The organism is Lacipirellulaceae bacterium (genome assembly GCA_040218535.1).
Lineage (GTDB): Bacteria > Planctomycetota > Planctomycetia > Pirellulales > Lacipirellulaceae > Adhaeretor.
Window position 1 is genome coordinate 1 of the sequence record JAVJRG010000007.1, and the last position, 57,671, is coordinate 57,671.

A 57,671-nucleotide genomic window follows, 5' to 3' on the forward strand; every position below is an offset into this window, starting at 1 on the left:
CCCCGATCGACTTGCGAATCATAAAAGTCTGCCACTGCCGTATCCTTGAATTCCACACTGGCCCAGTCCGCCTGCTGCTCAACGAGCACGAGGTCTTCGACCAGCAGCAGATCCTCGGCGGAGCTGATCCCAAACCCACCAATCTCCGTCTCTCCCGCATCACGCCAGGCGAGCAACTTGCTCCACGCGTACGGGCTGAAGCGTAAGGTGGGCTTGGTGATGGGAGGCCGCTGATCCGGCAACCGCTTCTTCCGCTTTCGTTGTTTCTGAGATCTCTTCTTTGCCAGTTTCTTTACTGGCTGCTTCTTCTTTAGCTTCTCGGCACGCATCACAGGTTCCTTCTTCAACACAAGAGGTACAAAACGATTGCTCGCAGTCTTCACACGACCGCAGGCAATGACGACAACAGTTGATTTCACAGGCCCAGCAGGAGTCCATGCACTCGTAGCACTGCAGTTCTTCGCAGTCACAGCAGCAACGCGCACAGTCGTAGCAGAGGGCCGTTTCACATGCAGAACAGTCACAGCGGTCATCAGGAGCGGCAATCCCACCACAGTCGAAACAACGCATCCCCTGCCACTCATCGAGTGCCACATAGGCACTGTCCGGGTTGTAGGAGAGCAGCACTTGCTGGACGAGCAGAAAGAAATCAAAGAGCCGACCCTCTTTCAGCGCTGCGTTGATGACGCCTTGTCCTTCCCCTTCGCAGAGCGTTTCGCTGGAGACATGTGGGTGGGTGACTTCGCTATCGGTAGCCGCCGGATTGGGCTGGCTAGCCACGACGTGATAAGAGAGCCCATTGGTGCCAAGCCGCTCCCAGTCGAGAATGATCTCAAACGGGCCCAGTGCGACTTCTTCCAGTTCGATAGGAACGGTTTTCACCGAGATCGTCTGCCGCCTGAGATCGACTGCGACCGAAGCGAACTCTTCGGTCAGTCCGACCAGTTCGCCAATCGCGGTTCTCGCGGTGAGGTGCTCTGCGGGACGAGTCGGCTGCAACTCATCCGCAAATCCTTCGGGGCAGAGTGAATGAGCCATCTGTTCGCGAGCGGCTTGATATCTGCGGTGACAGACCCGTGCGGCCAGTAACCAACCCTGTTGCTGGGCCCGGTGCAATAGCCGCTGCTGTCTCAGGCAGAGATCCCACTGGAAGGTGGGCAGAGCGGGCAAACGCGACAACGCGGCTCCCTGCTGAGAGCGCTCGGCGATTGCGATCGCCGTTTGGATGAACTGGCGGTCGTGGATCATAAGAGTGCTCCTTTCGGTATGGATCCGCCATGAGAGTAAAAGACTGACCGCCCGAGCGAAGTCGGACGGTCAGCGGCAAAGGCTCTTTACCTACGGCACGCCCCTTCGATCTTGCGTGGCGTGATCGACACGCGATCGCCCTCTTGGAGCGCCTGGTCACGGGCTGCCGGCAGGCGATTGACCCGAATGAGATAATCTTCTGAACGGGGATGTTTAACGTGGCGGTGAAAAAGCGTCTCGACGGTCGTTCCGTCAGCGACTTCGACATGATCGGCGAAGCCGGCTCCATCGTTGTTGATTAAGAGGATTTGCAAGGTGGGGTCCTTTCGTGAAAGTTGGTTAATCGATGAAAAGTCAGCTATGTTCAACAGGAAAGCTGACAGGCGAACCGTTGAGCGTCGACTTCGTCCCAATCGAGATACTTCTCCGGTTCGTTCTGATCAGAGACGGGAGGCTCCGGGTCGAAACGCTGATCGAGCGGGTCGGCAAGCGAGAAGCCAAGCTGTTCGATCGTGTCACACGATTCGCCCGTGGCGTTTGCCACGAGACGGTTGATTAGCGTTTGGTGCATGAGAGGATACTCCTCTGGGTTAGGGAGCGCGCAGCAGCGATCGCCACGCGAAACACATGAGAAAAAGCCCCGCCAGAGATGCGGGGCTCACTGAGAGAACCTGCAGGGAGATTGTTTTGACGACAGAACAATCCCTGGAGTACTCTGCGTTAGGCAGACTGGATCAAGTTCGTGCTTTCAGCTATCCACCAGCTGGCGTATTTCCTGCAGCCAGCCGATGAGCTCGTGTTCTGGGTCGGACCGGGCAAGCAGCTTGGGCGTCATCTGGCTAACTGCTTCACTGTTGAGCCAACGCTTGGCACTCTCGATAAGTCTCTTCTGGCTGCGCTGAGATAGTGAGCGCCAGGCGAGCTGAGGGGCCGATTCGGCTAGCCTGGCCTTGGCCAGTGTGACAGCCACATTGGTTTCAGGTTTCATGACCAGCTTGGGGCCACCCGCTCGCTGAATGGCCTTCGGGTGCAGATAGTTCTCTAGGGAGCGACGCGAGGTAATGCGGGCCGTGCAGTTGGGGTGCTGGTCGATGCGAGCGACGACCGTAAGACGATTGAGCGCCTCGGCTCCACACTCTTTGTCGTGGAGATGAAAGCGTGGTTGACCAAGGCGGGCCAGCCGTTCGCCCCAAGCGGCAATATCGCCGGAACCGCCGCCTCCGGTGGGAAAGAATAGAATCTTCCCTACGGCTTCCCAATTAGCAAGGTTGGGGGTCTGCTCGTCTTGCTTGTTCAGAATGGCCGACAGGTTGCTCAAGAAGGCAACGTCGTGGTTTCCTTCGACCACGACGAGCACTGGGTGCCAACGGCCGTCTTGCAGGTTTTTACGATACGTCCCAGTCGATGGGAGTGACTCGGAGTGGCGGTACGCATCCAACTCTCTGTTCGCGCGTTCCATGACGGTATGACTCATGGTGATTCCTCTGTGGGATTTGGGGAGTTCTCTGCCGACTGGTCGTGAGGTAGTTGCTGTGGCGACGGCGCGGATTCAGTTGAGGCCTCTGGAGGCGGCTCGTTCGTCCCTGTCAAAGCCAAGATGTGACAGGACTGCTCAGCAACAAGCAGCTCAAGGGCGTCCAGCTCCACCTCGGTTGCCGTGGGTCTGGCATGCAGCAACTGCCATGTCAGTACCAGCACAAGGACTGCAACAAACACTACGGCAAAACCTTGCCGTGCTCGGTGTCGCTCCCCATCGGCACGGCGCGTCTCGGCCAGTTGGCGACGTTGTGAGTTGAGGTCGGTCCAGCCGTGGGATAACGCCTGGCGTTCCTGCTGGACCTGTTCTTGCAGCTGGGACATCTGGCGGTTCTGATCGGCTTGCCGGTCGGCAGCCTCGGTCGCTACTTGGACCACCCGCTCGTCGCTGCTGCAGCCTGCCAACAAGAGGCTAGTCAGCATAATCAGTCGAATTTTTCGTCGGCTTGTTCTTCGGTTCACGGTACCTCTTGGGTTGAAGTATGAGTTGCAGTAGTCGCTCCAGCGTTCGCCGCAGACGATGCTCGCGAGCTAGAGCAAAACCCAAAACAATCAGCGCCAGCGCAAGGGCCAGCGCAATCAGCTCCGCCATAGCAGTCTCCTGGAGTGATTAAGGCCAGAACTTGGCCAAGAAGTGGCTTTGGGAAAGCTATTCGCTTCCTCAATTAATTATGCCACGGTTTGGGGGCGGATTTAGCAGCCATGATGAACTTCATCCCGGTCATGGTCGCCCGGAGCGAGGGCGGTTCGTGTTTCAATCCGCGCTCCCGCGAGGGGAGCGATCGTGGCTGGGGCGGCGTGAAGACCTTGGCAATGCGTTTCAATCCGCGCTCCCGCGAGGGGAGCGATGTTGCGTTTGGTGCGACCGCTGGAAGGAACGCGAAGTTTCAATCCGCGCTCCCGCGAGGGGAGCGATCTCACAAACTTAGCGAAGTCCACAGCAGGCCCTTTGTTTCAATCCGCGCTCCCGCGAGGGGAGCGATTTCGTAAGGGGGCGAAGTAAAAACTAAGTCGACTGTTTCAATCCGCGCTCCCGCGAGGGGAGCGATGCCAGCGAATGTGGTACTCGTCGCCGAGGTGGTGTTTCAATCCGCGCTCCCGCGAGGGGAGCGATGATCGGGAATCGGCAATCGCCCACCTACGCGAATTGTTTCAATCCGCGCTCCCGCGAGGGGAGCGATATTAGACCATGACCTACCAAACCGACCCCACTTTTGTTTCAATCCGCGCTCCCGCGAGGGGAGCGATCTCAGTTCCGTCCACGTAGAGCCGAAGCTTGGCTGTTTCAATCCGCGCTCCCGCGAGGGGAGCGATAACGAAAGCCACACAACCACAACCAACCATGAGAGTTTCAATCCGCGCTCCCGCGAGGGGAGCGATTTGAGCTATACAATCACCACCGAATTACTCAACAGTTTCAATCCGCGCTCCCGCGAGGGGAGCGATCGAGGCAGTGACGGGCAGCACGAGCAATCGCCAGCAGTTTCAATCCGCGCTCCCGCGAGGGGAGCGATCGGAGCTTGTAGGGTTTGCTTTGTCCGGTATTTGGTTTCAATCCGCGCTCCCGCGAGGGGAGCGATGGCTCTCCGCAAGCACGACCTGCCGACCCCCGTGGTTTCAATCCGCGCTCCCGCGAGGGGAGCGATCAGAGCGCCAAGAGCAACAAATGCAATCCCAATAGTTTCAATCCGCGCTCCCGCGAGGGGAGCGATTGGCGTCGGACCTGAAAGTCTTGCAGGTCAAATACGTTTCAATCCGCGCTCCCGCGAGGGGAGCGATCCTCATCGGGCATTCCGTCGTTGGTTACAATGATGTTTCAATCCGCGCTCCCGCGAGGGGAGCGATGGGAGCAGTTGAAGCAACAGAAACAAAAGCAAGAGGTTTCAATCCGCGCTCCCGCGAGGGGAGCGATGTCGAGCCGGAACGATCTAATTCTAAAACAATAGTTTCAATCCGCGCTCCCGCGAGGGGAGCGATCTGCACGCTGATCGCCAAGGTGTCTTTGTTAATCGTGTTTCAATCCGCGCTCCCGCGAGGGGAGCGATGTCGATGTCGGCCAGTCGGCCCCGTGTGTGATGGTTTCAATCCGCGCTCCCGCGAGGGGAGCGATACCGTAAGAACTGTACCTAGTCGAAGTGCCTGTAGTTTCAATCCGCGCTCCCGCGAGGGGAGCGATACTGAGCAAAGCTAGGCAGGTCATAGTCGGTTTGTTTCAATCCGCGCTCCCGCGAGGGGAGCGATCCCGCCATCGTAAACCTCGTTGAGGTTGGCGGCTAGGATACGTTATTCGCGAACCTGCTGGTGGCGTGCCAAATTGCAGGTATGTGTTGATAGCACACATGAGCTAACTCGCCAAAATAAATGCACTTAAGACAATCGCGAACCCCAGAGGGCACCAGCGTGCGCTGACGGGTCGCGACGGGATGGGCACAGACTAGCAGGTTCTCACGGCTACGCAATCAGCGGGCCGTCGACGTCGTAGCCGGCTTTCGCTCCGACGTGTTCCACGCGGCGTTTCCAGTTCGCGCCAAGGTAGTAGAAACGCAGGCTGTCTTCTTCCGGTTGGATCAGTCCCAGCAGGCGGTCTTTGCATTCGGTCCACTCGGCAGGACTTACCTTCATTTCAAAGACGGAATTCTGCACGCGCTGGCCGTAGTCGAGGCACGTCTTCGCAACACGCGAAAGCCGCTTTCGTCCCGCCTTTGTTTTCGTGGAAACATCGTAAGTGACAAGAACATACATCAGGGCTCGCTCCCAACAGTATTCGTTTCACTTCCAGATCATCGGTGGATATGCGTCAATGTCGTCACGCAGATATCGGGCCAACAGGCGAGCCTGCAAGTGCATCAGCAGGCCGACGGTCACGCGTTCCTGCAAGTACGGGTGAAGGATTTCCTCCTGCTTGCGTTCTTGCCACGCTACCAGCACCTTCTTACGAGTCGCATCGTCCATCGTCACGCCGCCCGTTTCGCCGGTGGTGAATCCCGCGGCGGAGACTTGCCCACGATTCACGAGCGTCAGCATCACCCGATCAGCCAACGCTGGGCGGAACTCTTCCATCAGATCGAGGGCCAAGCTGGGACGTCCGGGTCGGTCGCGATGAAGAAAGCCAACCGCTGCATCAAGGCCGACCGCTTCGCAGGCACTACGCACATCGTGCAGCAGTAATGTGTAGACCAACGAAAGCAACGCGTTGATCGCATCACGTGGAGGGCGACGGCTCCGTTTCGTGAACTGAAACGCCCGGTCGCTACTGCCGACGAGGTCGTTCATCGCCCCGAAATATTGCACGGCCGCTTCCCCTTCGAGTCCACGGACGCGGTCGGCTGAATCGGCGGCCTTCACTTCGACCACGCTCGCACTGAGGCGTTTGGCGACGGCCTGCAAACGCTCAGTCCGCTCCGTATCGCCTGAGTCACGAGCCGTGCGGAGGAGCACGTTGCGGCAGTTCGCGAGTTTGCCAAGCACCACCGAGCGAGCGATTTCGCAAGTGCGTTTCTCGTCGTCCGCGGCACGATACTGAGCTCGCCGCAGCAGGACATTGCCTGGCGAATAACCGACCACCGCAGCCAGGAACTTGCCGTGCAGCGAGTGTAAAGAAATACTCACGCCGGCCTCGGCACAAGCACCCATCAATGCCGGGCTCACACCCACGCGGCCGAAGCAGGCGATGCTTTCGAGATTGTGCAGAGGAATCCGCAGTCGGGTTTCCTTCTCAACCCTCACAACGACGGCTTGCCCATCCTTTGCTAGATAAGCTCCGTCAGTCGTGACGAACAGCGTGTTGAGGTGCGTCTTCATCGCGGTGCTGTGTACACGGAGGGAATGGCTTAGCGGATTGATTGAACGTAAGCAGAAGCAGTTTGGCGACCGGGCGGCGGTGGCAAGCATTTCTCGTAAAGCGAGCAGGTATAGCACTTCTTTTCCCGCACCGCGAAAGGGACTTCACCGCTCGCCATGATTGCATGGAAACGAGCGGCAGCTTGGCGCGTGATTTCGCGCAGCGGAGTATCCAGCGGCACATCCACGCGCCGTCGCATCGTGCCATAGAAAAGCTGCCCATCGTCGATCCGCACGCCGAGCATTTCCTCCAGGCACATTGCCTGAACGCAAAGTTGCACGCGATCGCAATCGTTCTTCTTCGGCTTGCCCCGTTTGTACTCGACGGGCGTGATTTCCCACTGGGTAAGCTCTTCGGGTGTGGCTTGCAGGATGGCCTGGGTGAGCGTACGACCGCGCGGCTTCGTGCCAGCGGGTGGTCGCCACAAAACGACATCGGCGACCCCGGAAAGGCCCAACTCCAGCGACCGCAACGGCAACCCCCGGGTGATGCGCTCGCCATCTCGCGTTTCCGGTTTCCCCTCATGCGCCTTCTTGTGTAAGACGTTCCCTTCGGCAGTGAACCGATTCTCCTCCCAGAGCCGCTCAACGTGAATAAGGGCACACTGCCGCTCACAGAACCGCAGGTGCTGGAGGGCGGAGAGCGGGAGGAGGTTGGACTCGGGGTGGGGCATTGGTGGCTTTCACCCCATTAAAATTTGCGATCAATCGTAATGCCGTCAGGAAGATCACTCTCGTCGATCCTCACTTCGTAGTCGGAAAACTCGCGTGGAGGTTTTCCTTCATCATTGGTCTTCTGGGCCACGCTCACGCGATCAAAAAGTTTGTTCGCGGGGGCATTGCCAAGGGCGTCTTCGTGTTGGAAGCAAATCAGTGCTTGTGGAGCCATTTCGCCGCGGGCTGCTGAGCGATCACTGTCGAACATCTGGGCGAGCGACTTCCAGAAGAGTTCCAGGTCTTCCTCGCCGAAGCCGGTCTTTTCCGCAAGGTGCGGATTGATGAAGCCGTGGGCACGGTAGAGTCCGTAAGGGACGGTGAACTTGCGGCCCATTGTACGATTGCCCCCTTCTTGTTTTTCAGCTTCACGCTCGGTAGTGACCGCACAGCGGGTCACAGCGTGTTCCTGAGAAATGATCGGGTCAATACTCTGGGCCAAAGTAAACTGGATAGGACCGCGAACCTGACCGCAGTTGACATCGGTGGTCATGACCGCACCGAAGCTGCGGACATCGTAAAAATTTTGGCACATCCAAGCGGTTAGCTCTTGATCTTCCTGTGCCTTCTTCTCACCCTTCGATTTTCGCTTTTTGGGGTCAAGCTTCAATGCTTCGTAGGCTAAAGCATGCTGGTTGTTGAGGATCGCTTTTTCTTGCACATAAATCTGATGCCCCTCGGAACCATCCTTGGCCAGCGCAACGAAATTACGCACCTTGCGTTTTAGGCAAACGTCTGTCACTAAGCCATGCCCAGTTTCCGGGTCAACACGAGGGAGGTTTCCGGCATCGGGGTCGCCGTTAGGATTGCCGTTCTTGACGTCGAAGAGATAAACAAAGTCTACGCGGGGAATCATTGTGAAAGGCCTTCGCTATTTGTGGTGAACGAGTGTATCGAGAATGAGATCATCGCTGAAAGTTATTCTGCGGTTGCAGCTTCTGGTTCGTCTTTCGACTTCCTTGTGAAGATTTCCTGACGTTGATGGTAGTAACCAATGGCGAACTGCCCTTGCTCTTTCATGGGTAAATGGGTTGGAAAGTCGTCGATCCGACCGGCGATTTCTTGAATCCGCTTTTCGTGGTAAGTCTTCGCCCCTTTTTCAAGCTTGCCAAGATGATGTTGGTTCATCCGAATTAAGCGAGGGAAAACGCTCGCAGGCGTCGAGGAAGCAGAACTGAAATAGCGGTCCTTGATCGTGGCATTGATGCCCGGCAGGGCATCTTCTTGCGATTTTTCCAGCGCGGCGAATAGTCTGCCGAGGTGATAGGCCATGTCGGGTCGGTCGGGGTCGAGGCTCACGGGTAGCTCCAATTCGTAGTTACGGTTGAGGCAGGCTTTGATCGCTGCTGCGCGGATGAAACGCACTTCTCGGTCAGCCTTGATCCGTCGCAGCAGAGAAGAGTAGAAAAGATGTGGGTACTTTCCACCAGTGATGATGGCTCTCAACAAAGCCCCTTCCAGCAAGTCGGGGATGTCTTTCGCATCGCGGACCGTCTCACGAAGCAATCTCCACATCGGAGGGTGGGGTAAGTCTTTTAGGCCGCGAGCGATTTCGAGGTTCTGAAAATGCAGAGCGAGGTTGTTCGTCAAGTCTTGGATTGTACTACGCCACCAGAAGCGGACAGAAATGCGAGCAGCGTTGGGTGCTAGTCCAAGGATGTAAAACTCGGTGTCCGGCTCGCCAAATTCTCCTGGAAACTTGCCTCGAGAGATTTTTTCTAGGATCGCGCCGATTCGATTCGCAAGTTCTTCGTCCTCGGCAGCACTGGAAGGATCAAGGGCGAATGGGAGGAGCTGCTCGACGGCACTAGGCTTGTCTGTCCAAAAGACTACCGAGGTGTCGCCGAGGCGGATGCATTGCTCGCTGGCGAGCAATCGGTTAAGGGCGACGCAGTACTGAAAAGCAACTTGCTCGTTGACTGCCGCATTCGAGCCGCCATCTTTGCCATAGGACTCATAGGCTTTGTCATTGAAGGACACCAGCAACGCGCCAGCCGACTGCCCGCCCCAGACACCTTTGATTTTCGGTTCGTGCAGACGAGCAACAGGACCAACTTTGCCACTGACAAGGCATTGAGCAATCGTGTCCTCATCTTTTACTTCGGCTTCTTCGATCTGCTTATTCCACCACTTCGTGATTGGAGGACTCTCGTGAACATATTGTTTTTTCGATCGCAACTTGAAGACGCCGAAGCCCGTTTTCACTTCAGTCAGGATCCGAGTCTTTTCGTCGTTGCCGACGATCTCAGGGTTCCAGGTTTCTAGAAAGGTGCATACGGCAGAGAATTCAGGCGAGTCGATTTCCTCTTTCAAAGCCAAGTGCTTGTCGCGGAACGCCTCAAATGCTTCTTTGGTCCGCTCAGGCTTGTTATCATCAGGTTTGTAACCCAATGCATAGGAAGAATTGTCCCACAGGAAGCAGGGATTGATGCCCGAGCCAGAAGGCTTTGCGCTACCCAGCACGATGAGCGACTGATTCTTCAGCTTCCCTTTTTCGTCGGGTTTTCGGGCGTCTTGGATTTCAAACAGCGTGCCATCTTCTTCCAGCACGACGATGAATGAAATCTGCTGACGGCTATACCCGTACGCAGCGATATCACAATCAAGATCGGCAGCCAGTCGTTCGTAGTAATCGTTGAGCGCGTGGAGCAGCATTACTCAGCCTCCGCAGGCGAGGGGAGCGGAGGGACTTCAATCACGCCGTTCTTCATTTTCGCCTTGAAGAAGCGGGCTTCGACACAACGCTTCTCCCCGGTGTGGCCGTCGATCAGGTCAAACGCTCGCCCCTCTGGCTTGCTGTAAACCATGTCGTGTAGCATGTAGCCGAGGTCCTCTTCGCCGACGAGTTGCGACTCGGGGATTGGGGCTTCAACCCAATCGAATTCGCAAGCGAATTCCCGCGTGCCCAGATAGGGGCGGTGAAAACATTGCCCATTTTCTGCACGGCGTTTGAACATGTTGTAATGCTTGGCGACCGGTTCGCTGTCATCGAGTAGCTCGAAGCGTGCCTCAATGACGTAGGCAACGTCACGCAAAATGGTGGCGGCTCGCTGTTGGCGATCGTCTTCGACGACAATCGAGAGTGGCTTACTGGTTTCGCCCTTCTCAGCTTGTTTCATCGCAGTTTTCGCGTTCCGTTCAGACGCCTTGCTGGCAACTTCGTTTCGGCGCAGGTTGGTAAACACCGGCGGCTTCAGCACATGTAGCCGCTCGATCACCCAACGAACTTGTGGCTTCCAATAGATCGCTTCGAGGATACCGCGAGCCGCCGAGGGCGTGATGACGTCGTACGAGAGACGTTCCACCTTGGCTTCAGGGCGAGTGAAACAGGCGTAATCGCCCCAGACTTTGAGTCGGATGGGAGAAGGTTTGCTCATAAGGAATCACACTACCAGACTTTCAGGTTCGCGCCAGCCAGGGCGGTCTAGCATTAGCCCGAGCTGATGGTCGTAGAGGCTGTCGTTCGTAAGGATTGCGTAGCCGTGATCGGTTAGCTCGACGTCGCCGGCAGCGATGAGTTGCTTGTAGATCTGTTCGTAGACGGATACGGAGTAGCGTTGCAACTGCCGAAGCAGCTTACGAGAAGGTCCAGCATGTCGTAACTGCTTGATTAGTCGAGATCCGAGGGTACCATAGGACACGTAAACCGTTTCGCCTTGGTCGGCGATCATGCGGAACCGCTCAGCAGCGGTTTTGAAGTTGTAGGCGAAGCCGCCAAGCTCTTCTGGGAAGCAGGCCATCACTTGCTTATCATCCCAGCGATGAGCGCCCGCCTGGTTCCAATAGTGGAGATCGAAATACTGTTGTATCGCGGCCGGGTCGAGCGGGTCGGCATATTCAGGGAGGACTTCTCGCGTGGTCGCAGCGGTGGCGCCGAGGTAGCCTTTCACCTGGCAGTCGCTGGGGTCAAAAAGGTAAACCTTCCCGGTGGAGCGGAGCCCCTCGCGATTACAACGCCCGGCGGCTTGGGCCACGGAATCCAGCCCGGCCATCGAGCGAAACACCACCGGGAAATCAACATCGACACCCGCTTCAATGAGTTGTGTCGAAATGACACGGCATGGCAGATTGTTTTTCAATCGGTCGCGAATGATCTCAATCAGTTCGCCCCGGTGCTGACCGCAGAGAAGCGTACTAAGGTGAAACAGTGAGGGATTGTCTTCGTCATTTTCCCTCAGGGCGGCAAACAGCTTGGCCGCATGGGGCCGCGTATTGACGATGCACAGGAACGATTCCTCTCGTTCCAGTCGTGCCACGAGTTGCTCGTTAGTGACCGAGCCAATTCGCTCAACCTCGACACGCCGCATCCGCTCGTAGAGCTGCGTCGGCTCTGGAATCATCTCACGTACGTCTTCCAGGCCAATCTTGAAGTCATCGTTCTTTGTAATGGCAGGCTGCGTTGCCGTGCAGAGAACTACCGTACAGCGGTAGTTGGTCACGAGCTCGCGCAGCGCTTCGATACAAGGACGGAGCAACTCAACCGGCAGCGTTTGTGCTTCGTCCAGCACGATGACACTACCAGCCAGGTTGTGGAGCTTACGGCAACGGGAGGTGCGGTTGGCAAACATGGATTCGAAAAGCTGGACGTTCGTCGTTACCACAAGCGGTGCGTCCCAATTTTCTGCTATCAGGCGGTTGCGGTACGTTTCTTTCTCAGGGTCGAGATTGGAATGATGCTCAAGCACGCTATCCTCTCCCAAACTTTGCAGGGCACCACGGAATGTCTGAGCCGTTTGTTCGATGATGCTGGTGAAGGGTATGGCGTAGATCACACGCGACAGCCCATGTTCAATCGCGTGCTTCAGCGCAAACTGCAAGGACGAGAGCGTCTTGCCGCCCCCGGTTGGTACCGTCAAGGAAAAGAAGCCAGGGACGCTACTTGCCGCGTCTTTGCAAGCTAACAAAACCTCCCGGCGGCACTCATTAACCTCGCTGTTGACAGCCCCCGAGGCAAGTCGCGCGAGATGCCCTTCGAGTGCCACGGCTATGTCACTGAGTCGGATGGATTTTTGCGGTCGCTGCTGCGACCTCTCGGGGCTCATGAAGCCTTCCGTGCACAGAAAGTCTGCATCGACCAAGCAAGAGAACAGCATCCGCGTAAAGAAAGCGAGCTGGAAGGAAGCCCTCCTGCGATCAGGGCCTATGTTGTAGCCCTGGAGACTCAGCTCAGGGCACGACAGAAGTCGCGGGGGCGCAGAGCTCCAATCACAGATTTCCTTCTTGAGTCGTTTCTGGTCAAGATCCAAGGTATCGGCCAGCCCCGAATGATGCCCGGCAATGACGTAAGCAAGTAGTCGCCCAAATTGCCCAGCTGCGGTCATCGCATGCTGCGCTCCTGCGGTCGAGTGATCGACGCGACCGGCGTACTGCTCGAGGTGAGCCTCGAAGCCATTCTCTTTGTCGAGGTACGCTTGGAACTCCGGCGAGTATTTTCCTAAGTCGTGCCATCGTCCAGCGATTGCGCCCCAGTCGCGTGCTTTGAGAGGCTTCGCGAATCGTGCGGCCAACTGTGCAACTTCGTTGAGATGAGTTTCCAGCAGTTCCCACCGGTCATGGTCGTGGCCTTTGAGGCTATGTGCGTAGTACTTGTGAGTTGACACAATTTGTTGCTAGCGCGTGATCGATGAAGGGCGAAGAAAGCAAAGACGCAAAGGTCAAACGGACTCTGAAACGATAGCAAGCTGCTCATGGTCGCCTAGACCGCCATTCTTTTTTTCCAGCTTTGAGATGTTGAGAAGCTTTATCTCTTTTGCAGGACTTGGTTTGTGTCAGTTCTCCAGTTTGTTTGTTTTCGGCACGACCGGATCTCCGGTCATGCCGAAGACAAACTTAGAGTGACTTTAAACGAAGGCATTTTGCCAAACGTCGAATGTCGATTCCGCCCGTCTCTTCGCGATCGTGTCGGTGCGTCGCAAACGATTTCTAGTGCTATGTCTAATTCGCTGATAGCTAAAAAAGCCCACCACCCTGGGCTGGAGGGTCCAGCCCAGGTCATTGGACTTGCGATCTCACCCCTGCCCACCTGTTTTATTTTGGGCATCCCTGCGTTTTTGATTGATCTCTTTGCGTCGCGCCCGCCCATCAGGAACTGGTAGCCCGCGATCCTGGTGGTATTTGACGACGGCTTCGCGCACGACTGCGAGGCCGATGTTGAGCTCCTTGCCGATTTCATGGACTAAGTGGTCTTGGTTGAAAAGTGCCATGATCTCCTTGGCGAGGCGTGTTGCTTTCGTGTTTTTTTCCAAGCGACCTCGCAGCGATCGACCGTCTGGGACTGGAAGGTTGCGAGAGGTATGCCAGTAGGCGAATGCTTTGCTGTAGAGCTTCTTGCTGATTTCGAGCGAACTTTGAATTTCCTTAGCTGGCACACCCTTATCAAACATTTCCTTGACTTGGTCAGCAAGCTCAATATGTCTGGTGCACGGCGGATCCTTGAAGTCGATCTTGAACGTTTCGGATAACTCGCTATCGTTCGAGGACTCTGTACGGTAGCCAATCGCCGAAGCGACATTGTCGAGTTTAATGCGAAATTCTCCACGCAAATGATGGCGTTTCCTTCCCTCTCTCCGTACTTCGAATACTGTAATTCTGCCATCAATCACCTTTCGAAGAGCATGAGCAGCAGATGTCGGGTCGTCACGTAGTAGGTTGTCCAGCTCCGAAAGCTTCGACACGAGCCAATCTTTGGTAGGGGCCGCAGGACGGCTATCTTTTTGGGTCTTTAGAGTGCGAATTTCAAGTTGGAGGTCCCGCCTTTCACTCTGTCTCTTTTTAAGCCGCTCATTGACATCACTACTGGGATTGGTTTCGTAAAGATCCAGTAGATTAGATATACCTCGGTCTACTTCCTTCATTTGATCCTCAAGCGTCTTGAGTCTTGCCGGAGATTCCTGCTCAATCTTGTTCCAACATGCCAAGGTTGCTTGGAATAAGAATTCGATCCAGCGCTCATCAGCTAGGATACGGTGACTGATCGCATCCAGAATCATTTTTTCAGCAAGCTCACGCCGCAGGGTCGTTCGGCAGCTGCAAACCCCATCACGATATCCTTTGCAATGCATGTAACTGCTTGATGGCCCACCCACATGCAGTAGTTGACCCTTCTCACCGGCTTCTTCACGCTGCTGCAAGCAATCGCCACATTGGACAAGACCTTGAAGAAGGTGTCGCGGATTCGCATGGCTCGATTTGGGAGTAGCTCCCTTCCATACACCGTTCTCTTTTCGACTGCCAGCATACAAGTCACTATTGTGAGCGATTCGGTCTTGTGCAGACCGAAAAACACCCACATCGACGATGGTTAGGTGTGGCATCTGCCGTACGATAATCCCTTCGTCGTTACTCTCACGGTCTACTTTGATCTTTCTTCTCGTCAAGGGATCCCGAACCGTCTTGGTTTTCCCCCATACCCAAATCCCCACATATTTCGGGTTTTTCAAAATGCCCATAACACCTGTGGTACTCCAATTCCGTGATTGTGCATGTCGTCCTTTTGGAGCCTTTAGTCGATTAAGTTCTCGCACAATCCAACGGCAAGATTTTCTTTCTACGGCGAACCAATGAAATATCTTGCGAACCCATTTCGCCTGCTCTGCATTGATGACGTACTCCTTTAGAGGCTTGGCGTTCTTGCAAGTCCTCTGTACTGCTGGATCGGAGGCTTCAACGGTGTCGTAGCCATAACAGTGATCTCCAACAGCAAATCCTGCTTTCGCAGTGCCTCTAAGGCCCCTCAAAACCTGTTTCCGGAGGATTTCTAGATACTGTTCATTAAGGAAGCCATTGATAAGAGCTGGCAATTTCCACGGGGTACCAGATGCTGTATCTATGTTGTCATCGATAGCGATGACGCGAATCTGTCGAGCCTCGACCAGCTCGCTCAACGTGTTTAGAGATTGCATTAGGTCACGAGATAGCCGAGAGAGGCTTTCGAAGATCAAAACGTTTATCTCGCCAGCACGGGCGGCTTGCATCATAGCGTCGAAGCCTGCCCGATCTGGCGAAGCCCCTGACGTGCCTTTGTCGAAAAATTGGTAGCGTGGATCGACTTGCAACCCTTCTCGGCGAGCACATTCATTACACTTATCCTGCTGATCAATGATGCTCCTCTCATCTTGCATCGCCGTTGAAAACCTTGAGTAGGTGGCCACCCCTGTTGACGGCCCCATTCCATTGTCACCAGGCAATGTAGTGGCAGCGGCGAGACCTGAGAGCAGCAGCGCGACGATCAAGAGTTTGTCCCTGTTTTGTCCCTGTTTGCTACCTCCATAACCAGAAACAACCGGTAATGATCGGGGAAGACCAGAAACGCTTAACTCTAAAGCTTCCAGTGACTTGCATCGCAAGTGCTGCTCGGGAAGAGAGTTAGCTAAATGGTAGCCGGAGAGTCCCTTGCCCTCCGCTCCGCACCTAGTGGCTACCGCAAACGCTCATATTTAAGCCGTTTGCGAAGCTGCTTTCGATTGACACAGTCGACTGAGTCAATACTGTGCCAATCAGTGGGCTCGGCAATCAAGTTCTTGCCTCAGGACCACTGGGTCCGGCATCCTCCTCATCGTTGTTGTCCCCGGCTTCGTCAACGGAACGTCCGTTGTTCCTACCGAGGAAATCTAAGTGATTCATCTGACGTTTCGCTTCTTCGTCGTGCAGGTGGTAATAATGCTTGATCATTTCGCTGTCTGCGTGTCCGAGCCACTGCATCACGATTCGTTCAGGGACGCCGCTATTTGCACATTTTGAACAGAAGTAGTGTCGGAAGCTATGAAAGCGACCATCTTTGAAGCTGAGTTCACCGTCATGAGATGGAAACTTCTCCGAGAGTGGTTCGATGACATCCCTTACGAAGATGCGTCGCGCGGTATCGGGCTTAAACGCTCCGCCACGCGGGCCATTGAATATGTTCCTCCCTTTTCTTTTCTTCGTCTTAAGTACCTTCGACAGCTCAGGGTAGAGAGGAAGCGAACGACTACGACCGCTCTTGGTTTGCCTTCGTTCGTCGCGTTCACCAGCAGCATGCCCTGATTCGTCATGGAGCTTTAACTGACCTTTCTCGAAATCGATATCTGACCACCGCAATGATCCAAGTTCCGAAATTCTGAAACCTGTGCAGGCTAGGGTGACGATGATGTCGCGTAGCCAGTGCAACTCCTCCGATTTCGAGCAACGCTCAATCATTGCGCTGACTTCATCAACCGTGTAGCAGTATCCGTGCTGACTCTCTACTTTTCGGAGTTTCAGTTTAATCGGCTCCACCCCCGCCAGCTGGCCATCCTCAATGAGCCAGCGAACGCACCCTGAAAGTGTCACGAGTTCGTTTCGAATCGACTTACTGGCGTAACCCTTGCTCTCTAGGTGGGCTGCGTATCCATAGAGCTCTTTTTCGGTGACGCGGTTCCATGTTGCAATTTGGTTAGCCTCCGCAAACTCAACGAACTTATCGAAGACTGTTCGGTATCGCTTACGCGTCGACTTCTTGACACCTCCAGCGACACGCGGTCGTGCAAGATGCTGCTCGTAAGCTGTGCGACCTTCGCTCAATGTAAGTAGCTTGACGTTTCCATCCTTGCGTTTTCTTCTCTGGATTAGCCCCAGTTCTTCTGCCTGCTTCGTGTCCAGATGCGGTAGCAAACGCAATGCTTCCTGCTTATCCTTCGTTCCCAGCGAGTGCCTCCCGGCGTTTACCGAATTCGATCGACCATCGGCGTACCATACTCCATTTCGTTGGTGTAGCTTCCAGATGAAATGTAAGCATCGTACTTGCTCATTTTTCCTCTGTCTTGGCATATGTTACCTTCTTTTAGTTGAGGCTATCTTGTCCACTGCGGGCTTGGCCCTGACAGCTTGGACGATATAGGGGTCGTTATTTGGCAGTGGGCTGATGTTTGCGGTTGTATTGACCGCTTACTGCTACAGGGGTTTGTAGCTGGGCTAAAGCAGGCTAGCTCAGACTTGGGGATCCGAATTGCATGCCCTTTGCCGCCCGGTTGATACATGGCGATACTTCCGTCTGCTAGACGCCGTCGGACCGTTGCTATTGATAGGTTGGATGCGATTGCATACCCCGCTGGCGTCAACCAGTTGACCTCCTCGTTGGAAGGGTCATGAGCGGGCTTCTCTTGAGCCGAGTCAACTTCTCTGCCTTCGCTTTTTCCTGGCATCTGCTCAATCCAATGTCACTGTTTCAGCACGCCGCAAAGGCTGCTTAAGTTCGGTTGGATTTAATCATGCAGATCCAGCAAGGTCGCACACGAGGAGCTGACTGGGAGTTCACTGGGAATTCAGACTCAGTGGGCAGCAAGACGTGAAGTGGCTTGCACGCAGCTGCTGGGCAGATTCTTGGAAAACTTCCAAGCGAGAAGCGTGTTGATTACGCGAGATAGCGGGAAGCGGATCCTCGACCAAGCGATTCAATCAGAGCTAGGTCGAGAATTGGTAGGCAGATCGAATTCGAGAAGCGGCAGGATGATAGAGTGGCGGCGAGCCGCTAGGCTACTGCTTTGCCGATGAGAGATAAACAACGCGGAAAGCCTTGTCAGCAATGCTTACGAGTCAGACAGTTCCCAAAAAATTTTCTGGCCACCCCCTGCAGCGTGAAACTTAAGACCGCTTAGCTTACCGTTCAGGGATCGCAAGGTTTCGTATAATTGCTCCACGCCGAGTGTCAGCGGATTTTCGATACTCTTTGGCCAGAATTGTGCCTGAAAAGCATCCAGGACTTGCTGAATGTTAGTAGGGTTCTCGTTTATCCTAACCGTCCGAATCACTTCGTCGCGCAGCCGAAGCTCACCCCGCGCTGAATCCCACACTGGCTTTGGGGAGGCATTAGCCTTGCCAGAGTCTCTAATTCCGATCTCTCGCCTGAGCCAAGCAGCCCGGTTGGCAGATATGAGATCGACACCTTCGGCAATATCGATCACGGCCGATTCTAACGATCCGGCGCGAACGTATTCCCACATGCCCAGAACGCCACGGCTACGATAGGTACTATCAAAGTCGTTACCAAAAACCTGTTTTTCATGTTCCGACAGGAGTCGTTCCCATACTCGCCATGCTATTGCTGAGCCACCTAAACGCGAATAGGTTTCGGCCAGCGTCTCGCCGACCTTGCGGGGAATCTCTCTGCCATCTGTTGTCAGCAATGTTGGAGAATTGCTATCGGTTCCTTCCGATCTAATCATGATAATTACTCAGGCTCAAGTCGAAGTTAAATGGTAGTAATTCGATCTCTCTCAATTTATCCGTAAACCCTCGCCCATTTCAAATGCAGATAATCCAAGCGCATTTCTCTGGAGAAAAAACATGACGTTGCGTACGATGGTCGATGTAATAAACGATGTCAAAGCTAAGCGCCTCAGCGTATATTTATGCCACGAACTGGCATTCAATTTAGGGATACATGATCGGCAAATACTTTTATCTTCCGGGACATCATCGGTGCTTTTTGGCACCCCGAGCTAGTATGCAGAGGCTTGCCGAAATAGCGTGATTCGATATAAGTCATTGAAAGCTAGTGGCTTAAGGCATGACAGCGTAAAGAAGGTTTTGCTACGGTGCTCTTCCGAGGACCATCGCTATACCTTGGTCGCAGTTTCAGCCTTTATGATCTAAACGGGAGGTCTACCCAACTTGGTGTCCCAAACGGTAGCAGCCGACTATGGTAACTCAGGCCCCCAAGCCTTCATTGGCAGTTGTGATTACTGCTTTGGCTTGCCGGTCTTTTCGCCGTGGGACCTGACACACCCCATTTTGCATCAGGACAGCGCTGTGTCTCCGAGATTATGGTCGCAGCTTCGGGTAATAAGAACTTTTGGACCGCGCGGCGAGGCATCCCTCAGCCAGCTAATTCGTCGCTTTCGATTTGCGGACAATCTTATTCATTTCCAGGCTCGTTTTCAACATTTTAGAATTTAGCTAGACCGATTATCAGCAAGGAGCGACCCCCAAATTATCGAAGAGAGATGCAAGCAGGACGGTGGCGCCGCGAAAAGCGCACCGGTAAGATTAAGAAGCTGGACGATTCGTGGCCTCAACAGCGTGATGCGGACTCTAGTGTATCCGGCTGGCAGGACGTCCTTCACGGCATCTGGGCGTTAACCGATGCTGTGTCGCCTACTTGTTGGCTAAGGCTTTCTCGAACCAGCCTGAAACACTGTTCTTTCGAGTCTTGCGTTCCGGATCAGAATTCAATACCAGCACATCCGTAACGCGAGTTCCTTCAGAGGCAGTCTGCGGGGTGAGGGAAACGTTTTCGCTTGACCGGCCAGTTGGGCGGCCGTGAGGATGATCACCGAGGTAGCCACTGCTGTACTCGGCTCCTCCCGGCTTAGCTGCGGAGGTGTCGTCGCCGTGAGCAGACCGCTGCGTCTAACGCAATAAGCTTAGCTGCTGAAACTGGTCCAACCGCTAGCTGGAAGACACTAATCGAACTGCAATAGGTCTAGTTGCCGCATCAAAGAGGCGAAACTCAGGGCAGGACTAAGGAACATTCCTACGATTCCAATTCCTTGTCACTGATGTGGACCTCACACAAATCCTCAACGAAGTGAACAACGTCGGCAAGCATTCACTGTCAGACAGGCCCACGATTCAATAACCCTTACCGGCGAAAACTGATCCCACCCATTGGAGTGGCGATCGGATTTTCGACGATTCCAGCGGAGATTTTGATCTTCGACGCAAATCAGCAGAACTCATCGAGGCCGGTCCCGATTCTACACGAACCACTGGGGAGTGATTGACAGAGTAAGAAATAGGCAAGTAACCATCGCGACAAGAGCCGAACCTGGCACGAGATTCAGCGAGATTTAAGTTCAAACGATAACGATTGGGCATTGTCGTTTGGGATTTCTAGCATGATTCTCGATGCTCGGTTATACCGGGGATGGATTAGTTCTCGAGTCTCCTCCGTCTTTGACCTTCCCCCCATTTCCTGGTCCATGCGGAATGTGAGATGTTTTAGTATCTTGCATTTTCGAAGGAGGACCTTGAGCCATGAAACGGAAGCGTTACACGGAAGAGCAGATTGCGTTTGCTCTTCGGCAGCATGAAGCGGGAACGTCGGTTGCGGATATCGTCCGTAAGATGGGGATTTCGGAACAGACCTTCTATCGGTGGAAGAAGAAGTTCGACGGACTCGGTGTTGCTGAGCTTCGTCGGTTGAAGCAACTAGAAGAAGAGAACCGCAAGCTGAAGCAGCTAGTTGCAGATCTCAGCTTGGATAAGAAGATGCTGCAGGATGTCGTCTCGGGAAAGCTCTAAAGCCCGATCGTCGCCGAGTCCTGGTGAAAAAGCTGCAAGTTGGATACCAGGTAAGCGAGCGTCGAGCATGTTGTGTGCTCGGCCATTCGCGTAGCACGCAGCGTTACCAGAGCACTCGAGAGGATCGGGCAGCACTGAGAATTCGAATTCGCGACTTGGCAGCCGTACTGCAGGCCTTGGAAGTAAGCGAATCGACACTCGATCGCTGGCGCAAGCAGTACGGCGGGATGAAGGCTGAGGAAGCGGTTCGCCTGAAGAAGTTGGAAGACGAGAACAAGCGATTGAAGGAGATCGTGGCCGACCAGCAACTGGACATCAAAGCACTCAAGTTTATCGCGGAGGGAAACTGGTGAGCCCTGCTCGGAAGCGTGAGGCCGTGTGCAAGTTGCAATCGCAACTTGACCTGTCCGAACGCAGGGCCTATCGAGTCCTCGATCAGCCACGTAGTTGTCAGCGTTGCGAGGCGCGTCCACGCAGCGATGAAGCGAACTTGGTCAGGCGCATGTTGGAGTTGGTGCGCGGCAGGCCTCGCTTTGGCTATCGCCGCATCGCGGCACTGTTGCGTGCCGAAGGCTTGCGGGCGAGCGACTCGCGGATCCTTCGGCTCTGGAAACAGGAGGGGCTGAAAGTGCCTCAGAAGAAGCGAAAACGGAGGCGTTTGTGCAGCAGTGAGAACGGTTGTCATCGGCGTCGGGCAGAACACAAAGACCACGTGTGGGCGTGGGACTTCGTATTTGATCAGACCACTGGCGGAAGCCAACTGAAGTGGCTTTCGATCGTCGACGAGTGCACGCGAGAGAACTTAGCGCTGAAGTGCGACCGGAGCATCACCAGTGAGGATGTCATTGACACGTTGGCCGATCTGTTTGCCATGCGAGGCGTGCCGTGGCACATTCGCAGCGACAATGGACCCGAGTTCGTGGCGAAGGCCATCCAGCGATGGCTGAAGCAGCTAGAGATCGAAGCATGGTACATCGAGCCCGGCAGCCCTTGGGAGAACGGCTACGCCGAGAGTTTTCACAGTCGGTTCCGCGACGAGTTTTTGGCCCTTGAGGAGTTCGAGAGCCTGGCCGCCGCGAGGAAGCTGACGACGGCTTGGAGAGAGGATTACAACCAATATCGACCGCACAGCTCGCTGGGGTACGTTGCCCCCTCAGAGTTCGCGGCTCGCTGCAGTTCTTCCGTTCGGCCTACGGCCTCACTCAAGAACTGCAGCGACGTGACCCAGCCCCCGACCTTCATAACGGATGGTACAGATTTTCCATGCTGGTCACTACCACTATTCTCGAAAGGGAGCCTGACGCTCACAATGCTCTGTAATGCGATGACGCAACTTCAAGTAAATATCGTAGGTGCGGCGTGTCCAAAGTCCTGTTAGATGTGCCTTATCAGTAGTTGTTGAATCTGAAGAAAAAGCCCGAACCAATTCACTGAATTTAGCGGCACTGATTGGTAAACTCTTGTAGTACCTGTTTACCCGATGTTTCATAGAACGAAGTTTATTTCGCTACGCCCTCAGCGTCCTAAGACCCCAAAAAATATCTAGAAGCGGTTTCAGGATATCAGCCGCAACACGATATCATCCGGTTTTCACGGCAACCGTGTGCTAACGCCCGGCGGCTGATGGATTATTGGAAAAAGCTTTTAGTTTCACGAAAGTAAGAGAATAATCAGCAAACCCCAATATTACTCAAGGTGCGTTTTTCGCCACGTTCGCTTTACTGAAACTAGCCTCGAGCTGCGTCCGTAAGTCGGAGATTACTTGCTTCATGTTGGGCTCTTTGGCGAGATTGTTGTTCTCAGCAGGATCCTCTTGTTGATCGAACAACATCTCACCAATGACTTGACCTTTGCCATTGTCGTCACGGAAGAGCGTGTAGCGATAACGATTTGTGCGAATGGTATCGCCAATCTTAAATCGACCGATTGCCGCTTCACGATGACTTTTGCTCGTATCCTTTAACAAACCAACTGCACTTTGCCCAACCAATTCGGTGGGTGTATCTAGTCCACTGAGCTCGCACAGCGTGGGAAAAATGTCCGTAAATTCGGTAATGGATTGGGTTGCCTGGCCCGGCTTGAAACCTGCTAGCGTGGGCGCGGAGATCATCAACGGGGTTCTCATCGAGGTCTCAAAGCAACAATGCTTACACCACATCCCGTGCTCGCCCAAATTCCAACCATGGTCGCCTAACAGCACGATAATTGTGTTTTCCGCCTCTCCGCTCGCTTCTAGGGTATCTAGTAGTTTCGCGATTTGTGCGTCCGTGAAGCTTACGCAAGCCCGATAGGCAGCGATAAGTTGCTTGGCGACTTCGGGAGATACCGAGCCGGTTTCTGGCATGCCCGCGTAGCTGCGAAGTTCCCCCCAGTTCGAAAAAGCGAACTCAGGCGCATCACAAGTTCGTATGAAGTTATCAGGCAACCTCATGTCGCGAGCTTGGTAGTGCTGCCAATATTCTTCGGGAGCGACAAATGGGAGATGCGGTTTGAAAAAACCAGTAGCGAGGAAGAAAGGCTTTGAACCCTTGGAGAGTCGCTCGATTGATTGGCAAGCCGCCTCGGCAATTTTTCCATCGGCTAATTCATTGTCGGCGACGTTTGCCAATTCCCAAGCAGGACCGTTGTTTTTCCAATCGCCGCTTGCTTGGCGTACTTCATAAATAGCCTTGCTTTCAGGCTCGGTGTAACCGGGCCACTCATAAAAAGACTTGCCCTCGGTCCACCCGTTGGCAGAGTCTTCCGGGAAGTGAAAGACTTTTCCATAGAACGCCGTGTGATAGCCATTCTTCAAGAAATGTTCATTAAGGGTGACGGCCTCAGGGGCATCGCGTTCGGCCCAAGTGTCGTAGTCGATGAACCGTGTTGGCGTGCAACGCAGCCCTGTCATGACCGACGCGCGTGACGCACCGCAGACGGAGATGTTGCAATAGGCACGGTCAAACCGTACGGAACGTTCGGCCAACCGGTCGAGTCCTGGCGTGTGCATCGCTTCGACGCCGTAGGCGGCAATTTCGGGGCGCAGATCGTCGACCCAAATCATCAAGACATTGGGCTGTTGCTCTGCTTGTGAGCTACTGACAGGCGCGAGAAAAGCTGCAGAAAAAAGAATGATGAAACGACGTATACACGACGGCTTTATGAGTTTATTCACGTAGACAATTGCTCATTGAGGAAAAGTTAATTCTAAGTGACTTGACCATGCCAGCGGGAACGCTTGATTCTGCAGATGGTGATAAATGCGACGAGCATCACGAGTGTCTGTGGCTCCGGTACGCCTGTAAGTTGACCAATCGGGAGCGAAGAACCGTAGTCACTCTTCCACTCGTGAAGATTGCTTTGCAGTGGTGAGTCGTCACGTTGCCAGGCAAGAAAATCTTGTCCATCGACATCTGTGTCTTGGTCAAAGTCGGCGAGAACGTCTACCTCGACTGTATGACGTGCAGCACGGCCATCGTTGTCCCAGACTACAAGCGTGACTTGATGCATCCCCGCTCTCTCGAAGTTTTGCGTTGGCGCCAGGTCGAGGACGGGCACACCTTCATCGAAGTCCCAGAGAATATCATCGGGCATTGTGCTGTTATCGTCCGAGTAAGCCATGCCGAAATCGATTGGACTTCCGACTGACACGATTGAATCGCTGAGAATCATCGCCAGCGGGGCCGTGTTGTCGAAGCCAGTGTCAGTTGGTGTAGCCTCTGAACCGCCGTTGTTTTCAACCGTGTTGTTCGAGTCAAAATGAACCGAAGGAAAAACTTTTGTGCCGTGGAAGGCGTCGCCGGTATTTTGAGTGACAACATTCTCGTAGAAGACGAGTTCGCTGTGATTGCTGCCACCGATTCGGAAGGCATGACCGTTATTACCTGAGACTTCATTCGCTTCAAAAACAATCTCGCGTACGCCCTCGTCTAATCCTGGTCCGCCGCTTAGCAGACGAACCCCCGCATAGGTGAATGAGGGGTCGTCGGATGTCGCTTGGGAGTTGATAAATTTGTTGTCGTAGAAGTAGAGGCGATGCACGGGCGTTCCCGCATTCGCATGGATTTGTGCGTTGCGACCACTACCCTCAGAGAAGGTATTACGTCCCAGGAAGACGCGTTCTACGGTCTCGTTATTGTTGGCGACGACCAGAAGACTCATCCTCGCACCAGGCCCGACGAAGTTATCAGTAAAAATGTTGTCATCTCCACTCGCTAGTTCGAGCCCAGCGGTTTCAATTTCAGTTCGATAAGCTGGCGTAATAATCTTGTTGCGACGAACTGCTGTCTTACTCGCGCTCGCCATACTAATCCAGCGATCGACTTGGTTGTCTTCAACGACCGAGTTGCTGCTGCCACCAAATAGTTCAATGCTGAGGCCATCGCCTGCCCATTGAACACTCGTAGGGCCGTCGTAAAGTCCCGAATCAATGACCGTGTTACGTTGGACAACCATGTTGGATGAATGAGCGAAATGGATACCGGTCCGACCGACGTCTTGGATCAGATTGTTGACTACCTTGTTGCTCGGGGAATTGTTTCCCCGAATGGCCGTACCACGGATAGCATCGACGCCAATGTTGCGTATCTCATTCCCCTCGATCAGTGAATTGGAAACACCGCTGGCGAAACGGATGCCCGAGTTCGATCCTCCCGAGAAATCCGTTTGTACCTGAGTAATATCGCGTACTCGCATGTTGCGAATGACATGTCCCGAAGTGTTTTGGAGAAGGATGCCATTCATGGCCCGTGCTGGACTCGTTCCGTTGCTTTGGGTACCCGTCCCGTCGACAGTGAAATTCTCCAAAGTCACATTGTTTCGCGACGAGCCATCGATACGAATCACTTCCGAAGTTGTCGAACTTCCCATGTACTCAAGCGTTGAGAGATCGCGACCGAGGCCACTGATTGTAATTCCCGTTGTCGGGAACACAGGACCGCTGAGGTGGAACGTGCCCTCGGGAATAATAACACGGTCCCCTGGTGAGGCTGCAAAGATGGCCGTCTGAATGGCAGTGCGATCATCTCCGCCGCCACTGGTGGCACCGAAGTCAGTGATGACAAAGTCAGCCGCGTTAGCCATGCCAGCTATTCGGCTGACAACGAATGCTGTAATCAGGCAGTGAGCTAACTTTTTGGTAGCTGTTTGCGCAAACAAAGGCCTCTCCTCATGTTCTGTTTAGCCGAAAACGATGGTTCCGCACATCGTCATGGCGTCATTGCGATTGCTGCACACGCCGCACACTTGGTAGACGAAGCATGGCAGCATTCAGAGTCAACTAGAATGCGAAATCTGTTTTCATGTCAGCGTCATCGTTAATCTGGGGCAAGTTCGGTTTCTGCCTGCTCTGGTTTCACTTTTCCCGCCAATAGTGCTTCATACTGAGCGTCGTCACGGATTTCCTTCACCTCGCTGGAAGTGAATCCCACCAAGCGGACTCCGTCGAGCCCCTCGGTTTCGAATGTCACCGGGTGGTAAGGGCCCATTTGTCCGCCTCGTAACCCATATCGCACCTTGATTTCTGCTTGGTCGCGTTCGGATATGAACAATGATTCCAGGTTGCTTCGATCGATTCCCATTTGTTTAAGGTTCTTCGCAACCCTTTCTTGCGCGAGTAACTCAATGAATTCAGCCTTGTCACTCGGGCCGTCGAAATTGCCATTGCGATGCTGAAAAAGCAAATAACAGTTCGCAAGCCTCTGAACGTTGTTCTTGTTGAGCTCAGCCACCTGCTTGCTGAAATCAGGTCCACCGCAGCCGAGGCAAGTGAACACGATAACTAACGCACAGTTAAAGATTCGTGCGAAGGTTCTGGGACTGAGTGGGTAGGAATCCATAGAACAAAATCGATTAGCGTGAAATGGGAATCATGTAGATGATTCGCTGATAAACTCTGCCTAGAGCTCAGGCGCGACGCGACCAGTCGAACGACGACCAAGGATCGCAAGCGTCAACCCGTCGACGTCATCATTGACGAATCGAACGGACCCATCGGCATAGACCGCAAGCATGCCACCCGAATGAGCGGAACCGAGTCCTCGATCGCCGGCATAACTTCCCGATTGTTGGAATCGCTGGTTGACTGCGGTGCCGTCAGAAATAACGGCTTGCCCACCTTGCTGAAAGTCAATCGGAGTGACGGGTCGCATGATGTCCCAATCGCAGCCATCAAAGTAGCTTTCCGCATCCCACCAGTTTCCATCAGAGGGAGGGTTGTCGCCGAATGTGTAACGCTCAGCGGCGATCGATTTCTCAGCGATCATCAGAACATTTGAAGTGCCGTCCTCGATGGCACTGCTATCTACTTTTGAGTACCGGTGCAACATTAACGGGCGAGCTGAGGGATTGCTCTCGTAATCGCTCGCGTTGCCGCGGAAATGGCCTGCTTGCTTGATGACACCTGTACACAATTGCAACTCTTGAACCTCTTCAAACGGTTTGCTGTGTTGCATGCCAGCATCCCAGTTCCAAGCCGCCGGAAGGCTCGAGTCCCGTAGTTTAGCATGAAACGTGGGGGATGCAACGATGCCGCAATAGTCTCCAACGGGGTAGGGGCCATCACCTGTCGGCAAAAAAACGTAGGAGCGGTCACCACGGGACGGACAGTTGAAAAGCGGAACCCTTTGGAAACGGAAAGCCGACGAACCTACCATCCCTTCAGCCTCGCGAAGCTGGGTGAGGTTCCCCTGCTCCGCGTAGTTGAGTATCTGGAATGACCAGCCCAGGTTTTCATCAGGCGTGACGGCCTTCATGTGACCCGCCCCGAAAACCCCACCGCCGTTATAGCCGGCCGTCGGATAATGTCCCAGCGCGGACTCTTGATTGAGGCACGCTAAGCCAATTTGTTTCAAGTTATTCTGACATTGTGTTCGTCGAGCCGCTTCACGTGCTGCTTGAACTGCAGGTAACAGGAGCCCGACGAGAACTCCGATGATCGCTATCACCACGAGCAGCTCGACAAGTGTGAACCCTAGGGTGCCATGTTGCCTGTGACGCGGATTGAGACATTTCTGTTTTTTCATCGTGTTCCGTTGCTCCTTCTTTGGCATGGACCGTGTCGATCGCCAGTGAAGCGTTCCCTGTGCACGCCACTGCCTCTTCCTAGCTAAGGGTCAACCCTCTTGCCTGCCCCCAGGAGGACAAGCGAATTGTTAAATCATTCCAGCCAACTTGACGTCTAATTGAAAGGTTCGCATTGAAGGCTTGCACCCGGCGTGCCATCCGCAGACGAATCGCCGGGTGCACGTTCTTCTAACAATTATGCACGTCGACGTAGTACAGAAAGCATCGCAGAGAGACTCCCAAGCAGCAGGAGTGCTGTTGAGGGCTCTGGAACTGCCCCCGCGGATGCGACTGATGGGTTGGCATTATTACCATAGTTATCCAGAAAGTCAGTCAAGCCCTCCGGGGTTCCGTTAGTACGCTGCCACTCCAGGAAATCTCCGCCATCGACATCTCCGTCGCCATCAAAGTCGCCAGCCGTAGCATTAACCGGTGCGATTCGCCATTCCTGAATTTCCAATTGATGGACGCCAGCATTGAATGTTGTGAGACCAAATTGCTGAGCCTTGATGGGGTCCATGCCGCCAAATGCGTCGATAACCGACTGATCGCCTGCGTTTCCGAAATCGCCGAATGAGTAATTCTCAGGGGAAAACGGCACGCTGATCGTAACAAACTCAGTCGCTCCCTCTTCAAGTCCGCTAATATCGGCACGGAACTGCGCGAAATCGAAGTCGCCATCGTCATCAGGGTCTACATTGATGCGGAAATCAATTTCGGTCGCTCGTGTCTGATTAACGGGGTCATCCAGCGGCAGTAAGCGTACGTCCATCTCGAACTGAGCTTGGCCTCCTCCTGGGATCTCGAAGACTTCACCGCCTCCAAATTGCTTAACCCAGACGCCACCCTCGGTTTGATTCGAGTCTTCACTTACAGGCAGGGGGTCGCGTAAGAGGATGACGTTGTTGACCGTATCAGCTATGATCCTAGGCCCCGTGGCAGGACTGATCATCTCTGCCAAACTGCTGAAGTTACCACCCTGAGCAAAGGCTGCAGCATCGATCCGTACCAGCGGTGCTGTAGGGTCGGCTTCTGCCGTCAGCAAGATGTTGTCGAGCGAGAAGCCGTGACCTGAGACAAAGGTTTCATTAGGGTCAACACCAGCCTTATTGATGTTCGCTTGAAAGGTGAATCCGGTTGTGCCTAGTGAATTGAGGCCCGTAATAAAATCCGACGCGTCGAGAGTAGAAAGTGGAATGTTGAAGGACTGAAAAGCCCCCGCGGTATCAAGTGCTCCCAGCCCTAAGTCAAGCGGGAAGGCGCCACTACCCATACCATTGGGCTGCAAACGTACACCGTTGAGTGTCGCACCACCTAACGTAGCGATGTCGAAGCTAAGGTTCACTCGGTCAATGTTTTCTTGAGCAATTGAACCACTTACGAATTGCCCATCGAGGGCAAAATCAAATCCCGTCAATCCACCACCAGCGAAAGCAGCATCGGCAAGAAGAGTCGCATTGGTTTCGTTGATGCGAACGCGTCCAACAAATCCACCGTTACCGAACGCGTTATTATCGTAGCTAACGTTTAGTGGGTTCCCCCCTGGGTTGTCGGGTCCTGAAAACCCAAAGCCACCTGTTGGAGTGTTGTCAAAATCGAAATCCGCAATCGTATTGATTTGGCCGTATGATCCAGAGGTAGTAAGCAAGCACAACGCAACCGCAGTGAATGCATGAAACGACGCTCGAAAAGTCATCAGAAGCCTCTAACTGAGTTTTAATGGAGAATAACTGCCAGTAGTTGGCAATCCGACTGCCTATCACCAGCGAACTTTTGCCGTATATATCCTTCTCCCTGCACCTGTCGGCGGGCCAACTGAGGGAGCTTGACCCACCGACAGTGTGAGGGAAGTCTCTACAGACTACTTACGGCGTTGACACACGCCCAAAGCAAGCGTGCCGAGGCCGAATAAAGCTAGGCTTGAGGGTTCGGGGATGGTTACGCCGGTGACACTGACGTCTTTGACGAAAACATTCGCTGCGGCAACGACTGAGTTATTACCCTGATCGCCGTCTTCACCCGCTTGGGGAAGCTGAAAAGCAAATTCAAAGTGAGTAATCGGCGCGCCAGTCATATCAACCGCAGGAATCACAACGCTAAAATCCAAATCCTGAAAGCTCGTTGCGTTATTCATGTCAGCAAAAGGTCCGAAGGCTTCGACCCGATTGGCAAACTCACTGCCACCGCCGAATTGCAAGTTGCCATCGTTGTTTGCGTCGTTATAAAAGCGAAATTGCAAGCGAGCTGCAGTTACCCCAGGGTTGGCCGTTGAAAGGAACTTGCCGACGGCGTTGAGTGTATCGCCCGGTGCTAGACCAAAGCTCGATAAGTCGATAAAGTTCGGACCATAGAGATCAGAGAATGAGGCGAGTGGGTCGCCCGTAATATTGGTGCTAGTACCACCCGTGGGGTCCGTGACACCTACCATGGAATCATCGAGCCCAAAACGGGCGTTAAGCTCATCGCCGTTTGGAGCATCAATCACCACAACAGTTGCGGCTGATGCGCCAGAGACACTAATCAGCGCTGCAACACATGTGGCAGCAAAAAACTTCTGAATCATTAGAAACTCCTCCCAAAAAGAAAAAACAAAAGAATCTCGGCTAATCTGCTCAACTCGCAAGCTGAACGTCTGCCCCGACTAGCTGGACATCACCTGACGCATAGCAACAAGATCATCTCGATTCGTTTAACTCCGAATCCCAAATAATCGCCCGAGTCAATGCGTTTGCACGCAAACTCCCATCGAGTCGAACGAGCTATAGCCTCTCTAGTAGGAAAACAGCGCGAGAGGCCGGATCGTCAACAATTTAATCGTATCGATTGGAGAAAAATTATTGCAAGCTATTGCTGAAACCGTCTCCCGCGCGCAAGTCACTTAGGTAAAACCATTTACGTCAAAATATGGGCGTTAGAATGCGGGAGGCAACCTATGTACTCCCTTGCTGTTGGGGGCTGAGCGGGCTTGAAGCTGGTGATCGTACAAACCCGAAAGATTATCGTTGACAAACACACCGATTGGTTCGTTTGTTAGTTAGCGGAGTTCAACTAGAAGCTCTAAATTTCTCGGTAGACTGTTGTCGGCTCCAATGGGTAGTTGCTGAGGACTCAGATTATTCCCGGTAGTTATTATGCGACCCACCAGCGATTCCAACTTCGAGAGGTCTCAAACAACATCGTCTGCATCGAGCCAGCCAGGATCGAGTCAGCCAGCGTCAGGTGGCGAAGTCACTGATCGCGGAGTCACTGAGGAGTTCTATCAGCTTCTTACCCAACATCAATCACGTCTTCGTGGCTTTGTTAGGTGTTTGCTATTTAACGCTGCCGAAGTCGATGATGTGTTGCAAGAGACGAATGTGATTCTCCTACGCAAAGCGAGAGGCTTTCAGCCGGGGACGAACTTTTGGGCATGGGCGAGCACAGTTGCCCGTTACGAGGTGTTGTCACACTTCAAACGGTTGGGGCGAAACAAGCATGTTCTCAATAGCGAACTGATGCAAGAACTAGTGGTTGTCGTCGAAGAAAGGCTTGAGAATCTCGAAGAGCGCCGCAGCGCACTCTCTGAATGCTTTGAAAAACTGACACCCGCCCGCCGGCAATTATTAGAGATGCGATACAGTCTAGGACACTCAATTGCGGCGATTGCGGAAACAACGCAGCGTCCTGCCGGCTCGATTCGACAAACGCTGTATCGGATTCGTCAAACTTTAATGGCTTGCATTTCCGCACGCCTCAAGGCGGGACAGACCCCAGGCATTTAAGTCCGTTTCAATGAACTAGAGATATTAGATACTTAAACACTTACGGACAGCACCAATTATTATCTTATTATCTTTTAGCGAAGAGCAATGAAACACCCCTACTCCGAAGACGATTGGGCAGATCTGCTTCAGAGAATCGTTGACGATGAAGTTTCAAGTGTTGACTTAAAGCGTCTAGAAGCGATTCTGTTGGACGATGGTGCGAAACAAGGAGAGTTTGTCGATTATCTTTTGATGCATGATCTGCTTGACGAATGGCTTGGTCCAGAGGGGCTGATCGGTGCCGTTGACATGCTCTCCAGTGATGAGACGCTGCCCCACTCGCCTAGCGTAGTGTCAGCAGGAGCCTTGGCGTTAGAGACGAAAGCGGAGCGAAGATTCTCAGCGAACTTAGTTTGGGGCCTCGCGATTGCTCTCTTAGTCGCGATGGGTACTTGGGCCTACTGGCCCATACGGCATCAACCGAATCGCTTCGCAAAAGCAAGTTCCGATGAGAAACACACTCAAAACGAAGCTATCGCAGTTGCCCGGCTTGCGAGCGGCTATCAGGTGCAGTTTAGCCAAGACAAGCAGCCAGAAGGCGACTCCTTTCGAGCCGGAGAATATCGCTTGGAGCGTGGGGCCGCAGGAGTCATCTTTGATAATGGTACGAAACTGGTCGTTGAATCTCCAGCAGAATTTACGATCGTGAATAGCATGTCGGTCGTGCTACACCAAGGAAAGGTTCGAGCTCACGTCCCCGATGCGGCTAAAGGATTTACGATCTCCACACCCGACTTCGAAGTTGAAGATCTCGGCACGGAGTTTGGCGTTTCGGTGCTCGATGATAAAACAGCCGATGTTCGCGTGTTTTCAGGCAAGGTGCGTTTGCTGCAAGAAGGAGAACTCCTCAAAGAGTTGGCTGTCGGCAGCGGAGATTCTTGGTTGCAAAGAAATGGTCCCGAAATAGCAAACATCCGCGGGACTAGCTACCTCACTTCGGCTGATCTGGGACGTCGGCGATGGAACGAATTCAAAGCTGAACTCTTGACTGATCCCACGCTCGTTTTCTATCTCGACTTCGAGCGAATTAGTCGAGAACCCAGCCGTGTCGCCAACGTTGTACGCAATGATGAGATGTCTGACGGTGTCCGACGCGGTAGTGCGATTGTTCAAGGTCGCTGGCCAGGTACGAAAGCCATGCTGTTTGAAAGTTTCGATGATTCGCTGGATGTTGACATTCCTGGAGAATACGAGGCATTTACAATTACAGCTTGGCTACAACTTCATTCGTTTAGTTGGCCCTATCAAACGATCCTCAATTCAAATGACTGGAGGCAAGCGACCCACCATTTCAACATCATGCGAAATGGCTCGCTCGATGGCGGTATTCGTCGTGACGAGAATAAAGACTTCGAGAATTTCAGGATTCACTCAAGCGAAGGAGAAATACAAGTCGGCGATTGGAAGCTTGTTTCGTGCGTCGTGAATGCACGGCTTGGTCAGGTCAGCTACTATGTTGATCGAGAACTGGTCTCGGGTAGTAAAGTTGAGCTTCCGCAGTCCTTTTTGACTTTTGGCCCGAGTACCATTGGCAACTGGGGGCACACGCCAGATTTCGCGCCAGGAGGCCCCCTATTCTACGATCGCCCGCTCTGCGGTCGCATCGACGATATCGCACTTTACAGTCGGCCATTGACGGCAAAAGAAATCAGTGAACTTTACAGGGCCGGAAATGGTTTCAAGTAATCGACTTCTAAGCTGCTTCCTTGGATTTTGCTACGCTTATGCCTTCGGGTGGTCAGCATTCGCTGCCGAAAGTGAAGTCCTAGGGCGTGTTCATATTGAGGAGAATCATTTCGGCAAAGTAGTTGTCGCCGCCGACGACCAACCCATGCGCGGAACGTCAGTGATGATGAATAAGTATCAGCGGCACAACGGGGAGACACGCTACTTCTACGATCCAGAATACTGGCAGATGTTGAGGGCTAATGGCATCACAGCACTTCGCATAGCGGTGTTTGATCCTTGGCAACGGGCCCACGGTGATCCGGGGGACACCACGCCCTATCCGCATGGCGACTTTAGTGATCTCTACGATCAGGCGGAGATGTTCTATGAACTGGACTATCTCATTGAGACGGCTGGCAAGCATGGCATGTCGGTTCTCGTCAACTACCACAACACCGGTGGCTATCGCGATCCCGACCATTCTCAGCCGACGAACGAGAAGGGGGAGTTCCCCTACTTGGAATCAATGGATGAAGTAGTCAACTTTTGGGAGCTCGTGGCCCCTCGTTACGCAAACCGCACGCACGTCTTTTACGAGCCACTGAACGAATACGCAAAATGGCGGCCCGACAACTACACAGATGAAGTACTCGGAGATACGTATCGCATCTACGAAGTGATTCGCCAGCGAGCCCCTCAAACTCATATCGTTTTGCTATCTTTCGCAAACCACATCCCACAAGACCCAGTAAAGCATTCGATGCTCAAAACCGCGCGAAAGTTGGCTGCGTTGGGAGTCGATTTTTCCAACGCATCGGTCGCGTTTCATCCCTACAACCCGAAGCCTGAGCATGTGAATCCCGAAAAGTATATTCTGGAACTGATGGCCGAGTATCCCGTCATTAACACGGAGCAAAACTTTCCAGTGAAGTCGATAGAAGAACTCGACTGGCTCGACGCCAGCGGTTTAGAAGGTGACAAGCTTGGGGTGCAATCAATGGAGCGGCTGGGTATCAGTTGGTTCCATTGGAACATCGATACGCCGAAGAGATTTCGTGACTACTACATCGGCAAACTGCTACCGGATGCCAAGGAGAAAGGATATCTTTGGCAAGCGGCAAGTCAGGAGCACGAAGCTGATCCTGTCCCAGAATGACACGGCTGACTGCTTGCTCTAAAACATCTTACCGGCGAAAATACCTGCACCTTCGATGCTGATCGAGTGAGATCGAAACGGCGCACCTATGAACTTCCGCAATAGCAACGACTTCGCTTCAGAACGGCACCAATTTTTTGGGTACCCCAGAATATATTCACTGACCAGTACAAGCAAGTTTGTGTGCAGCGTCCGAAACGGATTCGAACGTACTAGAGCTCCTAATAAGTGATGATTTCATAATTGCTATGCCGCTAACTCAGCGTGCGAGTCTCGTCGGCAAGCAATTCTACTTCCCAACACGTTTTTCTAAGCTGCTTTAGTTTATGCCATCTACGCTAGCACCTGACCTGTTGAGTTCAGTAGCGGTCGCCATAATCCTGGTCACGAGCATCTCTACAAGAGCAGAAGAGTTAGCTCGGCCCAACGTTGTACTCATTCTTGCAGATGACCTAGGGAATCACGATCTAGGTTGTATGGGTAGCGACCTCCACCAAACGCCCAACATCGACGCGTTTGCCGAACGAAGCGTTTTGTTCACGAATGCCTACGCTCAACCCACTTGTTCGCCGAGCCGCGCTGCCATCCTCAGCGGTAAGAATCCAGCCCGCCTAGGGATCGTTGGTCATGGTGGAATTCGTTCGATGTCAGGCGGAGGCGAATTCTTAATCGCGGAAGAATACACTCTCGCCGAGGCGCTGCGTGATGGAGGCTATTCGACATGCCATATCGGCAAGTGGCATGTCGGCGTCAACGAAGATACCGTGCCTGAAGCTCAGGGCTTCGAAAAAGTAATCGCCTCGAACGATTTCTGTTGTCCTGGGAGTTTTCATTATCCCTATCGAAACAAGAGTAAGTCCGGGAAGGCCCTCGAACGCAGCGCCGTACCGGACTTGGAAGGCTACCAATCGGGCGATCATCTTACTTATTGTTTGGGCGAAGAGGCGGCCAAGTACCTGGAAAGCCGCCGCGGCAACGATCAACCCTTCTTACTTAACCTTTGGTACTACGCGGTTCACACACCCATCGAGGCAAACAAAGAAAAGGTAGATCACTTCAAGGATCTCGTGACGCCACGCGCAAACCACGACAATCCCAATTATGCGGCACTCGTTTCGCATCTCGACGACAGCGTAGGTCGAGTCCTTTGTGCCCTGGAGGATAATGGCTTGGCCGAGAATACCATTGTGATCTTTTTTAGTGACAACGGTGGCGAGGTTCGCAAGGGCATTACCTCGAACGCTCCACTCCGGTCAGGAAAAACAACCGTCTACGATGGTGGCACACGTGTACCACTCATCGTCCATTGGCCGGGCGTTACGAAACCAGGAGCCCAATGCGACGAAAGCGTTGTCGGGCACGATCTCTACCCGACGCTCCTTGCGGCCACCGGTGTTTCAGGGCGTTCCGATCAGAATAAAGCGATGGACGGCGTAGACCTGACGCCGCTGTTGCGTGACTCCAGCGGTCGACTCAAACCTCGCTCACTGAAATGGCTGCGTTACGGTGAAGCCGTGCATTATCCGACCTACGGCGACGATCCGGTGTTCGGCCCTAGTGCAGCGATTCGTGAAGGGGATTGGAAGATGGTTCGGCGTTATCCTACGCCACATGGTTTGGAAGAGCGATTCGAGTTATTCAACCTGATAGACGACCCCGGCGAAACAAACAATCTCGCCGCGTCTCGTCCTGAGATACTCGATCAACTGAAGGGAGAGCTTACCGACTGGCAAAGCGAAATCAAGATCCCAAGTTATCGGGCATTAGCCTACCCTGCTTTTGAAAAGCTGGAGCTGCGGGAATAGCGATACGCATCTAATCGATGGCTTGTTACGGCTGTTAGCTGATGATCGATTTCACAACGTGCGCAGGTTCAACCCCGCTGAGTTTGAGGTCGAGTCCCTGAAACGGATACGTGAAGCGATGATGCTCGATGCCGAACAGGTGCAGTAGCGTTGCGTGCAAGTCATGTACTGACACAACATCCTCGACTGCACGGTAACCGAGCTCATCGGTTGCCCCGTAGACGATACCGGGCTTCACTCCGGCACCGGCCATCCAGATACTGAAGCTATTGATGTGGTGATCTCGGCCAGTCCCCTGCGCCATGGGCGTGCGTCCGAATTCGCCACCCCAAATCACCAAGGTGTCTTCGAGCAAGCCGCGACTCTTGAGTTCAGACAACAGCGCCGCGGTGGCTTGATCGGTATCTCTTGCTGATTTTTTGAAATCTCTTTCCAGGCTAGAGTGGTGGTCCCAACCACGATGGTAGAGTTGGACGATACCAACGCCCCGCTCTAGGAGTCGTCTAGCCAACAAGCAATTCGAAGCGTAAGAACCATCACCGGGAGACTTGATATTGTAAGCCTTGATCGTGGTCGCCGACTCGTCTCGCATGTCGGTCAGTTCTGGAATGGCGGCTTGCATGCGAAACGCCATTTCGTACTGGGCGATGCGAGTGTCGATTTCCGGATCGACTACGCGTTTCTGCATCCCCACATTCAATCGGCGGATCTCATCGATCAACTCACGCTGCGTGGCGCGATCGATACCGCGAGGGTTATCGATGTAGTGGACTGGTGCCCCCGACGCTTGGAACTGGACGCCTTGGTACCGGCTGGGTAGAAATCCAGCGCTCCACTGTCGCGCAGAAATTGGCTGCGAGCCCGGTCCGGACGAGGACATCACGACGTAGCCTGGCAGGTTCTCCGTTTCTGCTCCCAAGCCGTACAACAGCCACGACCCCATGCTGGGACGGCCTTTAATGATTGAGCCACTATTCAAGAAGGCGTGTGCCGTATCGTGATTGATTTGCTCGGTGGTCATGCTGCGAATAATGCACAGATCGTCAACATGTTTGCCTGTGCGAGGAAACAGGTTCGACCACTCGATGCCGGACTGCCCAATTTTCTTGAATTCAGCGATCGATTTGCGGGCGATCAACGGCTTGTTTTGCAGTTGAGCAAGTTGCTCCCCTTTCGTGAACGATTCAGGAAAGGGCTGTCCGTCTAGCCGGTCCAACTCTGGTTTGGGGTCCAACGACTCAAACTGACTGGGCCCGCCTGCCATGCACAGGTGCAGGAGGCGTTTGGCACGCGGCGCAAAGTGGGGCAGGCCTTTTTGACTCGGCCACGGATGTGCAGCATTCGTGGCGCCGCTTGCTTGCCCGGCCGCAAGTGAGGCTAGCGCAAGCGAACCCACTCCGGCAAACGATTGGGACAAGAAGGTACGTCGTGCGATTTCAAATTCGGCATTCATGGTTTCGCTAGATGGCTCAAGCGGGACAACACGGCGTGGTTTCAGTTCCGTAATGGTATGTTGACTAATATCTGGTAATGCATTCGTGTGAGTTCAAGATCGCTCGGCAGGCCTGAGACCAGGCGGCAAGTTGCGTGTCCGCGGTCAGGCTCGTCGGCCTGTATCGCACTGCGCCCAAGAATGTCTGTGCTCGTTCTGGTGCCTGCTGGAAACGACGTTCTTGACGACGTACGAAGTCCGTTAAATGCCTGAGTTCTTCCTCGCGAGCAGGACGCAATAAAGCACGATGAAAGGCACGCTGTAGAAAGTCTTCGAGCGTCGGATTTTCGACACCTTGCAGCAGCTTATCTGCCATCGCCACCGACGCCTCGACAAAGGAAGGGTCGTTCAGCAAGGTTAACGCTTGTTGCGGGCTATTCGAGAGAGGACGCTCAGCAACGCACTCATCGCGAGCGGGTGCGTCGAAATTGGTTAGCATGGGATGTAAGAAGGTGCGCTGCCAGTGCGTGTAAACGCCTCTTCGGTATTGCTCATGCGCAGGACTGGTCGGATAGGAGCGTCCTGGAGGCGAGATTATTCGCCAATGCCCTCGCGGCTGATAGGGAAGTATACTCGGTCCGCCGAGGTAGCGTTTCGAAAGTAAGCCAGCGATTTCAAGGGCGTTGTCACGCAGAACTTCTGCTTCCAAGCGACGAGCAGACTGCTGGGCTAGCAAGCGATTGTAGGGATCGACTACTTTCAAGTCGTCTCTAATTGCAGCAGCCTGCTGATAGGTGTTACTAAGTACCATCAGCCGAACGATGTGCTTACGATCCCAGCCGCTGTTGATGAACTCGCTCGCCAACCAATCGAGTAGCAGCGGATGACTGGGCCATTCGCCCTGACTGCCGAGATCGTCGAGCCGGGAAGACAAGCCCGTGCCAAAAAACTGCTGCCAGGTGTAATTGACAAAGTGACGAGCCGTGAGTGGATTGTCCGGCGAAGTTATCCAACCGGCGAGATCAAGTCGCGATTGCCTGTGGTCATCTCCCATGGTCTTCGTATCTGTGCTGACTAGGAATTCGGGGGGCCTGGGCTTCACGAATTCACCCTCTTTGCTCTGCCAGTCGCCACGTGGCAACACGCGACTGCGCCGGCGTTTTGCTTCTTCAACCGGCTGCGCAATCATCGTCATGGCGAAGCCCGAGTGCCGTTGTGCTACGAGCCGCAGGGCCTTCCGAAATGCCTCGGGGTAGCGAGTCTTGGGAGTTGTTGACAGAAACCACGCTGCAAAAGTGGCTTGTGCTGGAGACCCTTCAGCTTTCAACCGCTCGCTTACCGCGGGCTTGCCAGCGACATTACGGACGAAAGGAGAGAATGAGACTCGCACGCGGCCTACGTCAGCGGATCTAAGAGTTACGAATAAGGAATCCCCATCTTCGAGAGTTACTGGGCGCTCAAAATGGTACACGGCCGTATGCTTCAGGCGCGCCTCGTCGGAGGGCAGTTGCCATACTTCTGGACCGCTAGCCCAACGCTTGCCCAGGTATTCTGGAATGCGGCTCTGTTTGTATTCCATCGGTCGTTTGCGATCAGCAATCGCCCAGGCGATTTCGAGCTGCTGATTTCTCGAGCGAAAGAGCTTGTCCGGTGGATTGATGCTGACCTTGGGAGTTGGCAGGTCTGGCTTGGTCTGCCACAAAGTATTGCGCTCGGCATCAAGCAAGATGACTCGATAGCCGGTCAGTCGCGAACCGAGCTTCCCGTCGGTTCGATTCCAAATACGAACTTCCTGAATCGCATGTTCACCTGCTAGATTCAATTCCCACCAGGAATGCGATTCTTTATTCGTATGCGAAACGGAGTTGGAGCGTTTCATGTCTCCGTCCGTAATGCCGTCGATCGCTTTGCGGGCTTCGCCACCAGGATAGGTGCTGGACTGTCGGGCAACTCCGGCCGGGGCGACATTCACCATCTGCCCGTCAGCTTGCTTCACCAACACTTCCACTTCCGCCAGAGATAAGAACTGCTGATGCGGCAACTCGATTCGAACATATCTTGGCAACGCTACGGTGGTGGCTGGCGTGTCGCGCTGAGCTTTGGCAACCCTCGTGATTTTGGGAACCGAAAGCTCGAAGTGACCGTCCGCTTGTCGACCGACGAAACCGCCATGACGTTCGTCCGGCAAGACTTCTAACCGCATCGAGACAATGGGAATCGAAGTAGGGGCATGTAGCTCCAGAGTAATATTTTCCGCACCTGCAGGGTCGCCCTCGAATAGCACGCTTTGATCTTCGAGCAGCGTTGTCTTGGTCGCACCTGCACTCTCTACTTTGGAAATCTTTGCCGCTTGCCACCCCTCCGGATTACTTTGCAACCAGGACTTGAGTTGCTGGGCCCATGCTTTCATCTCGGCTGACGTACGCTGCTTTTCAGGAACCGCCGCTGCCGCGAGGTCTTCTACTACTGCTTCGCGTTCCAGCAAGGACGCCCAAGTCGAGGCAGAGTCGATGCGCATCTCTGGAGGAAACGGGTGATGGTTTCCGAATCCATCCAGTTCTGGGTTCGGCGTGTAGTCGTTCGGCGCATAATCGTAGTCGGCATAGATTCCCCACTGCCGCAGATCGTCGAAATAAGCTCCCAGTGAATAGAAGTCCTTGATCGTGAAAGGATCGAACTTGTGGTTGTGGCACTCGCAGCATCCCGTGGTCGAACCGAGCCATGCCGTCCCCAGCAGACGAACTCGGTCAGCCGTGTACTTCGCTAAGTACTCTTCAGGCTGTCCGCCACCTTCGCGGGTCATCATGTTGAGGCGAAGCACCCCGGTAGCCGCCAATTGCTCGGGGGTTGGATTCGGGAGCAGGTCACCCGCCAACTGATCACGGGTAAATTCATCAAACGGTTGATTGCGATTGATCGAGTTGATCACAAAGTCACGATACGGATAGATGTTATGGTTTTGATCGCCGTGGAAGCCCACCGTGTCAGCGAAGCGCACCAGATCCAGCCACCGAATCGCCATGCGTTCGCCAAAATGTGGGGAGCTTAGTAGTCGTTCCACTTCCCGAGCATAAGCGTCAGGAGAATCATCATGGAGGAATCGCTGGACTTCCTCGGGTGTCGGAGGTAAGCCGATCAAATCAAGACTCAGTCTCCGCAGGAGTGTTCGCTTGTCGGCTTGCGGGCTGGGCTTTAAGCTTTCGCGACCGAGTCGATCGTAAATGAAGGCGTCGATTTCATTACCGATCGGTAGCTGCACCTTGGGGACGCTGGGTCGTTCGATTTTGGTGTACGACCAATGTTGTTCGTATTCGGCCCCTTGTTCTATCCAACGTCGGATTAGAGCTTTGTCGTAAGAACTGAGTTGGTGCAGAAAGTCTTCCGGCGGCATTTGCTCACCGTCACCGAGCCCCATGATTCGTTGGTAGACTTCTGAATCTTCCGCTTCACCTGGAACGATGCCGGTACGTGTTTCATCTGACAGCTTGGAAGTTGCTGCCTTGAAGGAATCGATACGGAAGCCCGAGTCATTCGCTTCATCATCTGGCCCGTGACAGACAAAGCAAGTCTGCGACATGATGGGCCGAATGTGCGCATTGAAGGTTACCTTTTGGGGCAAACGCTCATCCGCCGAAGTGCATTGCTCAAAGATGGCCAAAAGCAGTAGACAAACACTAACTCGCATCATTACTTTTCTATTCGCCTGATTGATTGGATCGGCTGAGGTGTGTGTACGCCTATGGTGCCGTAGCATCGACAAACCTACTTCGTCTTCAGAGTCGTTGACGTTGACGAACGCCATTTCGGGCCAAGCTCTAGGTCTTCACGGATCTGCCTAAGAGTTGGCCGGGGATTTTCTGTCTTCTGCAAAGTGATTTTTTGATCTGAGTTGCGGTCTCGATCTGTGATAACAACCGTGAAAATACTCTCGTCTGAATTATAGACGAATACTTCACATCCGGTTGCGGAACTCACTTCTAGGTGGTCTTCACTGGAGAAGATAAGTTGGCCTTCGAGGGCTCCTGCCGTGGGCACGAGTTCAATCAAGACAGTATCGTCCGTAGTTCGCACATTCGCAATTTCCGCAGCCCCCATGCTCATATGCAAGTTGGAGCCGATTAGGGTGGGGCGAGAAGCTGAATCAATTGGCGTCAATCGCAGAAGTCGAGAGCAGTATTTCGGCACGCTATCGAACTCATAGGAAAGGTCCTGAATGCCGTGATATTTCTCCTCCCAAAATGACCAGACATGAAATTTCTGGTCTGCTGTTTCTGCAGGCGCGCGATCTATTTTCAGATTTTGAGATTCGTGATGATCGGGATTCCAAGTCACCATCGAGATCCACTTGCCCCAATCACGGTTCGCAACGAACCCAAATTGCGAGTTCAGCACATCCGTACCGCCTGACAAGTTGTAGCCTTTCTCGGGCGTCACTGGGTGCATAATCTCTAGCATCCTCAGTTTGTTCTCTGTCAGAAAGTGAGAATCGTTGAGAAGGTCGGACACCATCATCGTCCCGCCATAGAGCGAAAGGATGCCGTGGAAAGTTTGGACGGTGTCCATGTTCTGATAGTGTTGTGCCTTCTTATTTTGACCAACAAACCGAGGGTCGAGGAGCGCATTGCCCGTGTCATCAATGCGTGTCACGTCGGGGTCACAGGCGATCAGTCGGTTGTAGAATGACGCACAGCCAATCTGCAGAATGGGAAACCATGAACCGTGAACGTTGGATGGTTTGCCAAACTCATTGGGGGGATAGCAGAAGGCCCACTTTTGATTGCTGTCGGTTCCTATGCGCGTGGCATCAGCGATACCCAGCACAGCTCGCGCTGGTCCTCCGTTGCAGGCCAGCAGATAGCTCTCCTCACCGATGGCATCTCGCCATAATTGATATTGACGACGTTGCATTTCAAAACGGGTTGCTTTGGGGTCCCAATAGCCGGATTCAATATCCGCCACCAAAGAGAAGTCTGTTTTGAAGTAGCGGTAACCCTGGTCGTAAAGCCGCTTCAGTTCACCCGTCATGTACTCGGCTGCGGCAGGTGACGACGGGTCGAGTGAACCTGTCGTTGGCTTGCCGATTCGGGCTCCCACATACCACGACTTGTCGAACGCACGTACTCCATGGCCTCCTTGACCACCGAAATGCACTAGCCGACCGTCGATAATACGTTGGGAGTTTGGTGTGGCCGGGCATAGCCACACACCCGGCATCACGTTGGCTTCACGGAATGCGCTGGCCAGTGCCCCCATGCCACGCTTGAATTTACCATTCGCGTGCCACCGATGCCTTCCTATCGACCAGCCCTCGTCAACTTGGAGGGTCTGGAAGGGATAGCGATCCCGGTGCTTAGCCACATAGCTGGCGACCTTCTGGCAGTGCTGTTCCGTTACATGAGCTCCGGCACAGTACCAGCTGCACCAGCCAAACAAAGGAGGAGTATCGCGTGGCTTGAAGGTCGTTCGCAAATACTGTACGACCGCTTCACTTGCCGATTTCCATGATGCCGTGGATACCAAGATGGTCTCGCTGGAACGGCTTTCATCTGGTTCTACCAGAACACCGGTCATTTCGCTGGTCACGTCGATTCTTAACTGCTCTCTATTTTTCGGAGTGTGCAGATGAGTCCAGACCCAGGAGACATCGCCAACTGCGCTAATGCTTAGCCCTGATTCACCGTGGTTGGTATATAGCGTGAAATCCTCTTCGTAGGGAATCTCACGGACTGTGTCGTCCGGGCTTGATTGGTCTGTGCGTAGTTGTCCTCTCTCGATGAGGTCGTGCAACGTGTCGTAGTAGCGAGCGTATTTCAAGTAGCGTGACGCGGTCATCCATGCCGCAGTGCTTCCGTCGACTTGTAGCGCGCCGGGTGGTGTGTCAATCAGAAAGAAACGCCGGAGGCGAATGGGCTTGTCGCTACGATTCGAGAATTCGCAGCGAAGCGTACCGCCGGGATGATTTTGCAATTGCGTTATCTGGTACGCCAACTGATAGCCACCAGGATGGCTCCAAAGCAGAGTCGTCGCGCGTCCTGGGCCCAACGGTGTTTCAGTTTCGTGAACTTCGCTTTTATGCGGGGGTCCAACGATTCGCCAGTCGATTAGCTTATCAGACGAATCAAGCAACTGGACGCCTGGGCGGACATCTTGAATGGCGACTCCTTCACCGTGGATCGAAGCAACACCACGGTCCCTATCGATTTTGATCTCGGCAATCGCCGCATCATCAACGGTGAAGACGGCAACAAGGAGAACAACCGGCATACCTACACGAAACATGGGTGAGTACCTATCAGAATATCTGTCTAAAAATCGCAAATAATGCCTCGTGTCGAACACCCGAACTGGATGTTTATTCCCAAATATTGTGCATAGGGTAGATGACTAATTCTTTGACTTGAGCATCGCTGCTGATCGCGAAAGTAGGCCCCGGATCGGTGTGCAGGGAGCCCATCGAATAAGCTGCTTCGCCCTTGTTCCAAAAGCACTCGGTTATGCCGCGATCGATTAGAAACCGGGCGTGCAAGTCTCCCCGGGGATGAAGTGACATAGCTCCGTTGTCGTTTCCATTTTTCGTTCGTGTGAGCTGCTTTGTTGACGTGTCGAAAACGAACCCATGCTGCGAGAGCGTGACCTCCACCTTAGCTTTTTGCTCATCCTTCAATACCAGGATAATGTCGTATAACCCCTCCTTCGGCAAATTGTTGAGTTGCTCCTGGCATTCGCTGCCGCTTACGTTTTGCACACGAACGATTGGCTCGTCACGCAGTTCTTCTACTTCTTGGGCCGGTTCGTAGTGCAACACGTCATCTCCGTTGATTGCCCGGAGCGTCATGCGCAATGGGAGCGTGGCACAGCTGTTGAAGGGCTCATCGGGAAAACGTGTGCCGGCCGCCCAGCCCATCATGAGATGCCTGCCATCGGGCTCGTTGGCGAACGTGAGTGCTCCGTAGAAGTTGGGACCTTGATGAGCGCGGCGTATTGGCGTGACAGGCGTGAATGTCCGGCCATCGAAACGGCCCAATTGATAGGCAGATCCAATTTTCGTCGGTGGCTTATCAAACGCCTCGCTATTGTAGCCCCCGTACAGCAGCCAAAGGTCTTCCCCAGTTGTGGGGGACTTCATTTGTAAAAATTCAGGGCACTCATTCCAACCGGGAAGCACGCTGACCTGCTCCCACTGCTTCAGGTCTTTGGAGCGCAGAATTCTATAGGTGCGCGGTTGGCCGACAAATAGAATCATAACGAAATGCTGCGAAGGCTCGTGCCAGATAACTTTCGGGTCGCGATCACCTTGCCCCATATTGTTCACGATCGGATTCTCGGGATAGCGCTGCCAAGTTCTGCCTCCGTCGGCAGTCGTCGCTAAATGCTGTGAGAAGGGCGAAGTCCCCGAAAAGAATAACGCCGGCGTTGGCACGGGACGATTGTCGTTGATGCCGGGAAATTCCTGCTCGATAACCATTGCGGTGCCCGAGAAGATGTTTCCCACAGCATCGGGATGCAACGCAATTGGCCATTCTTCCCAGTGCAGTAGGTCACGGCTGACCGAATGCCCCCAGTGCATGTCGAATCCTGTCGAGTGGCCGCTCATCGTCGGATTCGACTGGTAGAAGAGATGGTAAACACCCTCGTGGTGGTGCGTGCCGTTGACGTCATTCATCCAACCCATTCGCGGGCTGAAATGGAACCGTGGTCGGTATGGCCCTTCGTACGCCTTGGGATCAACGAGCTTCTCATTGCTAAACTTCAATCTCTCTAGCACTTTTGCGTCAATCGAACGGTATCGCAATGTTACCTGTTGCCCCCGGAACTCGCTGACGTCCGCGCTGTACCAGAAGTCAGGGTCCTGCCCTTCAGCTGGAAACATTAGTCGCAGAAAACGAAGGACTCGACCGTCCTCTTCAATCGTAAATTTTGCCACCCCAGGTTGTTGACGCTTTTCCCGATCTAGTAGCGGAAGTTGTAGATAGTCACCGTCAATGCGGACCACTCGTGTGCATTCGACGGGTCTGGGTACCGGCTTGTCTGTGCCACGAAAATCGTCAGCATTAATATGGCCCCAGCCTCCAGTGGCATGATCGAAGATCTGCAGTCGGGCGATCTTGCCTTGGTACTTCTTCACATCCGAGCTAACAATCACCATCGTTTCGCTATCGACACCAGTTGCGAGTTCAACAGTTTCGCCCCCCACCAGCAGTTTCACGCCCACCTTTCCGGGCAACTTTCCAGCTCCAATCCGGAACGTGAGGTAAGGATGTCGAATCGTAAACTCGCGAGAAGTCAGCGTGCCAGTCAGCCGATCTCCAGCGATATCGCCTGCTTTTCCAGCCCGGCCGTTGAATTTCTCGTAGCCGCCAATCCACCACTTTCCCTGAAGATTGCTAGACTCCCGTCCTCTTGCTTTTGGGTTATCTCCCTTCGTGGGTTGGATGCGGAAGGCCTCGCCCTCTGCTACCCAGCCCTCCAGCGTGCCCGACTCGAAGTCAGAGTTAGGGAACAAGAGTTCGTCTGCTTGCGCGGCTGAGGCAAGAAGAGTGAGCAAGCAGATTGATAGCATCTTCATAGTAGCTTTCCAAAGTTTGTAGGGAGGATGTTCGGGAATAAAACTATTGCGCTCTGGCACGCTTTGGTGGTGAGTGATCGAAATTCCATATCGTTTGCACTTCAAAGAGTTTAGCCTCACGGAGATTCGCTTCACCTTTGACCATTAGCAATCGGACTGGCTGCGGGACATCAGGAGGGAACGTGGTGAAGGTCATTGTGGCGAGGCCGTCGTTAACGAAAACTTCCAGCGAAGTCGCGTCTGCTAACACACGGAGGCTGCTCAGGGGCTGTTCGAGCTTGACGGTTCGGTCCCTGATGCTAATCGAATGTTGGGTGAGAGAAATCGGCACGCCCAACACGTCGAACAGTATTTGACCTTCTGAGAAAATTGAAAGCTCAAGCTGCAAGTCATACGAGTGAGAACCGACACCCAACTCTTCGATTTGCCCCTCAGTCAGCGCAGCTTGCTTGAGGCCTTCGCGCTTTCCATAGAGTTGGCTGATTTCACAGATTGGCTGCTTGCACAATCGAAGCCTGCCAGCAACGCGTCGCAAAGAGAGTGACGTTGGGAAACTATGCTGCTGGTCGAAGGGCATACCCGGATATTTCCCGCCCCGGATCCAGCAAATCTGAATCACGCGGCCATCAGAAAGATGCTTCCAAGTTTGATTTGCTGACAATGTATCTTTGCTGCCGTAATCAAGCGGCAGTGCTTCCCCGTGAGGCGAAAATCTCGTGCCATCGAAAGTCCCCGTTGTATACTTGGCCCAGTCCATTGCTACCCAAGCTTTCGACTTTTCTCCTTGAATCGGAAGCTCGAAGACATCTGGACAGACATAGAATCCTGAAAGATGGCTTTGTCGGGTCCATTGCTTTAGGTCAGGAGACGTGAAGATCGAAAAACCGCCTTGTTCGTGCGCGGATACTCCTCGTAGCTTTTGTGCATTAAGATTCTCGTACAACACCATGACCCAACGCTGCTGTTGCTCATACCACATCACATGCGGGTCGCGAGCAGATAGCGGGAAGGAACGCTTCGCATCGTGACGCAACTTGAGTACTGGATTCCCTTCGTAACGTTTCCAACTCATGCCTTGATCGTTGCTGAACGCCAAGCATTGGCCCTCGCCCCAACTCGTGAAGACAGCAACCAGCGGCGGAGCTTCGCCAGTCTGCAGACCACTTGTGTTGTCGTGGTCGATAACAGCACAGCCTGAAAAGGCGGGATGTCCGTTGGCGGGGCTTATCGCGTCATTCAGTTGATTCCAATGAATCAGGTCGGTGCTAATCGCATGCCCCCAACGCTTTGCGTTGATGGGCCCTGCTTGAAAGAAGAGATGATACTTGCCATCAACGTACACCAATCCGTTGGGGTCGTTGATGTAACCCTTGGCAGAAGTGAAGTGAAATTGCGGACGCAGTGCCTCACGGTACAGTTCGTTAGCAAGGGCACTTGAGCATATGAAGGCAGAGGCGATCAACGGCCAGATGGTGAGGCTGCTCCTGTTGGTGCTAAAGATGTTGCCCATAGTTCTTTGCTCACAGCATCCCGCGGGCTAATTTCCAGACCATTTTGTTTACTTGAACGTCACCAGCTGATATTATCAAATACAGACGATCATTCATATTTGATATCTCAGGCTAATCATCCGTCAGGGCCGAAGCAATGGCTGAAACTCAAAAATCCCAAGCCACCAGCCTCCATCGCGGCCTGTCTGTCTTGGAGTTCCTAGCGACAGCTCAGCCCTCAGCCACGATTGCCGAGCTGTCGGAACGCCTCGGTTACCCAACCGCCTCTCTCTATCGCATTGCGTCTGTGCTAACCGAAATGGACTACCTCGGACGCGATCCGACGACGAAGCGATATCATCTCACCAATAAGATGCTCCGCTTTGGACAACCACAGAGTCAACAGCGCGGCTTGGTCGAGGCGGCAGCCCCAGCATTACGTGGGCTTTGGAAATCAACGGGCGAAACTAGCCAAATCTGCTGCCTTGCCGATACCGACACGGTTGTACTCGAACAGCTTATCTCTGTGCATCCGTTCAAGTATTCGACCAACATCGGTGCTCGAACTCCCAGCTACAGTTGTGCTCCCGGAAAGGCAATGATCGCCTGGCTGCCCGACGAACTACAGGAGAGTTTGATTACAAGGCTCAAGTACAAGCGATTCACTTCGACAACCATCACGAGCCGAAAGCATTTCCGAGAGGACATCAAAGCAATTCGTCGCCGAGGCTATGCGATTGATGATGGAGAAGGCCTGGAAGGCATTCGATGCGTTGCTGCGCCAATACTCGACGGCAACGCTTGTACTGCTGGAGCCATTACCATTGCGGCACCAGCTTCAAGGTTGCCGGATCAAACTATTCAGGCGGTAAGCAAAATCGTGATGCAAGCCGCACATGCCGCAGGCGAATCTTATCGATAGCTCTCCCTCCGAACCGGTGAGTAGGTAAATGGCATCCATTCTTGGCCGTATCTGGAGTTCCCACGATGAAAAAAGCCAAGTCAACGCTGAGAAGACAACTTCGCTACGAACCGCTCGAACAGCGTCAGTTGTTAACGACTTTTTATGTCGACGACGTTGCCACCAACGGGGCTGGAACCTTTGCGAGCCCGTTCAATACGATCCAAGCGGGAGCGAATGCGGCCCATGCGGGCGATGCAGTGCTGATTCGGGGTGGCACGTATCGCGAGACAGTCAGTGTTCCTAGCAGCGGAACTTCAGCGGCCCCCATTACTTTTCGCGTCTACAACGACGAAGAGGTTGTCATCTCCGGTGGCGATTCAATCGGGGGATGGACGCTCGCCCCGACGGTTGGCCCAGACGTTTGGGTTGCGAATGCCCCCTGGAACACCAACGGCAACACCGACGCGAATACGTTCTTCGTCGATGGCGATATGAAATACGAGGCGCGGCTATTTGCCGAGAACGACTTTCTCGACCGCCACGACTGGGGACAACATTCGCGAAGCGATTTTGCGAGCGACTTCTCAAGCATCACGCTCTCACACCTCGCCGGCTATGGCGACGATTATTGGAATGGAGCGACGCTGAACTTCGTGCAGCAATCCGTGGAGATTGTTGACTACCAGTCAGCCACCGGCAAATTCACGTTTGCCAACAGTCTCAACCCGAGTGCGAAGAACGACTGGTACTTTCACTACATCAACGACACACTCAAGGTGCTCGACAAGCCGGGCGAGTGGCATAAGCAAGGCAGTTCCCTCTACTACAAGGCAGCTCCAGGGGAGAACCCGAATAATCTTGAAACCGAACTCAAGAGCCGCCCCTTCGCCTTTCAACTCGGTGGCCGGTCTCACATTACCCTCGAAGGGCTAGTCCTGCGGGGTGCGAGTATCGATACCAATTCGGGCACCAACTTTCTCTCCCTGAAGGACAATGTTCTCTACGCTTATGACCGTGCTAACTTCGGGCGGATGTTTTTCGAGGGCGACAATTACGATGTTCGCGGTAACGAGTTTTACGAGACGTGGAATCAGACGTTCTCCACCACCGGCGATAACCATGTGATCGTCAATAACTACTTCCATGACATCGGGCTGACGCCGCTGAATCGAGTTCTCGGTACCACAGGCGCTTCCGACACGGCGGAGGATTTGCTCTTTAGCCGTAACACTGTGCGTAAATTCTCGCGGAGCGTGTTCGATGGTTATCCCAACAACGCGGACATTAGCTACAACCTGTTCGAGCAGGCGGGGACGTTGACGCTCGATACGGGCGTTTTCGACAGCGATGGGGGTAACGGGAACAGTAGCCAGGCTCAGATTCATCACAACGTGTTCCGTGACACCGACACGCACGACATCTATATGGCGTTTTACGGACGCAATGACAATGCGGTCATTCACCATAACATTATTTACGACTTCCAGTCCGCGGCTCTCGAGGAATTCCGCGCCTTCGGAACGAATTTCCGACAGGTGTATCACAACACGATCATCAGCAACACGCCGCCCAACGGGCGAATTGGTTCGACCCTGCCCGACGCGGTAGTGCAAACGCGGTACAATAACAACCTGCAAATCTCGCTGATTAACACCGAAGCATTGGGCGTCGACACGCGTGGCAATCATAACTTCAAGCCTGGCGATTTCGTCAACTTTGCGGGTGGAGACTTACGCCTGCAAGCCAGCTCAGTGGCCGTCGATACTGGCATTGTGTTGCCGGGGATCAACGATGGCACACACGGGTCCATGGTATTTGGCGGCGAGGCCCCCGACGCGGGTGCGTTAGAACTGGGCCAAGCGATGTGGGACGTGGGGCACGATTCCGCCAACCCACCCAACCCCAACTACAGTTGGACGCCGCTACCGGGGACAAATCTGGCAAGTAACAGCCTGCTGCGAGACGGAATGGATGACTGGACCATCCTCGCCGGAACGACCGATGCTCAAGATCGAAACTCTTGGAACCTGCAACAGTCGGGCGCCGCGCTTACCGGATCCTTCCGCACGAAGAGCATCGAATTCTTGCCAGGGGCGGCAATCAGTAAGACCTACACGGGGCTCAAACCGAACACGACCTATACGTTCGGAGCGGTCGCCCGACTGGCCAATCGACTCAACAATGCTGACGACTATGACAGCTCCTCGGGATCCATCACCACCGGCACGCACCGCGGCGAGGACTACATTACCGACATGACTGCCGGAGAGTGGGTCCGCTACAGCGATGTCGACTTCGGCGAGCCAGGCCAGTACGACCGACTCGACTTTCTGCAAATCCGACCGCCTGGAAAGTTCGAGACGTCGATCGACAACGTCGGCATTCAAGTTCGCTTGGGTAGTCCCACAGGGCCACTGCTGACGGAGATTGAGCGTGTCCGAACCGGCACGCCGGGTGATCGCTGGCGAGCGGACCGAGGTGAGTTCTCTGGCGTTTCTGGTTTGCAAGATTTATATGTCTCGGTCAGCGGTGCCAATTCATCCAATCTGGGGATCGGTAGCTTCCGCTTGCTCAAGTCAGGCGTACCGGCGGAGGATCGGTTAACGGCTCGCATCAGCTCCCCGGGTTCTTTGACGCAAGTCTCGCGGCTGGGGAGTGAGGATTGGATTGGCGGATACGAAGAGATCACCTTCACGACCGGTCCGACCGCGACCGAGGCCACTGTGGAGTTCAGCAACGACGGTCGGCTCAATGCGTATCTCGATCGTGTGTTACTTGTCGAGAGCTACAGCACGCGCGGCGATCAGCCTCGCGATATTTCCAGCGGAGCAGTGGGCTTCAGATCGATTGATGCAACCACTGCGGCTGTCGATGGCAACTTGACCGACGGCTTGGCGGCCACGGAAACGGTCGGTGGCGATCATGTGGGAAGTTGGGTGCAGGTGGACCTCGGGCAGCAGCAAGCGATTTACGATATTAGCCTAGCGGCACCGCAAACCGCCCCCGGCAGGCTGAGCAACTTCCGTGTTTCGGTTTGGTCGAGCGATCCGCAAAGGGGCGGCACGGAATTGTGGGGGCAGGATTTTCTCACCGATAGTCACTCGCTCGACGCTGGTGAGGTGCTCAAGATTCAGGCCGACAGCATCGGACGCGATGGCCAAACGCGGCTCAACTCCGCACAGGGACGCTTCATTAGGGTTCAACTCTTGGGCCCCAACAGCGCCGGCGGCAATCAGATCGCGCTGGGCGAAATACAGATCAACGGGTACGACCTGAGTAATCTGACCACCACCGACAGTATCGCTTCTCAATCCTCAACGGCTGGCAATAACACCGCCGACTTGGCTGGGGATACCGCCGCGGGAACCTATTCGGAAACGCTCGCCTCTGCCACCAATAGTTGGTGGCAGACTCGCTTCGTGCAGTCGCTTGGGATCGGCCAGATCGAGATTACCAATCGCGACAATGCGTCGTTCTCCGACCTGAGTAACTTCAAAGTCTCCGTCTGGGATGAGAGCCCGGCCGACGGTGGCACGAAGCTTTGGGAGAAGGATTACTTTAGCACCGGCAGCCTCGGACGCGGGGAGACGCTACGAATCGATGGGGGCGAGGTGAGCGACACCTCAACGCGGCGGCTGGGCTCGGTTCACACGGGGCGCGTCGTGCGGATCGAGCTCTTGGGCACCAACAAGAATGGCAATGGGCGGCTTGCGCTGGAGAATGTCCGCGTTGCGGCCAGCTTCGACTCTCCGTCCTTAGGCAATGTCGCCCAGCGGGGCATCGCCTCCCAGAAGAACGATCATTACGGTGACGGTGGTGGGAGAATCGGTGCGGGCTCAGCCATTGATGCAATCGACGGAGATATTTCGACCGTGTCCAACTTCACTTCCGCCAAGAGCGAACCGGGGGTTTGGTGGCAGGTCGAGTTGCCCCAAGAGACACCGGTCGAGCAGATTGTCCTTTACAATCGCACCGACTCGGCAAGTCGGCTGAACAATTTCAACGTGACCGTCTGGGACGGCGATCCAGAGGGCGGGGGTACCGAATTGTGGGGCCAAACTTACAACTATTCTTCCAGCGCGCCGGTCTTCTCCACGGGCTCCTTCATCGGTGCTGGCGGGGCGTTGATCATCGATGGCAGCGATACTGATGGTGGACTCCGGTTAGACGATGTTCAAGGTGCCCGCTATGTGCGGGTGCAACTCAACACCGCCAATATTCTCTCGCTTGCCGAGGTGCAGGTTTGGACGCCCGTCGATATGGTTGATCTTCCCGGGCCAACCACTTCAGCCAACCTCGACCTGGGGACTCCCTTCTCCCCTGTTCACAACAGTAACTGGCAAGGCGTTTCGCCCACGACCTATGGTGATATTTGGTGGTACGGCCAGCCGAATTCTGATTACCAACTCGCAGCACCAAACAACAACATCAACCGCGATTTTGTCACTAGCACTGAGGAGGCGACACTCAATGTCCGCGTACAGCCCGGTGTCTATCGCGTCACGCTCAACATGGGCGATGCGGATAACGACCGCGACAATATGCAGGTGTGGGCCGAGTCGCAACTGATTTCCAACGACATCGACTCGCCCGCGGGGCAATACAGCTACGTGTGGGAAAATGGTGCTTCGAGTACGCCCCGCGAATTCGACGTCGAGGTTTATGATGGCATCCTCAGCCTGAAGTTCGACGACACGAGCGACGTAGCTGGTGCCGCCCCAGGTTGGGTGCTCAATAGAATGTCTCTCACTCGAGTGGCCGACTTACCCACCGTCGTCAATCCGTTTCTTTCGCAATACGACTATGACCTGGGCACCAGCACTTCACCTCTCGAAGGCGGCTTTGGGTTGATCAAGCACGACACCTATGGTGACATCAGCTGGAGTGGCACGGTAGCATCTGAAAACCGCAACACCGGCAGCGACCTGAACCGTGACTTCGTCTACGGCAGCTCAGCAGCAACATTAGAACATTCGGTCTCAGACGGCATTTGGGATGTCACGGTCAACCTGGGGGATGAAGATCTCGCCCGTGACAACATGATGGTTAGCGTTGAAGGGCTCGTGCAACTGGCCGATGTCGATACGGCGGCGGGTGAATACCTGGAAACAACCTTCCGAGTGATCGTCTCTGACGGCAGCTTGAGCCTGCAGATGGATGACAATGGGGGCGTAGATAACGAGTGGGTACTGAATCGTTTATCCCTATCTAAGGTCAATGATTTACCGATTGCTCCTGGAGACTTTAATGCCGATCTAAAAGTTGACGGTGAAGACCTCTCGCAGTGGCAGACTCAGTACGGAACGCAAGGTGCAGCTGATGCGAATCTCGATGGACAGGTGTCAGGGCTGGACTTCTTAACATGGCAGCGTAACTTCGGAATAGGGGTTCCAATCGTCACGACGTTGGTAGACGCCAATATCGGGAACGGTTCTTTTGAAGACCACACCGGATCGACAGGACTAGCGGTCAATGAGAATGAGCAGCAAGCGCTTTCCACCGGTGGTACACCAGCAACGATTCCAAGTTGGACGCTCAATGCCAGCACGGGCATCGGTGGCTGGAAGGCGAGTGACCCGAATGTCGCTTCTGATGGCACGGCTTACGCAGTTGCCTATGACTCGGCGGAGGTCCTACTCACTTCGTCGACGCTGACTTCTCATGTAACTGCTGAGGGAGATGAATATACGCTGGAATTCGATACCGGTAGTAGCAACGGTGCACCACGCGTCTATGATGCGAGGCTGATCTTTAATGGAGTAACGCGTTCTCTAGGTAGCGTCATCGACACAAACACGGTTTCTGGCATTCCCAGCGAATTCTTAATGACCCGCAGCATTCAGTACACGGCTGTGGCGGGTGATGTGGGATTTAGTCCGATTGTTGAGATCTTCATAAATAATCAAGGAGGACTTTCAAAGAGCTATCTCGACAATGTTGTGTTGATCGTAAGTCAAACAGCTACTGGACCGCTGGAGCAGTCTGTAGCTTCTTCTACTTTGAGCATCACATCGCCGTCGTCGGTTACATCGACTACAGCATTGAACGAATCGGAAGTAATCCCAGATGCCGCTGTTGCAGCCTATTATGAATTGCTGACACAGGGAACCAAAGAATTATCGGAAGCACGATCTCAAGATAGCACCATCGATCCCCAAGTCTATTCTCATTCTCCTGACTCACCTTTCGTGTTGCTCCAACCTCTGCGGCGTTCGCAATTGCGACCAGAGTGGCCAGACGAACGAGATAAGACAGACGCCGCTGAAGCTGAAGAAGTAGTTGATGTTGTATTTTCATTGGACGAATGGAATCCAACCTTCTGATGACTCCACTTGAGTACGATCAGTATTTAGGGGATGCTAGCGATCCGCCGATTTTACAGAATATTTAATCTATCCGTCTCTACACTAAGCGTATCACGAAAATCAGGTATGGCTCAACTTCCCATCATTGTAGGAATTGGAGAAACACTTTGGGATTGTTTTCCTGATCGACAATGCCTAGGTGGTGCACCGTTGAACTTTGCTTGCAGTGCGGCGGAATTGGCCCAGTCTTCAGCACAAGTTTCCCTTGTAAGCGCTGTGGGTACTGATGAACTGGGGCGTGAAGCGCTTGCCAAGTGCGCTTCCTACGGTGTTGATGTTCGTCACGTCACAAATTTGCAGCGTCCCACAGGACAGGTTTTCATTGAGGTGGACGCGAATGGCGTGCCGTCCTATCGCTTCAAAGATCACGCCTCTTGGGACCACCTACCCTGGACTAGCGATTTGGAGAACCTCGCTAAGCAGTGCGATGCAGTTTGCTTCGGAAGCCTTGGGCAGCGGAGTGAGGTTTCGCGGCAGTCCATCCAGCTATTTGTCAGCAGCGCACCCAAGACAACGCTCCGCGTTTTCGACATTAACTTGCGATCGCCATTTATTGACTTCCAGGTGATCGACCAGTCGCTGCTACTAGCCAATGTCTTAAAACTAAATGACGAAGAATTACGCATTCTTGCTCAGCGATACGATTTGACTGGCAGTGAAGCAACATTGCTTTCAGCAGTATCGGCTCGATTCCAACTGCACACGATAGCTCTTACAAGAGGAGTCAACGGATCGATGTTGTGGTCGCACGAGACGGTTTCGGAAAGCTCCGGCACATCTGTCAAGGTCGTTGATACGGTCGGGGCTGGCGACGCGTTCACTGCTGCACTTGTGTTGGGCCTGTTGAGCAAGGAGACGCTTCACATGATCAACAACCATACAAGCCAGGTGGCTGCCTACGCATGTTCTCAGCCCGGAGCAACGATGGCGTTTCCAACTGATCTGCGCGTGAGTGCGAGTCGATGATCAAGAAAACAGGTTCGCAATAGTCTATTTATAGCTTACCACAACGCAACATACTGCCATCTTATCGTTCCAAGCATCTACTGCCGTCAGAAGTTTCACAAGCTTCTTTCTCCATACTAATCTGATTTCCAATGGCACTCTCTACGAAACTAATATTCAGCGCTGTCGTTGCTGCACTCGGTGGTTTTCTCTTTGGATTTGACACGGTTGTTATTTCCGGAGCGGAACAGAAATTCCAGTCGCTCTGGGACCTCAACGACAGTCTTCACGGCTGGGCAATGAGCTCGGCGCTATGGGGTACTGTCGTGGGCGCTCTGTTGGGCAGTGTTCCAGCAGATCGCTTCGGTCGCAAAGCGACCTTAATTTGGGTTGGCTTGTTCTTTCTTGTTTCCGCCGTTTGGTCTGGGTTGGCAACGGATGTGTATTGCTTCATGATCGCTCGCTTTGTTGGCGGCCTCGGGGTAGGAGTATCAACAGTTGCAGCGCCGCTGTACATTGCTGAGATCGCACCAGCCGAGAAACGTGGGTTTCTCACCGGTCTTTTCCAGTTCAACATCGTCTTTGGAATTCTCGGTGCTTTCCTTTCCAATTCCCTGCTCGAGGGGACGAGCGAGGATGATTGGCGATGGATGCTCGGCATCGAGGGATTTCCGGCGGTGATCTACACGATCGCTGCCCTCTTCATTCCCGAGAGTCCGCGTTGGCTGATCGGCATTCAAAGTCGACGCAATGACGGCCAAGCGGTACTTGCGGAGATAGCACCAGAAGCATCCGACGAAGAAATCACGAGTATGGCGGACGCGATTGAGGCCGCGTCAAAGGCCGAAGTTAAAGCGACCGGTGGAGCCACATTCCCCAAACAATTGAGGGTTCCTATTCTATTGGCGTTCCTCGTGGCATTTTTCAACCAGCTTTCTGGGATTAATGCCATTCTCTACTTCGCGCCACGGATCCTTGGAATGGCGGGGCTAAGCGATCCGCGCATGGGACAGGTAGGCATCGGACTGGTGAATCTTGTCTTCACAATGGCTGGACTGTGGATGATCGACCGCGCTGGTCGCCGTACTTTGCTAATCATTGGATCGCTTGGATATATCGCATCACTAGCGATTGTTTCGGCTACGTTTTTTGTCAACGAACCCGCCCTCAACGTCGCAGGAGACGCCTTAGCGCTCAAAAACGCTGAGGAAACATTGCAGCATGCCGAGTCTGAGGGAACAACAGGGGAAGTCTTTACATCCAGCAGGAGAAAGTCGGAAGACGCTCGGGCAACCTTCTTGAAATCGATAGCCCGAGATGATTATCAAGGCGAGCGAATAGGACTCAACCCTTCTGCCTCCAGCGAGGATATCATTGCGGCAGCGGATCAAGCAGCAGGCGAAGCCACAGAGCTCGTTGGCGACGGAAGCATAATTGTATTGCTGGGCATTTTTGCGTTTATCGCATCGCACGCGATTGGGCAGGGCGCTGTGATATGGGTACTGATCTCCGAAGTCTTCCCCAACGAACACCGCGCCATTGGCAATTCGATTGGTAGTGGCACCCATTGGGTCTTTGCAGCACTGATAACGCTTTTCTTTCCTACGTTGGTTAGCTACTTTGCTCCCGGGTATGTTTTTGCCTTTTTCTGTTTCATGATGGTAATGCAGCTCGTCTGGGTGCTCACTTCCGTCCCCGAGACAAAGGGCGTTCCACTTGAGCAAGTCGAGCGAAGTTTGGGAATCTCACAACTTATTGCCCCGTAGCTTATTGCTCTCCACGCATCCTCAGCGATACACATTCCCGCATCGAATGGTTTCTTCGACGCTGGAAAGTTGATCGAAGTACCTCCCACTCACTGACACCCAACAGCCGATTGGTATCCAATCGGGGGGTACTCG

General features: G+C 53.8%; 36 protein-coding genes, 2 pseudogenes and 1 CRISPR repeat array. Of the genes and pseudogenes, 11 read left to right on the plus strand and 27 right to left on the minus strand.

Annotated features, from left to right (window positions below; all coding sequences use genetic code 11):
- Nucleotides 1–159: 159 nt before the first annotated feature.
- The 16 genes from RIB44_09195 to RIB44_09270 form a co-directional block, all read right to left on the minus strand.
- Nucleotides 160–1,248, minus strand: coding sequence for a hypothetical protein (locus RIB44_09195; protein MEQ8616756.1), 1,089 nt, complete (start codon nucleotides 1,246–1,248; stop codon nucleotides 160–162).
- An 86-nt stretch (nucleotides 1,249–1,334) separates the two neighbouring features.
- Nucleotides 1,335–1,562: a molybdopterin converting factor gene (locus RIB44_09200; GenBank protein ID MEQ8616757.1), complete on the minus strand. Its 228-nt coding sequence runs from the start codon at nucleotides 1,560–1,562 to the stop codon at nucleotides 1,335–1,337.
- Between the two features lie 50 nt (nucleotides 1,563–1,612).
- On the minus strand, nucleotides 1,613–1,819 hold the full coding sequence (locus RIB44_09205; protein ID MEQ8616758.1) for a hypothetical protein: 207 nt from the start codon (nucleotides 1,817–1,819) through the stop codon (nucleotides 1,613–1,615).
- Between the two features lie 177 nt (nucleotides 1,820–1,996).
- Nucleotides 1,997–2,722: an ATP-dependent endonuclease gene (locus RIB44_09210; GenBank protein ID MEQ8616759.1), complete on the minus strand. Its 726-nt coding sequence runs from the start codon at nucleotides 2,720–2,722 to the stop codon at nucleotides 1,997–1,999.
- Nucleotides 2,719–3,207, minus strand: a complete 489-nt coding sequence (locus RIB44_09215; protein MEQ8616760.1) for a hypothetical protein — start codon at nucleotides 3,205–3,207, stop codon at nucleotides 2,719–2,721. Before RIB44_09215 ends, RIB44_09210 begins: the two co-directional genes overlap by 4 nt.
- Entirely contained in the window at nucleotides 3,197–3,376 is a 180-nt protein-coding gene (locus RIB44_09220; GenBank protein MEQ8616761.1) for a hypothetical protein, read from the minus strand. Before RIB44_09220 ends, RIB44_09215 begins: the two co-directional genes overlap by 11 nt.
- Before the next feature lie 159 nt (nucleotides 3,377–3,535).
- A CRISPR array of direct repeats spans nucleotides 3,536–5,025; the repeat unit is 32 nt; unit sequence GTTTCAATCCGCGCTCCCGCGAGGGGAGCGAT.
- Between the two features lie 210 nt (nucleotides 5,026–5,235).
- Nucleotides 5,236–5,526, minus strand: coding sequence for a CRISPR-associated endonuclease Cas2 (gene cas2 / locus RIB44_09225; GenBank protein ID MEQ8616762.1), 291 nt, complete (start codon nucleotides 5,524–5,526; stop codon nucleotides 5,236–5,238).
- Nucleotides 5,527–5,553: 27 nt separating this feature from the next.
- Entirely contained in the window at nucleotides 5,554–6,585 is a 1,032-nt protein-coding gene (gene cas1c, locus RIB44_09230; GenBank protein ID MEQ8616763.1) for a type I-C CRISPR-associated endonuclease Cas1c, read from the minus strand.
- A 29-nt stretch (nucleotides 6,586–6,614) separates the two neighbouring features.
- The gene (gene cas4, locus RIB44_09235; GenBank protein MEQ8616764.1) at nucleotides 6,615–7,298 is read right to left on the minus strand and encodes a CRISPR-associated protein Cas4; all 684 of its coding nucleotides are present in this window, start codon (nucleotides 7,296–7,298) and stop codon (nucleotides 6,615–6,617) included.
- A gap of 17 nt (nucleotides 7,299–7,315) precedes the next feature.
- Nucleotides 7,316–8,194, minus strand: coding sequence for a type I-C CRISPR-associated protein Cas7/Csd2 (gene cas7c, locus RIB44_09240; protein ID MEQ8616765.1), 879 nt, complete (start codon nucleotides 8,192–8,194; stop codon nucleotides 7,316–7,318).
- Between the two features lie 62 nt (nucleotides 8,195–8,256).
- Nucleotides 8,257–9,993: a type I-C CRISPR-associated protein Cas8c/Csd1 gene (cas8c, locus tag RIB44_09245; GenBank protein ID MEQ8616766.1), complete on the minus strand. Its 1,737-nt coding sequence runs from the start codon at nucleotides 9,991–9,993 to the stop codon at nucleotides 8,257–8,259.
- Complete coding sequence (gene cas5c / locus RIB44_09250) at nucleotides 9,993–10,715, minus strand: type I-C CRISPR-associated protein Cas5c (protein ID MEQ8616767.1); 723 nt, start codon at nucleotides 10,713–10,715, stop codon at nucleotides 9,993–9,995. The genes cas8c and cas5c overlap by 1 nt, the downstream gene beginning before the upstream one ends.
- Before the next feature lie 6 nt (nucleotides 10,716–10,721).
- Nucleotides 10,722–12,938, minus strand: a complete 2,217-nt coding sequence (gene cas3, locus RIB44_09255) for a CRISPR-associated helicase Cas3' (protein ID MEQ8616768.1) — start codon at nucleotides 12,936–12,938, stop codon at nucleotides 10,722–10,724.
- A gap of 408 nt (nucleotides 12,939–13,346) precedes the next feature.
- Nucleotides 13,347–15,569: a recombinase family protein gene (locus RIB44_09260; GenBank protein MEQ8616769.1), complete on the minus strand. Its 2,223-nt coding sequence runs from the start codon at nucleotides 15,567–15,569 to the stop codon at nucleotides 13,347–13,349.
- 280 nt (nucleotides 15,570–15,849) lie between these two features.
- Complete coding sequence (locus tag RIB44_09265; GenBank protein MEQ8616770.1) at nucleotides 15,850–16,965, minus strand: site-specific integrase; 1,116 nt, start codon at nucleotides 16,963–16,965, stop codon at nucleotides 15,850–15,852.
- Nucleotides 16,966–17,879: 914 nt separating this feature from the next.
- Nucleotides 17,880–18,515 carry a hypothetical protein gene (locus tag RIB44_09270; GenBank protein ID MEQ8616771.1) on the minus strand — a complete coding sequence of 212 codons (636 nt, stop codon included), beginning with the start codon at nucleotides 18,513–18,515 and terminating at the stop codon, nucleotides 17,880–17,882.
- 1,813 nt (nucleotides 18,516–20,328) lie between these two features.
- On the opposite strand from RIB44_09270, the pseudogene RIB44_09275 reads away from it, so the two are divergent.
- The 3 genes and pseudogenes from RIB44_09275 to RIB44_09285 all read left to right on the plus strand — a co-directional run bounded on the left by RIB44_09275 (nucleotide 20,329) and on the right by RIB44_09285 (nucleotide 21,973).
- Nucleotides 20,329–20,666 (plus strand): annotated as a pseudogene (locus tag RIB44_09275) (transposase).
- Nucleotides 20,667–20,759: 93 nt separating this feature from the next.
- Nucleotides 20,760–20,939 (plus strand): annotated as a pseudogene (locus RIB44_09280) (transposase).
- A gap of 5 nt (nucleotides 20,940–20,944) precedes the next feature.
- The gene (locus tag RIB44_09285; GenBank protein MEQ8616772.1) at nucleotides 20,945–21,973 is read left to right on the plus strand and encodes an IS3 family transposase; all 1,029 of its coding nucleotides are present in this window, start codon (nucleotides 20,945–20,947) and stop codon (nucleotides 21,971–21,973) included.
- A gap of 312 nt (nucleotides 21,974–22,285) precedes the next feature.
- Here RIB44_09285 and RIB44_09290 read toward each other — a convergent pair whose 3' ends face one another.
- The 6 genes from RIB44_09290 to RIB44_09315 all read right to left on the minus strand — a co-directional run bounded on the left by RIB44_09290 (nucleotide 22,286) and on the right by RIB44_09315 (nucleotide 30,199).
- Nucleotides 22,286–23,638 (minus strand): sulfatase, encoded by a 1,353-nt coding sequence (locus RIB44_09290; GenBank protein MEQ8616773.1) that lies wholly within the window; start codon nucleotides 23,636–23,638, stop codon nucleotides 22,286–22,288.
- Nucleotides 23,639–23,781: 143 nt separating this feature from the next.
- Nucleotides 23,782–25,656 (minus strand): right-handed parallel beta-helix repeat-containing protein, encoded by a 1,875-nt coding sequence (locus RIB44_09295; GenBank protein MEQ8616774.1) that lies wholly within the window; start codon nucleotides 25,654–25,656, stop codon nucleotides 23,782–23,784.
- 233 nt (nucleotides 25,657–25,889) lie between these two features.
- A complete protein-coding gene (locus tag RIB44_09300; protein MEQ8616775.1) occupies nucleotides 25,890–26,411 on the minus strand; it encodes a hypothetical protein in 522 nt (173 codons plus the stop codon).
- 60 nt (nucleotides 26,412–26,471) lie between these two features.
- Nucleotides 26,472–27,596 carry a DUF1559 domain-containing protein gene (locus RIB44_09305; protein ID MEQ8616776.1) on the minus strand — a complete coding sequence of 375 codons (1,125 nt, stop codon included), beginning with the start codon at nucleotides 27,594–27,596 and terminating at the stop codon, nucleotides 26,472–26,474.
- Between the two features lie 236 nt (nucleotides 27,597–27,832).
- On the minus strand, nucleotides 27,833–29,332 hold the full coding sequence (locus tag RIB44_09310) for a PEP-CTERM sorting domain-containing protein (protein MEQ8616777.1): 1,500 nt from the start codon (nucleotides 29,330–29,332) through the stop codon (nucleotides 27,833–27,835).
- A gap of 165 nt (nucleotides 29,333–29,497) precedes the next feature.
- Complete coding sequence (locus RIB44_09315) at nucleotides 29,498–30,199, minus strand: PEP-CTERM sorting domain-containing protein (protein ID MEQ8616778.1); 702 nt, start codon at nucleotides 30,197–30,199, stop codon at nucleotides 29,498–29,500.
- Between the two features lie 568 nt (nucleotides 30,200–30,767).
- Between RIB44_09315 and RIB44_09320 the strand changes: the two genes are divergently transcribed.
- From RIB44_09320 to RIB44_09335, 4 genes are all read left to right on the plus strand, one after another.
- Nucleotides 30,768–31,397, plus strand: coding sequence for a sigma-70 family RNA polymerase sigma factor (locus tag RIB44_09320; protein MEQ8616779.1), 630 nt, complete (start codon nucleotides 30,768–30,770; stop codon nucleotides 31,395–31,397).
- A gap of 87 nt (nucleotides 31,398–31,484) precedes the next feature.
- Nucleotides 31,485–33,125, plus strand: a complete 1,641-nt coding sequence (locus RIB44_09325) for a LamG-like jellyroll fold domain-containing protein (protein MEQ8616780.1) — start codon at nucleotides 31,485–31,487, stop codon at nucleotides 33,123–33,125.
- A complete protein-coding gene (locus RIB44_09330) occupies nucleotides 33,112–34,263 on the plus strand; it encodes a cellulase family glycosylhydrolase (protein ID MEQ8616781.1) in 1,152 nt (383 codons plus the stop codon). The genes RIB44_09325 and RIB44_09330 overlap by 14 nt, the downstream gene beginning before the upstream one ends.
- A 326-nt stretch (nucleotides 34,264–34,589) precedes the next feature.
- On the plus strand, nucleotides 34,590–36,068 hold the full coding sequence (locus tag RIB44_09335) for a sulfatase (GenBank protein MEQ8616782.1): 1,479 nt from the start codon (nucleotides 34,590–34,592) through the stop codon (nucleotides 36,066–36,068).
- A 34-nt stretch (nucleotides 36,069–36,102) separates the two neighbouring features.
- Here the strand turns inward: RIB44_09335 and RIB44_09340 are convergent, their stop codons facing one another.
- From RIB44_09340 to RIB44_09360, 5 genes are all read right to left on the minus strand, one after another.
- Nucleotides 36,103–37,521 (minus strand): DUF1501 domain-containing protein, encoded by a 1,419-nt coding sequence (locus RIB44_09340; protein MEQ8616783.1) that lies wholly within the window; start codon nucleotides 37,519–37,521, stop codon nucleotides 36,103–36,105.
- Between the two features lie 64 nt (nucleotides 37,522–37,585).
- A complete protein-coding gene (locus tag RIB44_09345; GenBank protein MEQ8616784.1) occupies nucleotides 37,586–41,077 on the minus strand; it encodes a DUF1553 domain-containing protein in 3,492 nt (1,163 codons plus the stop codon).
- 185 nt (nucleotides 41,078–41,262) lie between these two features.
- The gene (locus RIB44_09350) at nucleotides 41,263–43,779 is read right to left on the minus strand and encodes a hypothetical protein (GenBank protein ID MEQ8616785.1); all 2,517 of its coding nucleotides are present in this window, start codon (nucleotides 43,777–43,779) and stop codon (nucleotides 41,263–41,265) included.
- Between the two features lie 73 nt (nucleotides 43,780–43,852).
- Nucleotides 43,853–46,066 (minus strand): glycoside hydrolase family 32 protein, encoded by a 2,214-nt coding sequence (locus tag RIB44_09355; GenBank protein MEQ8616786.1) that lies wholly within the window; start codon nucleotides 46,064–46,066, stop codon nucleotides 43,853–43,855.
- A gap of 43 nt (nucleotides 46,067–46,109) precedes the next feature.
- Nucleotides 46,110–47,576 (minus strand): glycoside hydrolase family 32 protein, encoded by a 1,467-nt coding sequence (locus RIB44_09360; GenBank protein MEQ8616787.1) that lies wholly within the window; start codon nucleotides 47,574–47,576, stop codon nucleotides 46,110–46,112.
- A 137-nt stretch (nucleotides 47,577–47,713) separates the two neighbouring features.
- On the opposite strand from RIB44_09360, the gene RIB44_09365 reads away from it, so the two are divergent.
- From RIB44_09365 to RIB44_09380, 4 genes are all read left to right on the plus strand, one after another.
- Entirely contained in the window at nucleotides 47,714–48,478 is a 765-nt protein-coding gene (locus tag RIB44_09365; protein MEQ8616788.1) for an IclR family transcriptional regulator, read from the plus strand.
- Nucleotides 48,479–48,543: 65 nt separating this feature from the next.
- Nucleotides 48,544–54,783 (plus strand): carbohydrate-binding protein, encoded by a 6,240-nt coding sequence (locus RIB44_09370; protein ID MEQ8616789.1) that lies wholly within the window; start codon nucleotides 48,544–48,546, stop codon nucleotides 54,781–54,783.
- Between the two features lie 108 nt (nucleotides 54,784–54,891).
- A complete protein-coding gene (locus RIB44_09375) occupies nucleotides 54,892–55,791 on the plus strand; it encodes a carbohydrate kinase (GenBank protein ID MEQ8616790.1) in 900 nt (299 codons plus the stop codon).
- A gap of 131 nt (nucleotides 55,792–55,922) precedes the next feature.
- Nucleotides 55,923–57,536 (plus strand): sugar porter family MFS transporter, encoded by a 1,614-nt coding sequence (locus RIB44_09380; protein ID MEQ8616791.1) that lies wholly within the window; start codon nucleotides 55,923–55,925, stop codon nucleotides 57,534–57,536.
- The last annotated feature ends 135 nt before the right edge of the window (nucleotides 57,537–57,671 follow it).

Bases quoted from the DNA above. Each gene is read 5' to 3' on its own strand.
- RIB44_09195 (MEQ8616756.1), bottom strand. From the start codon at position 1,248: ATGATCCACGACCGCCAGTTCATCCAAACGGCGATCGCAATCGCCGAG.
- RIB44_09205 (MEQ8616758.1), bottom strand. From the start codon at position 1,819: ATGCACCAAACGCTAATCAACCGTCTCGTGGCAAACGCCACGGGCGAA.
- RIB44_09210 (MEQ8616759.1), bottom strand. From the start codon at position 2,722: ATGAGTCATACCGTCATGGAACGCGCGAACAGAGAGTTGGATGCGTAC.
- RIB44_09215 (MEQ8616760.1), bottom strand. From the start codon at position 3,207: ATGCTGACTAGCCTCTTGTTGGCAGGCTGCAGCAGCGACGAGCGGGTG.
- RIB44_09220 (MEQ8616761.1), bottom strand. From the start codon at position 3,376: ATGGCGGAGCTGATTGCGCTGGCCCTTGCGCTGGCGCTGATTGTTTTG.
- cas2 (MEQ8616762.1), bottom strand. From the start codon at position 5,526: ATGTATGTTCTTGTCACTTACGATGTTTCCACGAAAACAAAGGCGGGA.
- cas1c (MEQ8616763.1), bottom strand. From the start codon at position 6,585: ATGAAGACGCACCTCAACACGCTGTTCGTCACGACTGACGGAGCTTAT.
- cas4 (MEQ8616764.1), bottom strand. From the start codon at position 7,298: ATGCCCCACCCCGAGTCCAACCTCCTCCCGCTCTCCGCCCTCCAGCAC.
- cas7c (MEQ8616765.1), bottom strand. From the start codon at position 8,194: ATGATTCCCCGCGTAGACTTTGTTTATCTCTTCGACGTCAAGAACGGC.
- cas8c (MEQ8616766.1), bottom strand. From the start codon at position 9,993: ATGCTGCTCCACGCGCTCAACGATTACTACGAACGACTGGCTGCCGAT.
- cas5c (MEQ8616767.1), bottom strand. From the start codon at position 10,715: ATGAGCAAACCTTCTCCCATCCGACTCAAAGTCTGGGGCGATTACGCC.
- RIB44_09270 (MEQ8616771.1), bottom strand. From the start codon at position 18,515: ATGATTAGATCGGAAGGAACCGATAGCAATTCTCCAACATTGCTGACA.
- RIB44_09290 (MEQ8616773.1), bottom strand. From the start codon at position 23,638: ATGATTTGGGTCGACGATCTGCGCCCCGAAATTGCCGCCTACGGCGTC.
- RIB44_09295 (MEQ8616774.1), bottom strand. From the start codon at position 25,656: ATGGCTAACGCGGCTGACTTTGTCATCACTGACTTCGGTGCCACCAGT.
- RIB44_09300 (MEQ8616775.1), bottom strand. From the start codon at position 26,411: ATGGATTCCTACCCACTCAGTCCCAGAACCTTCGCACGAATCTTTAAC.
- RIB44_09305 (MEQ8616776.1), bottom strand. From the start codon at position 27,596: ATGAAAAAACAGAAATGTCTCAATCCGCGTCACAGGCAACATGGCACC.
- RIB44_09310 (MEQ8616777.1), bottom strand. From the start codon at position 29,332: ATGACTTTTCGAGCGTCGTTTCATGCATTCACTGCGGTTGCGTTGTGC.
- RIB44_09315 (MEQ8616778.1), bottom strand. From the start codon at position 30,199: ATGATTCAGAAGTTTTTTGCTGCCACATGTGTTGCAGCGCTGATTAGT.
- RIB44_09320 (MEQ8616779.1), top strand. From the start codon at position 30,768: ATGCGACCCACCAGCGATTCCAACTTCGAGAGGTCTCAAACAACATCG.
- RIB44_09325 (MEQ8616780.1), top strand. From the start codon at position 31,485: ATGAAACACCCCTACTCCGAAGACGATTGGGCAGATCTGCTTCAGAGA.
- RIB44_09330 (MEQ8616781.1), top strand. From the start codon at position 33,112: ATGGTTTCAAGTAATCGACTTCTAAGCTGCTTCCTTGGATTTTGCTAC.
- RIB44_09335 (MEQ8616782.1), top strand. From the start codon at position 34,590: ATGCCATCTACGCTAGCACCTGACCTGTTGAGTTCAGTAGCGGTCGCC.
- RIB44_09340 (MEQ8616783.1), bottom strand. From the start codon at position 37,521: ATGAATGCCGAATTTGAAATCGCACGACGTACCTTCTTGTCCCAATCG.
- RIB44_09345 (MEQ8616784.1), bottom strand. From the start codon at position 41,077: ATGTCGCAGACTTGCTTTGTCTGTCACGGGCCAGATGATGAAGCGAAT.
- RIB44_09350 (MEQ8616785.1), bottom strand. From the start codon at position 43,779: ATGTTTCGTGTAGGTATGCCGGTTGTTCTCCTTGTTGCCGTCTTCACC.
- RIB44_09355 (MEQ8616786.1), bottom strand. From the start codon at position 46,066: ATGAAGATGCTATCAATCTGCTTGCTCACTCTTCTTGCCTCAGCCGCG.
- RIB44_09360 (MEQ8616787.1), bottom strand. From the start codon at position 47,576: ATGGGCAACATCTTTAGCACCAACAGGAGCAGCCTCACCATCTGGCCG.
- RIB44_09365 (MEQ8616788.1), top strand. From the start codon at position 47,714: ATGGCTGAAACTCAAAAATCCCAAGCCACCAGCCTCCATCGCGGCCTG.
- RIB44_09370 (MEQ8616789.1), top strand. From the start codon at position 48,544: ATGAAAAAAGCCAAGTCAACGCTGAGAAGACAACTTCGCTACGAACCG.
- RIB44_09375 (MEQ8616790.1), top strand. From the start codon at position 54,892: ATGGCTCAACTTCCCATCATTGTAGGAATTGGAGAAACACTTTGGGAT.
- RIB44_09380 (MEQ8616791.1), top strand. From the start codon at position 55,923: ATGGCACTCTCTACGAAACTAATATTCAGCGCTGTCGTTGCTGCACTC.